Genomic DNA, 56,163 nt, shown 5'->3' with positions numbered 1-56,163 from the left:
CGCCATGACGTCGAGCCGCGCCTACCGGCGGGCCATGCCGCAAGAGGAGGCGGTCGCCGAGCTGTACCGCAACGCCGGACGCCAGTTCGACGAGTCGTGCGTGCAGGCGCTGCTGCGGGTGCTCGACCGCCGGGGCGAGCGGTACGGCGCTGGGGTCGAGACCGTGGCCGCCCTCACGCAGTTCGCGGTGGCTCCCCCGGTGGTGGGCGTGGGCTCGGCCGGCCTCGGCGACCTCGCCAGCGAGTCCTGAGGCCACGGCCACGGGCCTCGCAGCGCACGGCTGACCGCGACCGTTCAGCTCGCGGCGCGAAGGTGCGTGCGAGACTCGGCCGGTGGGTCGCATCGACCAGCTGATCGCGCAGACCGGCGGCGTTGCCGAGCCGGTCGGGCCCCGAAGCGCGTGGCCGGCCGCCGCGGTGGTGACCGCCCGGTTCCGCGGGCCGCCCCGCGCGGCCGCCGTCGCCCGGTTCCTGAACTGGTTCCGTCTCGCCTTCGTCACCCGTGCGGTCACGAACCGAGAGCGAACCGCGGTCATCGGGATCGGCGGCACGCGTGCGAGCGCGATCGTGGCCACCGGCGTGGTCGGCGCCTGGCTGGCGCCCCGGCTCCCCCGGTGGATGGTGCTCGCCGCCGTGGTCGGTGTGGTCGCGGCGGCGGCGCGGCGCCGTCGCCTGGAGCGCCTGGTCTGGATCCGTCGAACCCTGCTCCGGGAGGCCCCCGACGCGGTCGTGGTCGGCGAGTTCGCGGCGCTGGAGCCCGGTGCCGGCATCACCTTTGCCACCGAGGCGCTCGACGCGCTCGCGAGCGCGGCCGTCGTCCCGCTCGCCTTGACGGTGCAGTCGACCGATGACCGGCGAGCCCGCGCCCTGCTCCGCCTGTACGAGGGCCGGCTCCACTTCGAGGTGGTCGCCCGGCATCACATCGGCGACAGCGACGTCGTCGTCATGCTCCGCCGACCGTCGGCGATCGCGGGACGGCCGGCGCTCCGGGCCGTGCGCTGAGCATTTCCCGGCCGCGGGCTCGACGAGCCGCGCGCCGAGCAAGCCTCGGCGGCTCAGCAGTTGGACGGCGGCGAGATCCCAGCGAGGCGGTCGGCCATCCAGCTCTCGACGTCGCGCACCGACGCGTCCCGAGCCCCGACGTGGTCCTGGCCTGGGTAGACGCGGTACAGCACGCTGTCGCCGTCCGCGCAGGCGCGCTGCACGTATTGGTCCGTCTGGGCCTGCGGGACGAGCAGGTCGCGATCGCCCTGGATCACGAGCACGGGGGCGGCGCTGGACACGGTGCCGGCCCGCTCCTGGCGGAGCAGCGCGGCGACGGCGGGGACGTCGACCGGGCTGTGCGCCAGGACCTGGGCCGGGGTTCGCTGGGCGAAGTAGTCGATCACGTCGTCGCTGCAGAGCTGGTCGACGACGTTGAGGTTCCCGAGCGTCTCGGGGGTGAGGACGCCGGAGAGATCCACGCTCGGGTACGCGGCGTGGAGGCCGACCATGGCCATCACGACGTACCCGAGCAGCGCCGGCGTCTGGCTGGCCGTCGGCAGCAGGGCGGCCGGGTCGCTCACCGGCGCCACCGCGGTCACGCCGAGGAGGTGCAGCTGGGGGGCGTAGCTGTGGGCGAGCTCGCCGGCGAACAGGGCCGCCTGGCCGCCTTGTGAGTGCCCGTAGACGAGGACGTTCGCGCTCGCGTCCGCGGCCGGCAGCTGCTGGGCGGCGCGGGCGATGTCGAGCACCCCGCGTGCCTCGCTCGGGCCGACGAGATACGGGTGCTCGCCCGGTGTGCCGAGGCCCTCGTAGTCGGTCGCGGCCACCACGTAGCCGGACCGCAGGAAGTCGCGGACGCCGGTGATTCGGTACGTGACGTCGATGGCACGGGACGGGGCGCACGAGTCGGCCAGTCCGTGGGTGCCGTGGGCCCAGCTCACGACCGGACGGCCTCCGCCCGGCCCCTTGCCGGTCGGCGCCACGACCACGCCGGACACCGCGACGTCGCGACCGTCGACGGCGCGGGAGTGGTAGAGCACCCTCCATCCCCGAGCGCCGGCCGGGGCGATGATCGGGGTCGCGGAGATGAGCTCGCCGGGGCGGCCCGCCTTGCTGCGCCCGCCGGCCGACGAGGCCGCGCCCGCCGGGACCCGGGACGCGCCCGCCAGCGTGGCCCCGAACGGCCCCGCGACCAGCAGCGCGACGCCCACGAGGATCGCGGCGACGCCACGGGCCCGACCGTGCTCACCCATGCGTGTTCCCACTCCCAGCCGTGCGTCGCCCTGGAACCAGAGCCGCTCCGTCCCGTCCAGCATCGGCACTATCCGCCTCCGCCTTGACTCGGGACGCCGGTCCCGCCCGACCCCGGGCCGCCGGCGGCGGTCCGCAGCGACGGTAGGCCGCCGCCTCCGGCGGGCCGGCGCGGCGCCGGTCTCGTCGGAGCCGACCGCGGCCCGCCCGGGCCATACTCGCCCGGTGGCGGAGACGTCGTCCCGGAGCTTCGACCGGGCGGCGCCCTACTACGACGCCACCCGCGGGCTCGGGGCCGCCGCGACGGCGAGCGTCACCGAGCTCCTCGTCTCCGAGCTCGACGGCCGCGGCGCCTGCCTCGAGGTCGGCGTCGGCACCGGTCGCGTCGCGCTGCCCCTCCACGAGGCCGGCGTCCCGATGACCGGCGTCGACCTCTCGCGCCCGATGATGACCGTGCTCATCGAGAAGGCCGGCGGAATCGCGTTCCCGTTGGTCCAAGGGGACGCGACCGCGTTGCCGTTCCCGGCGGCGTGGTTCGCTGCCGGCGTGGTGTCGCACGTGTTCCACCTCATCCCGGCGTGGCGGACGGCCCTCGTCGAGCTGGCGCGGGTGGTTCGGCCCGGCGGCCTCGTCCTCAGCGACCTAGGGAGCCACGACCGCAGCACCCTGCGCCGGGCCGTGCGTGACCGCTTCCGACACGAGCTCGGGTCGGACGCCGGCGAGCACCCCGGCGCCCGCCACGACGGCGAGGAGCTGGCCGCGGCGCTGCGCGGGCTCGGCGCCCGCCAGCGGTCCCTCCCGCTCGTGCGGGCCACCCGCACGACGACGCTCGACTCCATGATCAACAGCCTCGAGGCCGGGCACTGGTCGTGGACCTGGGACGTGCCCGCAGTCGTCCTGCGCGCCGCCGCGGAGCGGACCCGGGCCTGGGCCGCGACCGAGCACGGCGCGCTCGACTCGTCCGTCGTGGCCGAGGTCGAGGTGCGCTGGCTGGCGTTCGACCTGCCCTGACGCCGCCGCGTCGGCCGGCCGCGACCGCCCGAATCGGGTGCTCGACGCGTCGCCGTCCCGCCGCGGCCCGACGGCGGGTGCATGCCAAGGTTGGGTCGTGGTGAGCGCGCGGACGAAGGCGACCGGGGTGCTCGAGCGGGCCCGGCGGTTGCGGGCTTCGACCTTCGGGCCGGCGTCGGAGGAGCCGTACCGACGTCGGACGAGCGACTGGATCCGAGTGGCGGTCGCGGTCGTGCTCCTCGTCGTCTCGGCGCAGCACGCCAGCAGCATCACCGCCACCGAGCAGTCCGTCTTCGACTTCTTCAACACGCTGCCGGACTGGCTGCTGCCGGTCTTCAACACCGTCTACCGGCTCAGCGGGCTCTGGGCCGTCGCCCTCGTGGTCGGGGCGGCGCTGTTCGGACGCCGGTGGCGGCTGGCCCGCGACCTCTTCCTCGCCGGCCTGCTCGCCTGGGGGTTCGGCCGCTTGCTCGGGCAGATCGTGGTCGAGGGCGCCAGCTTCGGTCACAGCCTCGGCGAGGTCGCCCGCCTCGGCACGTCGCCGGCGTTTCCGGCCGTGCGCCTGGCGCTGCTCACCGCGGTGGTCCGGGCGGCGCGGCCGTACGTGACCCGGCCGACACGGCGAGTGGGGACCCTCCTCGTGATCGGCTGCGCCCTCGCGCCGATGTACCTGGGCAACGCGTACCCGAACGACGTGTTCGCCGGACTGGTGCTCGGCTGGGCCGTCGCCGCCGCCGTGCACCTCGCCTTCGGCTCTCCCGGTGGGCGCCCGACCTCCGAGCAGGTCCGCCGCTCGGTGGCCGAGCTCGGGATCGACGCCGCCGACGTCCGGCTGGCGTCGCGGCAGCTCACTGGCTCCACGCTGATGACCGCCGAGGACCGGCACGGCCCGGTCCGGATCAAGGTCATCGGCCGCGACGAGGCCGACGCCCAGTTCCTCGCCAAGTTCTGGCGGTTCATCGTGTACCGGGACTCCGGGCCCGCGCTGGCGTGGACCCGTCTCCAGCAGGTGGAGCACGAGGCGTTCCTGATGCTCTTGGCCCAGGACCGGGGCGTGCGGGTCCCGTCGGTCCTGGCGGCCGGGACCGCCGGGCCGCGCGCGGCCCTCCTCGTCCTCCGGCCCGTCGCCGGGGCCCAGCTCTCCGACCTCGATCCCAGCGCGGTCGACGATGCCGTCGTGGCGGAGACCTGGCGGCAGGTCGCGGCGCTCCACGCCGGCCATCTCGTGCACGGCCAGCTCGACGCCGACCACGTCGTGGTCGGCCCCGACGGGCCGTACCTGGTCGGGTTCGCGGCCGGGAGCTCGAGCGCCCGCGCGCGACGAGTGGCGGTGGACGTGGCCCAGCTCCTCGGCGCGACCGCCGGTCTCGTCGGCGAGCGTCGGGCCGTCGAGGCTGCCGCCGCGACGCTCGGGCGACAGCCCGTGCTCGACGCGCTGCCCTTCTTGCAGGCGCCGGTGCTCACCCGCGCCACCCGCCAGCAGCTGGCGGCCCGGCACGGGCAGGTGCGTCGCTACCTGGGCCAGCTGCGGGCGACGGCCGGGGAGGTCCTCGGCGTCGAACCCCCCGAGCCCGTGCAGCTGCAACGGATCCGCGGGTCGAGCCTGGCCCTGGCGATCGGCACGCTCGTCGCCGCCGGCGTCCTGCTCAGCGACGTCGGCGAGCCCTCCATGGTGCTGCACACGTTCGGCGCCGCCGACTGGTCGTGGCTGGCTCTGGCCTTCGTGGCGTCCTTCGCGTCGAACGTCGGGTTCGCCGTGGGTCTGCAAGGCACCGTCCCGCTGCGGCTCCCGCTGTGGCCGACGACCGAGCTCCAGGTGGCCATGTCGTTCTCGAACCTCGCCGTGCCGGGGATCGGCGGCACGGGCATGCAGGTGCGCTTCCTCCAGAAGCGGGGAATCGACCTCAGCTCCGCCGTCGCCGCGGGTGGCCTGCTGAGCACGATCGGGAACCTCGCCGCCGCGGTCCTCTTGTTCGCGCTGGCGCTGGTCGTCGAGCCCGCCCACGTGGACCTGTCGCTGCTGCCGACCACCGGCCTCGTCGAGCTGACGCTGTACACGGGGGCGGCCATCGGCGTGGCCGCGGCCATCATCGGCGGTGTCCCTCGCGTCCGCCGAGCCGTCATGCCGCCGGTGGTGCGCGCCGCGTCCACGATCTGGCTGGCGCTCCGATCGCCACGGCAGGTGGCGCTGCTCCTCGGTGGCAACGTGGCGGCCACGCTCCTGGCCACGTGGTGCCTCGTCGCGTGCCTGCTCGCCTTCGGCGGGCATGTCTCGTTCTGGCCGCTCCTCGCGGCAAACATCGGGGTCATCACGATCGCGCAGATCGTTCCGATTCCCGGCGGCGGGACCGCGGTCGGGACGGTCGGCCTCTCCGCGGTGCTCGTCGCGTTCGGCGTCCGCGAGGACATCGCGGTCGCCACCGCGCTCGCGAACCAGCTCATCTACTTCTACGTCCCGGCCATCCCCGGTTGGTTCGCGACTCGACACCTCGCTCGTCACGACTACCTGTGATCGGCGCGGCTACTAGCTGTCAGCCAACGGTCGCCGCTCCTCGAGCGGTGACCCTGACCCGCCGTCTGGTGACACCGTCGCCCCGGCACGGTTCGGGTTGTCGGTGGGTGGCAGTGAGCGGGGCTCGGTGGGAGAACGGCGGTGCCGGCCGCGTTCGAGGTAAAGATCCCGCGGCCAGTAGCGCGTGGGGGTGATGCCTTCAGCCTCGATCAAGTCCGCCCTGACCTGGTCGTACTCGTAGCAGTTCAACTCGTACTGGTTTCCCCACGGATCGACGAGGTCGTAGGCCCAGCACAAGTCGAAATCGATCACGTCGCTCGGCATCAGGGGCAGTCCGGCCGGGCTGTCAATTCCACGCGGCAACGATCGTGCGAACTCGGCGAACACACCGGCGTCGACACTGAAAGCGACGCCCGTCTGTTGCGGGATCATCGGATGCCCCTCGCCGGCTTCGAACAGCGCCAACATCGTGCGTCCGCCGTCCGCAGAGATCTGGAGCGGTCCGCCCTCGAAGCCCGAGGCCCAGAAATCGAACCGCTCGACAGGTTCGAAGCCCAGGTGGTCGGAGTACCAGGCAGCAGCCTGCGCTCGATCGGGCACTCGGATGTGGACGTGATCGAGCCGTCCCATGCGGAACCGCGCGCCCCTGGTCACGCGGCCACCGTACGCCTCCACCGCCACGGTCGAATGCCGCACCACCGCGAGAGCCTCCAAGACGCGGGCCACGTGATCGTGTGCCGGGCATCCGGCGATCGGGGGCACTCACGACGGCGACTCGGCAGCCGTGGCTGTCGCGGTGACCGCGTCGCTGCTCGCGTTCGGCCAAGATCGGGTTGATGGCGCCGTCGTCGGCCTCGCAGCTACTCCGGGATGCCCGTGAGATCCCCTTTCGCGGCTGGGACCTCTCGGTGCTCGGCGATCGTCTCGTTGTCGACCCGCCGCCATGGTCGTTTGAACAAATCGTCGACGACGACGCGGGCCGAGCGGCTTCGATGCTCGACATGGGAACCGGGGGCGGTGAGTGGCTGAGCGGCCGGCGGCACCCGGCTCTCACGGTGGCGACCGAGAGCTGGCCTCCGAACGTTCCCGTCGCCGCGGCTCGGCTCGGACCTGTTGGCATCGCGGTCGTGCACGACGAGGGCGCGATCGACAATGTCGATCAGGCGACCCGCAACCCCCGCGGTCGACTCGCCTTTCGGGAGGCGGCGTTCGACCTGGTGGTCAACCGCCACGAATCCTTCGTAGCGGTTGAAGTCCGCCGGGTGTTGCGCGACGGCGGCGTCTTCGTCACGCAGCAGGCCGGGTCGGGAGCGGAACGGCTTCACGAGCTCCTCGCACTCGAGCAGCCCCTTGACGACGACTTTCACATCGAGCTCGCGGTCGAGCAACTCCAGCGAGCGGGCCTCCGCATTGAACGGGCCGCAGTCGGCACGGCAACGACTGTGTTCGCCGACATCGGCGCGCTCGCCTGGTACCTCACCAACGTGCCGTGGGGTGTCCGCGACTTCTCGATCGAGCGTCACGAAGACGCGCTGCTCCGCCTTCACGGCCGACCCATCCGGGTCCCCTCCGAGCGGTTCTGGGTCCGAGCGCGCGCGTAGGCAGCCACAGAGCCGGCGATGGCTGGCACGCAGGCGACCGCTATCTGCCGGTGCGCTCGCGGTGCTTGCACCCTGGCCAGCAGCACGGCCGACGCTGGCCTTCCTCCAGCTCCTCCTCGGTCCGGCGAATGCGGCGTTCTCGGGTCATCTCCTGCTTGGCGTCCTCGACCCAGCAGATGAACTCGTTCCGGGCCAGAGGCGTGATGTCCTTCCAGGCATCGAGTGCCGTGGTGTTGGCGATCAGCGCGTTGCGCAGGTCTCCTGGAAGCTTGTGCACCACCCCACCGGGCACTCGCAGGCTGCTCACAGGGCGACGGTACAGCGCGTCGTGTCCGCTCGGAGATTTCTAGCCGCGCACGAGGCCTGCCGTGATGCCATACCGGGCGGTCGGAATGGGCGCGTAGTTGTCGTCACCAAACCGGCGTTCTGGGGCGGACCCAAATCTCCCTCCCGCCACCGGAGTCATCAGGCTTAGGTTCGCCGGTGATGAGGACACTCGTCGCGGGTGCACCGTGCTCGGGAAGACGACCGTGTCGCGACTGCTTCGAGAATCCCACCGTCGGAATGCGGTTGACTGCGACGACGAGCTCGCACGCCTCAATGGCGCCGCATGGCCGGGCGACTTCGACACGAAGAACCACGTGCTGCTTCCCCGGGTGCTGCACGCGGCGACCATCAGCGACGACATCTTGCTGTTCAACAGCTACACGCCGCTCGTATACGTACGGAGACTCCGACGAGCCGGATTCCGCATCGTGCTCCTCGACGTCTCGGACGAAGAGTTGCTGCGGCGCCACGCGCAGAGGCTCGCAGAGGAAGGCTGGACGAACGCCCAGTGGTTCGAAACCAGCAAGGCCACCATCGAGGAGCTGCGAGCGACCGGCTGGATTGACCGCACGGCCTCCGGTAGTGCTCCGCCGCACGAGATCGCCTCGACTCTCCTGAGGGTCCACTCGGCACCTGCTTTCCCCTCCACGTAGGGCCGCTCGGCCACGATCGAACGCTCTCACCGGGCAGTCGGGGGCAGAGCGGGCCGCCTGTGTCGGCGCGGGTCTGGGACACCGATCGGTCCTGCTTCTTTTGTCCAGATCGCCGACTCGGTACGGGTGCCGACGCGTCGCGGCGACTCAAGCACCTGTCGTTCTGGCGCGTGTACCCGCCGATCGAACGTGGTTGACGGGCAATCTGGTCCGGCGGCGCTTGACCTTCACCCAAGGGAAGGGTTCATGCTGCATTGCGTGGACGACCTCATGCCGATCGGGGAGTTCTCGGAGCGCTCCGGTCTGTCATCGAAGCGCCTGCGGAGCTACGCAACCGCTGGACTCCTCGTCCCGGCGGCGGTCGATTCGGCATCGGGCTACCGGTACTACTCCCCGGGTCAGTTGCGCGACGCCCAGCTGATCGACGCCCTGCGAGAGGCGGGCATGCCGCTCGCCGACATCGCAGCACTCCTTGGTGATCCCTCGTGCGATCAGCTAGATGCCTGGGCGAGGCGAGTGGACATCGATGCAGAGCACCGGCACAAGGCCCTCGACCTCGCCCGACGTCTGTTGTCGATCGAGGCCACGTCGCTCACACCCATCGACAATGAGCGCTCAGGGAAGGAATCGATGATGAGATTGAGGACGGTCAGCCACACCGACATCGGCCGGGTGCGCGAGAACAACGAAGACGCCGCCGTGAGCAATGACCACCTTGTGGCGGTCGCGGACGGGATGGGAGGTCATCCGGGAGGCGAGGTCGCATCCACGGTCGCGGTCGCGCTCGTGCAGGCCGCCTTCACCGGGCGGTCGCTCGATGAGCTTCAAGCGGCGGTGCGGGCAGCCAACCGGGCGATCTGGGACCGCGCTGGCGCGAGTGCCGAGTTGGAGGGCATGGGCACAACAGTCTGTGCGGCTGGCCTGACCGGAGACGGAAGCCTCGTGGTCGTCAACGTTGGCGACAGCCGTGCCTGCGTGTTCCGCAACGGCTCGTTGACGCAACTGACCGACGACCACAGCGTGACTGCCGAGCTGGTGCGGCGCGGGGAACTGAGCGAACAAGAGGCCGTCGATCATCCTCACCGCGGCATCCTCACCCGAGCGCTCGGAGTCGGGCCGGATGTTGAGCTCGACAGTGCGGCCCACCCTGCCGTGGAAGGCGATCGCCTTCTCGTGTGCACTGACGGCCTCTCCAATGAGGTGCCCAACGACGAGATCGCGTCGTTGATGGCGTCGACCGAGGACCTCCAGGCGACTGCCGACGCGCTCGTCGAGCTGGCCCTATCCCGGGGCGGTCGTGACAACGTCGCCGTCGTGGTCGCAGAGATCAGCGCCTGAGCGCGGGGGCTGCTCACCGGCTCAAGAGACGGAGTTTCCCGACAATGGCACGGCAGGCGGGGCCCCGCCGTCCCGGTGTGCCATCCTTCGTTGGCCCCGCCGCCCCCTCGCTGAGGAGCGTTCGATGTCGGAAGCCACCGCGCTCGAGCCCGGCGGCCCGGCCGATGACGCGGGCGACCGTCCGCGAGCGGCTCGCATCCACCTCGCCCCCTACGACGTCGTCGTGGGGCCGGTGGGGCACCTCGCGGCGGAGCGCGCCCGTCTCGCCGCGCTCCGCTGGAGCGCCTTCGACGCCCAGCCGGTCGGTGCGACCCTCGGCGCCGACATCTCGGGGATCGATCTCACGGCCGCGCTGCCCGACGCGGTCATCGCCGAGCTTCGCCAGGCGTTGCTGGACTACAAGGTCCTGTTCTTCCGGGACCAGACGCTGACACCGGTACAGCACGTCGCCTTCGCTCGCCGGTTCGGCGAGCTCGAGATCCATCCGTTCATCGCCTCGAACACCGAGCAGCCGGAGCTGGTGCGCTTCGCGAAGTCGGCCGACGTCGGGGGATACGAGAACGGGTGGCACCACGACGTGACGTGGCGGGAGTGCCCGTCGATGGGGGCGATCCTCCACGCCATCGAGGTGCCGGCGACGGGTGGGGACACCTTGTTCGCGGACATGTACGCCGCGTACGAGGGCCTCGACGAGGAGGTCAAAGAGCGAATCGACGGTCTCGTCGCCGTTCACGACTACGCCCGCGTCTTCGGGCACGTGATCGCGGACTCGGCGAAGGACGAGATGCGGGCGAAGTACCCGCCGGTAAAGCACCCCGTCGTCCGCCGTCATCCCGAGACCGGCCGCCGGCTGCTGTTCGTCAACCGCTTCTTCGTCAGCCACATCGTGGGCCTCGACGAGGCGGAGAGCACGGCCCTGATCGACCTGCTGTCCCGCCAGGCCGACACGATCGAGTACCAGTGCCGCTTCCGCTGGTCGAAGGACGGCGTCGCGTTCTGGGACAACCGCGTCGTGCAGCACTACGCGGTGTCCGACTACTGGCCCGACGTCCGGATCGTGGAGCGCGCCAGCGTCGTCGGCGACCGCCCCTACTGATTCGGCGACGGGGGCTGGTCCGGTCGCGGCGCGGGGGGCCCCAGGTACCGCCCGCCGAAGTACTCGGCCGCCGGCTCGACCAGCGCGTTCACGATGTAGGGCGCGGTCGAGGCGAGCGCCCGCTCGAGGGCAGGGCGGATCTCCTCGGGACGCTCGATCAGCTCACCCTCGCCGTCGAACCCGCCGGCGAGCCGCTCGTAGTGGCGCACGCCGAGCGGCACCCATTGGGCGCTCCAGCCCCGATTGTTCATGATGAGGGTCACGATCGGCAGGCCGAACCGGGAGGCGGTGTCCAGCTCCATGGCGTGGAACCCGAACGAGCCGTCCCCGACCACCCACACGACCTGTGACCCCGGTCGAGCCAAGGCCGCCGCGATCGCGTAGCCGACGCCGTAGCCGATGTTCCCGAAGTTGCTCATGCTCGGCGTCCGGCCGGGCTGGTAGGCGGGGAAGGCCGCCCGCGTCCAGATCATGTTGAAGGCACCGTCGGCGACGACGGTGGCGTCGCGGTCGAGCAGGTCCCGCAGCTCCACGCAGAGGCGCATCGGGTGCATCGGCACCTGCGGCGACCGGGCCATCTCGGCCTGGTTGGCGGCGATCGCGGTGGCCTGGGCCCGCAGGTGCGCGACCCACTCGTCGGTCGCCAGCGGCTTCACGCTCTCGGTCAGCTGCCGGAGGGTGGCCTTGGCGTCGCCGACCAGCCCGGCGCTCACCGGGACGCGGTTCCGACCGATCTCTTGCGGGTTGACGTCGACCTGGATGAGGTGGTCGAGGTTGGGGAACCGGCCGTAGCCGAAGAAGTAGTCGAGCTGCTTCCCGACGCAGAGCAAGACGTCGGCCTGGTAGCAGAGGTTCTGCCAGTCCTGCCCGAAGCAAAAGGGGTGGTCGTCGGGGATCGTCCCGCGTGCGGCCTGGCGGGTCACGACCGGGATGCCGCTGTGCTCGACGAACTCGAGCAGCTCAGCGTCCGCGTCGGCCCACCACACGCCGCTGCCGACGACGAGCGCCGGCCGCCGCGCCGCCGCGAGCAGCGCCGCCGCCCGATCCACGAGCGCCGGTGCGGCAGCACCGCCACCGGTCTGCGGATCGAGGCGCGGGGGGACGTCGACCGCGCCGTCGTCGATCCGTGCGTGGACGAGGTCGATGGCGAGCTCGAGGTACACCGGCCCCGGCTTGCCGCTGCGGGCGGCGCGGAAGGCCAGCTCCACGTACTCCGGGATACGGTCGGCGTGGTGGACGCGGCGGGCCCACTTCGTCACGGACCGCACCAGCTCGAGCTGCTCGAGCGATTCGACCTCGCCCGTGTCCTGGCCGCGCTGAGTGGCCGCACCGGCGATGCACACGACCGGAGCGCCGTTCGCGTGGGCGTTGGCGAGCCCGGTGACGCAGTTCGTGATCCCCGGCGCCGCTGTCACCAGGCACACGCCCGGCTGGCGGGTGGCCAGCGCCCAGCCCTCGGCGGCGTAGGTCGCCGCCGCCTCGTGACGGACGTCGACGAGCGTCATCTCGGGGGCGGCCTGGATGGCCCACCACGTCGGGTTGATGTGACCGCCCCCGAGCCCGAAGACGTGCGTGACGCCGTGCCGTCGAAGGGCCTCGCAGACGAGCGCGCCGCCGTCGACGACGGTCACGGGTGGGCGCTCGCTCGGGCGAGGAGCTCGTCGAGACGCGCGGCGACGGCGGCAACCCGGTCGGCGCTCGGGGTCCTGTCGTTGAGCTGCGCGAGCGACTGCACGTCTGCCAGCGGGATCTCGTACGCCTCGGCGACGACCTCCGGCGCGGGCCCGCCGCGTGCAGGGTCGACGACGCCGATCGTGTTCCCGAACAGCGCGATCTCGTGGTAGCCGGCGACGAGCAGCATCCAGCCGAGGACGCAGCAGCCGCCCTCGCCGAGGAGGATGCCGGCGTTGAGGCGGCGCGGGAGGCCGGCGCGCGCGCGCTCGAGCAGGTCGGCCCTCACCGGCACCGCCGGTTCGGCAAGCGCCACGGTGGCCGAGCGACGGGCGTCACCGTCGACGGCTTCGCCACGCCGCGGCCTTAGGCCGGCGGGGCGGCGTAGCCGGGCACTACCGGCGGTCCGCCCACGTAGATCGTCTGGCCCGACAGGAAGCTGGCGGCGCGCGACACGAGGAAGAGAATGGGCCAGGCGATCTCCTCGGGGCGGCCGGCCCGACCGAAGCCGTTGGAACGCCCGCCGACCTGGTCGGGATCCTGCCCGATTCTCTCCATCGCCCGCACGAACCCCTCGGACTTGATCGCGCCGACCCCGACGCAGTTCACCCGGATCCCGTGCGGGGCGAGCGCGGCCGCGAACGACTCGGTGAGGTTCTCGACCCCGGCCTTCGCCGCGCCGTAGGGCGCGACGAACGGCAACCCGCGCTCGGCCGCGCCCGACGAGATGTTGACGATGGCTCCACGGCCACGCTCGGTCATCGGCCGGGCCGCGGCTTGGGAGAGGACGAACACGCTCCGCAGGTTCAGGTCGATCGAGTTGTGCCACCCGTCGAGGTCCCAGGCTTCGAGCGGTCGGGACTTCGATCCCCCGGCGTTGTTGACGAGGATGTCGAGCCGCCCGAAGGCGCTGATGGCCTCGTCGACCAGCGCCGTGCACGCGGCTGGGTCTCGGACGTCGGTCGGGACGACGAGGGCCCGGCGGCCGAGCGCTTCGACCTCGGCCGCGACCCGCTCGAGGTTCTCTCGTCGGCGGCTGGCGAGCGCGACGTCGGCCCCGTGCTCGGCGAGCACCAGCGCGGTGGCGCGCCCGATCCCAGTGCCTCCGCCCGTCACGATCGCGACCTGGTCACCGAGGTCGAACATCGGCTCCGGCGCGCTCACCGGCCCACCTCGATCGGGGATCGGCACCGGTGGCCGTCGGCGGTGACCGACGGCAGTCGGGGGCTCCGGTCGGCCGGCGCCGCCGCGGCCTTCAAGCGGCCTGTTTCCACGCGAGCACGGTAGAGGGTGGGCCGAGCTCCGCGCGGCGCTCGCGGCGGCGATGCCAGACTCGCTGCCGCCGAGAGGAGCAACGATGACCGAGATCTTGTCCGGGGTCCGCGTGCTCGAAGTCGCGTCGTGGACCTTCGTGCCCGCCGCCGGCGCCGTCCTCGCCGACTGGGGCGCGGACGTCGTGAAGATCGAGCACCCGGTCACGGGTGACCCGCAGCGGGGACTCATCAGCTCGGGCCTCGTGCCGGGCGCGGCCGGCGGCTTCAACTACATGATCGAGCAGCCGAACCGGGGGAAGCGCAGCGTCGGCATCGACCTCGCCAGTGGCGACGGACGGGAGCTGCTCTACCGGATCGCCGAGTCGAGCGACGTGTTCCTCACGAACTTCCTGCCCGACGCGCGGGCGCGGCTGCAGATCGACGTGGAGCACATCCGGGCCCGCAACCCAGCCATCGTCTACGTGCGCGGCAGCGGCCAGGGCCCCCGCGGCGACGATGCGGGCCGAGGCGGGTACGACGGCGCCTCCTACTGGGCCCGGGGCGGGATCGCCGCCGCCCTCACCCCGCGCGGCGTGGAGCCCCCGATCGGTCAGCGACCCGCGTTCGGGGACGTGATGGGGGGCATGGCGATCGCGGGCGGGATCGCGGCGGCGCTGCTCGCGCGCGAGCGAACCGGGACCGCCCCGGTGGTGGACGTCTCGCTCCTCGCGACCGCGCTGTGGAACCTGGCGCCGGACGTCGTCGCCTCCAAGCTGTTCGAGCACGTCGAGACCCCGAGCTTCGACGCCGGCGACTTCCCGAACCCACTGGTCGGCCTGTACCGCACCGAGGACGGGCGCTACGTGAGCCTCGTGATGCTCGAATCGGACCGGTACTGGCGCGACTTCTGCCTGCACCTCGGGCACCCGGAGCTTGTCGACGACCCGCGGTTCGTCGACGCCGCCGCTCGCTTCGAGCACCGTCGGGAGTGCCGCCGCCTGATCGCCGACATCTTCGCCGCCGCGCCCCTGGCGGTGTGGCGGGACCGGCTCGCCACGCTCGAGGGCGTGTGGGCGCCCGTGCAGACGGCCTTAGAGCTGCACGACGACCGACAAGTCGTCGCCAACGGGTACCTGCCGACCGTCGTCGCCGACGACGGCACCCCGGTGGCCCTCGTCGCGAACCCGGTTCAGTTCGACGAGTCGCCGCCCGCACTGCGCCGCGCCCCGGAGCACGGCCAGCACACCGAGGAGGTCCTCCTGGAGCTCGGCCTGTCCTGGGACGACCTCGTGCGCTTCAAGGAATCGGGGGCGATCCTCTAGCGAGACGCGCCCGGCGCGGGCACCGCGCTCGGTTCCCCGGCGGGCACGGCCGGGGCCGGCGTGGGTGCGGGGGCCGGCGGCGGCTTGGACCGCCGTCGCCGCAGGTCCTCGCCGACGCTGGGGATGATGCCTTCGGGGCGATACGCGATGCCGACGCCCGCGGCGCCGGGCCCGACCCGCATCCAGTACGTGAGGATCGTGACCCCGGGGAAGATCTCGGTGAGCCACGTGAAGGCCTGGAAGAAGAACCCGCCGAGCAAGGCACCGCTCACGACCCCGACGCCGCCCACGACGAGGAGGAGCGGGATCGCCAGCCCGGGGAGCATCTGGAAGTCCATGGTCCCCGCCGATCCGAGGACCACGCCGTACAGCGCGCCCGCGAACCCGGCGATCGCGGCGGAGACCGCGAATACCATGACCTTCGTCGCAATGAGGTTCACGCCGAACGTCGCGCACGCGGCCGGGCTGTCGCGCATGGCGATCAGCCGGCGTCCGAAGACGCCGCGCCGCAGCCAGACGACGAAGACGCCGATGCCGCCGAAGGCCACGGTGATGAAGAACAGGGTTCCGACGTCCTGGCCGAAGTGGAGGCCGAACACGCTGAACGGCTTGCCGAAGTCGAAGCCGAAGAGCCGAAGCGAGCGGATTCGCTTGGCGCCGGGCCCGAAGACCTCGGGCTGGTCGAAGAAGACGAACTCGGCCATGCGCGCGAAGGCCAGCGACGCCAACGCCAGGTAGAGACCCTGGAGCCGCAGCGCCGGCAGCACCATCAGCAGCCCGAACGGGACCGCGAACAGGGCCGCGACGACCAAGCCGCCGGTCGTCCCGAGCTGGGGGCCCCACTCGGCGAAGGCGAACGCGCCCGCGCCGGCGAAGGTGATCTGGGCGAGCGAGATCTGGCCCGCCCACCCGGTCAGCGGGACGAGCGAGAGCATGATGAAGGCGGTTGCGAGAGCCAGGGCGAGGCGCCGCACGTCGGGACGGTCGAGCAGGCCGGCCGCCACGACCACGCCTACGAAGAGCACGACCATGCCGCCGGCCGCCGTGCGGATCCGCGGCACGCGCGGCGCCAGCTCGAGCCTCGATCGACGTCCCTCGATCCGCGCTTGGGGCAGGAACAGCAAGGCCAGGAACAGGATGATCGTCGGGATCGCCGTCGACGCGGTGCTCCACCGACCGGCCCAGCTCAGGAAGTTCTCCTGGAAGGAGAGCGCCAGCCCGATCACAATCCCGCCCACGTACGTCCACGGCAGGCTGCGGAGCCGTCCGATGATCGCGGCCGCGAAGGCGTCGACGATGAGCAGCGTCAAGGTCTGGACGCTCAGCGCGCTCAGCTCTTCGGCGAGGAAGATGCCGGCGAGCGCGGCCATCGAGGACCCGAGCGCCCACGACACCATCGACATCCGGGCCGGTCGGGCGCCGTTCAGCGCCGCGAGCTCGCGGTTGTCGACCACGGCCCGCATGCCGATGCCGAGCCGCGTGTTGAAGAGCACGAAGCGGAGGAGGACCGCGATGCCGAGCCCGCCGATGATGGTGATAAGTCGGTACCACGGCACGAACGTCTGACCGACGTTGAAGCCGTCCGTCCCGAAGAAGGTTCCGACGCTGCGCGGCGTGTCCGGGTTCCACAGGATCGACGCCAGCCCGATGAAGAACAGCATCAGCCCGATCGTGGCGACGAGCTGCGCGACCAGGGACGCGTTCGCGAGGGGCCGGAACGCCCGCTCGATGATCGCGCCGACGAGCGGCGCCACGATGACCACCGTCAGCACCACCGCCAGGAGCGTCTGGATGCCGAGGTGGACCTTGAACTCCCAGTAGACGAACGCCATCATCATGCCGATCGCGCCCTGGGCGAAGTTGAAGATCCCGGACGTCGTGTAGGTGACGACGAGCCCGGCGGCGGCCACGGCGTAGATCGACCCCAGCGTTACGCCGACGACGACGAAGAAGAGCACGGAATCGAAGGTGACGGGGTTGCCGGCCCACGATTCCTCGATGACGCCGCCGAGGAAGATGGCGACGGCCAGTGCCGCTACGTACGTCAGGTGCTTGCGTCCGAACGCAAGGAAGGCCGGCACGAACCCTCGCTCCCCCTATCGCTCGGGCTTCCGTTGCACCGCCCTGGGACGGCGGCCACCGGCCGAAGGTGTAGCACGCCCGGTGCCGCCCCCGTCGGGCTCGTGCGCCCGCTCAGCCGAGGGCGGCCGCCAGCGTCCACGCCAAGCGAGCGATCCGCTGGGACGCGGGCACGGCGACGTCGGGGCCCCGCTCGTCGTCCACGGCGACGATCCCGAAGTTGGTGTGGTCGCGGTCGACCCAGGGGTAGAAGCCGAGGGCGCCGTTGCCGCTCGCGACGACAGTGCTGTCCATGGGCCCCGGGACGTCCCGCCACACGCCGAGTCCGTAGGTGGGGATGTTGGTGATCTGGACCGCGGCGTCGGCGCGCGTGTCCAGGCCCGCCACCTGGTCGGCCTCGATGTCTTGGACCGACGAGGGCGCGAGCACCTGACGGCCGTTCGCCTGCCCGAGATGGAGGACCATGTCGAGGTAGCGCGTCCAGTCGTCGACCGTCGAGATCGCCGAGGCGGCGGGATCCGGGTTGGGGGTCCGCCCCCGGCCGAGCTCGTCGAACCGGGTGTGGACCATCCCGACCGGCGCTCCGATCCGGTCCTCGAAGGCGCGCTCGAACGGCTCCCCCGTCGCGACCTCGATCACGCGGGCCGCCACCTCGTACCCGACGCTCGAGTAGTGGAACACGTGGCCGGGAGGGTGGGCCGGGGTCGACTGGGCGATCACGTGGACGCAGCCGGCGAGCGTCGTCAGGGGGTCACCGACACAGTCGGCGTCGGGCAGACCCGAAGTGTGGGACAGCAGCGAGCGGATCGTGATCGAAGCGTTCGGACCGCCGAAGTCCGTCAGGACTCGGGACACCGGCTCGTCGAGGCTGACGTGGCCGTCGTCGACGAGCGTCATCAGGGTCGCGGCCGTCAGCCACTTGCTCGCGGAGGCGATCGGGAGACGAGTCGTCGTGCGGAACGAGCCGAAGGTGCGTCGATGCAAGAGCGTGCGGTCGTGCACCATGACCAGCGCGCCGCCACGCTCATCACGCAGGCGTCTCCGCATCGCGTCGTCGACGCGGCGGAAGGGATCGGGCCGGGCCGGGCCGGCCCCGCTGGCCCCACCCCCGGTGACGCCCATCAGGCACCCGAGGAGCACGAGGCCGACGCCGGCCTGTCGTGCCCGCCGCCTCCGCTCGATCGGCACCCGGTGATCTTGGCCGCAGCCCGACCCGTCGGCGCCGCAAGGCCGAACGTACGTTCGTATACGCTGTCGGCGTGCTCGCCGCCACCGCCGAGGAGCTGAACCGGGCGCAGCGCTCGGTGGTCGAGCACGGCGACGGAGCCCTGCTCGTCGTGGCCGGAGCCGGCACCGGCAAGACCAAGACCCTGGCGGCCCGGGTCGCCACCCTCTTGCGTCGCGGGGTCCCGCCGGAGCGGATCTTGTTGCTCACGTTCACGCGCCGCGCCGCCGCCGAGATGCTGCGCCGCGCCGCCCGCTCCGCCGACCCGGCCTCGGCCCAGCGGGTGTGGGGCGGGACGTTCCACGCCGTCGGGCACCGGATCCTGCGCGTGCACGGCGCCGCGGTCGGTCTCGGCTCCGAGTTCAGCGTGCTGGATCCGGGCGACGCCGCCGATCTCATGGGGCTCGTGCGCAGCGAGCGCAGCGCGGCCCACGGCTCGGGGCGGTTCCCGCGCCAGGACACGCTCCTGGCGATCTACTCGCGGGTCGCCAACATGCAGCGGCCACTGCGCGAGGTGCTCGAGCGGACGTTCCCGTGGTGCGCCGGCGACGCGGCGACGATCGGGCAGGTCTTCAACGAGTACGTCGAGCGGAAGCGGGCGCAGCAGCTCCTCGACTTCGACGACCTGCTGCTGTTCTGGGCCGCGGCCGTGGCCCACTCGAGCGTCGGGCCCGTCCTCCGCCAGCTCTTCGACCACGTGCTCGTCGACGAGTACCAGGACACGAACGCCCTCCAGGCGGGCATCGTCCGAGCCATGGCGCGCGATGCCCATGGCGTGATGGTCGTCGGCGACGATGCGCAAGCGATCTATTCGTTTCGCGCCGCGACGGTGCAGAACATCCTGGCCTTCCCGAGCCAATACCCGGGCGCGTCGGTCATCGCCTTGGAAGAGAACTATCGCTCCACCCCGTCGGTGCTCGCGGTCGCCAACGCCGTGATCGCGGCAGCGTCAGCGCGCTTCGACAAGCAGCTGTGGTCGCGTCGACCCGACGCGCGCCGGCCTCGACTCGTCACGTGCGCCGACGAGCAGGCGCAGGCTGCCGCGGTGGTCGACACGGTCCTGGCGCACTACGAGGAGGGGATCGGGCTCCGGAACCAGGCGGTGCTGTTCCGCGCCGCCCACCACAGCGCCGTCGTCGAGCTCGAGCTCGGCCGTCGAAACGTCCCGTTCGTCAAGTACGGCGGTCTCCGCTTCCTCGAGGCGGCGCACATCAAGGACCTGCTGGCGCTCCTCCGTGTCCTGGACAACCCGTACGACGAGCTGGCGTGGTTCCGGGCCCTGCGCCTCGCCGACGGGGTCGGGCCCGGCCACGCCCGGCGCCTGCTCGCGACCCTCGGCGTCCGTCCCCACTCGGACGACGCGGCGACGGCGGCCGAACGTCTCCGGCGGGCGGCCCCGCGCGCGCCGAAGTCGGCGCAGGGGGAGCTCGCGGCCCTCGCCGACGGGTTGACCGCCTGCGCCGACGGCGACCCGGAGCCGACCCTGCAGATCCGGGCGCTCCGACCCGCGCTCGACCCGCTCCTTCGGCGTCGGTACGAGCGCGCCGAGGCCCGCCTGCGCGACCTCGAGGAGCTCGAGCACCTCGCCGCCGCGTATCGGACGCGGAGCCAGCTCGTGGCGGAGCTGACCCTCGACCCGCCCGCCGCGACCGGCGACCTGGCCGGGCCGCCGGCCCTCGACGAGGACTACCTCGTGCTGTCGACGGTGCACTCGGCCAAGGGCGGCGAGTGGGACGCCGTGCACATCATCCACGCTGCCGACGGCATGTTCCCGTCCGACCTGGCCACTCGAGACCCGGACGAGATCGAAGAGGAGCGGCGGCTGTTCTACGTCGCACTGACACGGGCCCGCGACCACCTCCACGTCTACTTCCCGCTGCGCTACTTCCACCGTCGATCCGGCGTCGACGACGCGCACCACTACGCGCAGCTCACGCGGTTCCTGCCGAGCGAGGCCCGTCGGCTCTTCGACTGCGCAGAGCACGGGCCGCGGCCGGCCCCGAGCGACGTCGCTCCCGGCCAGGGCGCGCCGGTCGGCCTCGACGTCGACGCCGCGCTCCGCTCGCTCTGGCGCTAGGCACATCGCGGCCACGGCTCGGGGCCGAGCCGCACAACCTGAGCGCCTGCGAAGCGGTGCGGCGTGCTCTTACCCGAGGTTCAGGTCGCCTGTCGCATGGTGCATCGCACCCGCCACCAGGAGAGGACGCGCCGCCATGCTCACCCATCGCTCGTCACCTGCAGTCCTGAGCGCCCGCGTCGGGCGATACCTCGCGGGGCTCGTGGCCATCCCGGCGCTCGTGGTCACGCTCGCGCCGCTGGCGTCGGCCCAGACGGGCTCGGGCACCGATCCCGCCGGGCCCCGTCCACCGCGTCTGACCGACGCCCAGCGCACGTGCCTGGCCCAGCACGGTGTGTCGCTGCCGACCCCCGGGCAGCGGCTGGCCCCGCCGACCGCCCAGCAGCGCGCCGCGTTCAAGGCCGCGGCGCAGGCCTGCGGCCTGCCCGCACCGAGCGGCGCGCCGCACCAGGTGCAACTCACGGACGCCCAGCGCACCTGCCTCGCCCAGCACGGGGTCCAGCCCCCGCCGAAGGACCCGCCGTCGGGCCCACCCACGGCTCAGCAGCTCGCCGTGTTCCGCGCCGCCGCGCAGGCCTGCGGGCTCCCGGCGCCGAGGGACCTGCCGCCGCCGCCGTCGTAGGGGGCGGTCGGAGGCCGTGCCCTACCGGGGGCCCCAAGCCGCCTCGAACTCGCGCATGCTGCCCGGGTGCTCGGTCCAGCGGGCGATCTTCCCGTCCCAGGCGACGAGGTGCGCGGTCTGGTACGCGACGGGACGGCAACCGTCGACGCCGACGCCCTCGGCGGCGCGCGACCGATCCGACACCGGTGGGGATCGCGTCGCGTGCGCGACTCACCGCCGGCGGGTTCGGCCCGCTCCTCGGCGCGGCGGGTCGGCGCCCTTGTAGGTCGCGAGCGGCGTGAGGCGCTGCACCGGCTCCACCAAGTCGGCCTGGGCCGCCATCACGGCGTCGAGGTCCTTGTACGCGCTCGGCATCTCGTCGAGGACTCCCTCCTCGTAGGCCGTGAAGACCTTGCCGCCGGCCGCGGCGACCCGGCCGAGCTCGTCGCGCAGCGACAGCTGACGGCGGGCTTGGCCTCGGCTGAGCGACCGTCCCGCGCCGTGGCTGCACGACGCGAACGAGTCCGGGTTGCCCAGCCCGCGTCCCAGGTACGAGCCCGTCCCCATCGAGCCGGGGATGATGGTCGGGTCGCCGGCCGCGGCCTTGACGGCCCCCTTGCGGTGCACCCACACCTCGCGGCCGAAGTGGCGCTCCCGAGTCGCGTCGTTGTGGTGGATGTTGATCGCCTCGTCCCAGCGCACGCTCCGAGGAAACCGGCGCTCGAGGATCGCGGCGACGACCTCGAGCATGCGTTGCCGATTGCGCTCGGCGTACCGGAGGGCGGCGCCGAGGGCCCGCTCGTAGGCGTGACCGACCCGCGCCCAGCGGTCGTCTCCTGCCCCGACGGGGAGGAACGCCAGGCCGGGATCCGCCAGCGCGACGCCGGCCTGCAGGCAGGCCGCTCGCGCCATGCGGTGGAAGTTGGCGCACACCAGGCTCCCGATCCCGCGAGACCCGGAGTGCAGCATGATCCAGACCCGCTCCTCCGGATCGGCGAGCAGCTCGATGAAGTGGTTGCCCGACCCGAGGGTCCCCGCCTGGGCTCGGCCGCGGTCGAAGAAGGCCGACCGGGTCAGGTCCCGGCCGCCGGCGTCGGACGCCGCCGACCTCGTCAGTCGAAGCTTCGACGCCGCCGCGGCGTCGTCGAGCGCCTCGAACGCCGACTCGAGCAGGTGCTCGACGTCGTCGTGTCGGCCCGGGTCACGGTGCGCGGCGGCGCCGGCGGGCACCGAGCCCTGGATGGAGCGCATCACGGTGTCGCGGGCTGAGCGGTCCGCCCGAGGATCGACCGCGAGCAGGGCCGCGCGTCCCACCGTCGTGGGAACGGCGGCGACCCCGCATCCGATGTCGTTGCCGACGGCGTAGGGGGCGACCGCATCGTCGAGGGCGAGCACGGCGCCGATGGGCACGCCGTAGCCCTGGTGTCCGTCCGCCATGACCGCGACGTGGTGGTAGGCGACCGACAGGGACGAGCAGTGCCGGGCCTGGGCGAGGGCGCCCGCCTCCAGCCGGGGCGCCCAGGTGTAGATCGGCAGGCCGTCACCATCGAGGACCTCCACCGAACCTCACCGCCTCTCGCGGTCGCGCGTCCACCGGTCCCACGCCCGAGGCTCGCACCGGCGGCGGATCGTGGCCACGACTGGCGCGGGCCCACGCCGCGCCGGGCGGCGACGCGGCGTTGCTTCGACGCGCGTCACCGGTCGAGCGTACCGGCGAGCGCAGCTCACGCGGTCGGACGATGGGCCATGATCCCTGCGTGAGTGAACGACCCACGTTCGAGCAGTTCGACCCCGCGGTGGCGGCGTCGCTCGGCAACCTCCCGGACAACGTCGGTGGCCTCCCGGGCTACCTCGGGATCCGTCACGCCGAGGTGGGCCCCGGGACCCTGCGGGCCGAGCTCGACGTCCGCGACGAGCTGAAGACGCCGTTCGGCAACCTGCACGGCGGTGTCATCGCCGCGCTCTGCGACCACGTGCTCGGAACCGTCTGCTACCCGGTGATCCCCCGCGGCGCGTGGGCCGCGACCACGGAGTTCAAGCTGAACTACCTGGCGCCGGTCACCGCCGGGACGCTGGCGGCGACGGCGGAGATCGCCTCGCTCTCGAGCCGCACCGCGGTAGTTCGAATCGAGGTGCGGAACGACGGACGGCTGGTGTGCGCGGCGCAGGGCACGGTGCTGGTGATGCCGCCCCGCCCTCGGTCCTGAGCCCGCCGCCGCGCCGACCCTGGCCCTGCGGGTCGAGCGCCACGCCACGCGCCGTTCGAGGCCGCCGCCGGCTGTCGCGCCTGCTACGACGGTGCAATCGCCGAGGAGGTGGCTGGTGATCCGCGGTGAGGGAACAGCGTTCGTCCAGGGCGTGTCAGCCCAAGAGGCCTTCGACTTCGTCCTGGACCCGGCCCAGTACACGAAGGCCGACACGAAGATGGTCTGGGTCACCAAGCTCGGCAATGTCCCCGACGGCATGATCGCCCGCGAGGACGGCCGCTTCCTCGGCCGACTGCCGGGCTCGGTCATCACCCGCTACCACTGGGACGAGCCGCGCCGGATCGACGTCACCCTCGAGCACGGCGTGCCGCGCGCGCTCCACGCTTGGTTCGACATCGAGGACGTCGACGGCGGGGTCCGGATCCATCACGTCGAGGAGCTGGACCTGGGCCTCGGCGTCCTGGGCCGGCTGCACGACCTGGTCGCCGGTCGCTGGTTCGCGGACGCCGTCCGGTCCGAGGTCGCGGAGATCGCTCGGCTCCTCGACGCCGGCGAGCGCGGCCGCGGTCGCGGCGCGCACGAGTAGCCCGGCTCGGCCGAGCTCCCGCGCGCCGCGCCGGGCCGTACGCTCCCTCCCGTGGACGCGCACGTCCCTGCCGCCGCGCGCGGGCTGATTCTGGTGTTCGTCGCCGCCTTGGCCTTCTTCGGCTTCGTCGTCGGCTCGGGGATCCTCGGGGGCGTCGGCCAGGCGCTCCTCGGGCTCGTGTTCGGCGCCGCCGCCCTCCTCTACGTGTGGCATCGGCTCGACCGCCCCACCCGTCGGCGCCTGGTGGAGCACGCGCGGCGCCTCCTGCCCCGCGCGCCCACCGGTCGCTGAGTCGCGCCCGTCGCCCGCGCCCGCCCAAACGCGGTTGAATGGCCGCCCGGGACCGGCGAGGAGCCATGACGACGACCACCTCGATCCCAGCCGCGTCGGTGCGGGCGACGGTCGGGCACCCCATCATCGACGCCGACGGCCACTTCGTGGAGATCGGCCCGATCCTCGACGACGAGCTCATCGCCGCGCTCGAGGACTTCGGCGGCGCCGCCCTCCGCGACCGGTTCCGCGCCGGCCGCGTCGCGCCGACCGACACGGCTTCGAACCTCAGCGACCGCGCTGACCCCGCCGTGCGTCGCGAGTGGCGGGCGATGCCCTCCTGGTGGGGCTGGCCCACCCACGACGCCCGGGACCGGGCGACCGCCCACCTCCCCGCGCTGCTGTACGAGCGGCTCGACGAGCTCGGCATCGACTTCACGATCCTGTACCCGTCGATGACCCTCGCCTTCTTCGAAGAGACGGACGAGGAGCTCTCCTCCGCGCTGTGCCGCGCCGCCAACCGGTCTCACGCCCGCCGGTTCGCGCCGTACCGCGACCGCTGCACCGTCGGGGCCCTCGTCCCGATGAACACGCCTCAGCAGGCGATCGCAGAGCTCGAGTACGCGGTCGGGAACCTCGGCATGAAGTCGGCGCTCATCGCCGGCTATGCCCGCCGGTCGGTCGGGCGTGATTCGTACCGGCTCGACATGTTCGGCCTCGACAGCCCGTACGACTACGACCCGTTCTGGGCCCGATGCGTCGAGCTCGGCGTCGCGCCCGTGTTCCACAGCTCCCTCCAGCACCACCGCGTCACCCGGTCGATCTCGAACTACGTGTACAACCACGTCAACGGCCTCGCCGCCGCGCACGAGTCGCTCTGCAAGTCGCTGTTCCTCGGCGGCGTGACCCGACGGTTCCCCACCCTGCGGGTCGGCTTCCTCGAAGGGGGCGTGGCGTGGGCGTGCGCGCTGTTCGCGGGGCTGGTCGGCCACTGGGAGAAGCGGAACCGTGACGCCATCGGCGGGCTCGACCCCGACCGCCTCGACGTCGACGAGCTCCTCCGCTACTTCGCCGTCTACGGCGACGACACCGTCCGGGCGCGCCTCGATCGCCTCCGCGACTACTTCGGTCGTCCGGCGGCCCGCCCCGCCGAGGTCGACGAGTTCGCCGCCTGCGCGATCGACGAGCCCGCCGACCTCCGGGCGCTCTTCGAGCCGCACTTCTACTTCGGGTGCGAGGCCGACGACCCGCTCGTGGCGTGGGCCTTCCGGGACGACGTCAACCCGCTCGGCGCCCGGCTACGCCCGGTCCTGGGATCCGACATCTCCCATTGGGACGTGCCCGACATGACCGAGCCCGTGGCGGAGGCGTTCGGGCTCGTGGAGCGCGGGCTGCTCACCGCCGACGAGTTCCGGCAGCTCACGTTCGTGAACCCGGTGCGTCTCCACGCCACCCGGAACCCCTCGTTCTTCGGCGGGACGGTGTGCGAGGAGTCGGCGGCGGCGCTGCTCGCGGCCGAGCCGGGCTGATCGGGGCCCGCGTGCGGAAGGAGTCGGCTCGCCCACTGCGTTCGGTGTTGTTCGTCCGCGGCGACCAGTCGGCGGCGCTGTCGAGCGCCGTGTCGTCGGGGGCCGACTCGATCGTCATCGACCTCGAGGAGCCGCGGACCCCGTTCCCCGAGCCCGCCCGCGAGGAGGCCCGCGTGGTGGCGCGCGGCTTCCTCGACCAGCTCCCCGGCGACGGCCGCCGGCCGGCGGTGTTCGCCCGCGTCCAGCCGCCGGCGACCGGCCAGACCCTCAAGGACCTGCGGGCCGTCGTGGGCCCGTCGCTCACCGGGGTCCTGGTCCCGAAGGTCCACGGCCCGGCCGACATCCACGCCGCCGACGCCCTCCTGACCTGCATGGAGGTCGAGCACGAGCTCGCGCTCGGCTCGATCGCGATCTACCCGGTCCTCGAGACCGCGTCGGCGATCCGCTGCGCCTACGACATCGCCGTCGCCTCCCCACGGGTCGCGTACATGGGAGGAGCCGTGTCGCGTTTCGGGGACATCCATCAGGCGCTCGGCTACCGGTGGACACCGGAGGGGCGCGAGACCCTCTTCCTCCGCTCGAAGGTCCTCGTCGACGCGCGCGCGGCCGGGATCCGCTACCCGATCAGCGGGATGTGGGGTGGCGGGCGCGAGGACCTGGCCGGCCTCCGGGCCTGGGCGACCCAGCTGCGCGACCTCGGCTACTACGGGATGATGCTCGGCGACGCGGTGCACGTCCCGCTCGTGCACGAGATCTTCACCCCCACCGACGCCGAGATCGCTTACTGGCAGGACCTCGACCGTCTGGCCCGCGACGCGGAGGCGGACGGTGGCGGCCCCATCACCTACGGCGACCCCGGCCAGGGCGAGGGCCATGTCGTCCACATCGCCCACGTGGGCTCGGCCCGCCAGAACCTGCGCTGGGCCCGAGAGCTGGGGGTGGCGCCCTGATCGGTCCGATCCTCGGGCGCCGCGGGTGGCGTGCCCTCGACGGTCCGCACGCGGGGGGCATCGAGGAGAACTCGTGCCGACCGCCAGGGCACGCACGCAGTCTCCGACGCGCGCCCTGAGACGTCGCTGAGAGCGGCGGGCCAAGGCGTCCGCCCGCGTCCCGACTCGACGCCTCGTCGTGGAAGGCTGCGCGGATGCACGAGCCGCCGGTGAGCACCTCGCCGCGGCGTCGCCGCGGCGGGCGCCTCCGCGCCGACGAGCTCGCCGAGGCGGTGGTGCTCGCCGACCTCTCGCTCGTGCTCTGCCTGCTCGGGCACGTGCTGCCGCTCGCGACGATCCTGGTGGCGGCGGCGGTGGTGCCGATGGCAACCGTCGCCGTCCGGCACCGCCTCCGCGCCGTCATCGCCGGCGCGGCGGCGGCCAGCGCGATCGGCTTCCTGATCGCCGGCGCCGGCCTCGTGCCCTCGATCGTCGGGTGTGCGGCGGTGGGCGCGGTCGTCGGCGCGTCGGCGCGTCGCTCCTGGGGCCTGGCGCGAACGGTGGAGGTCGGCGTCGTCGTGCTCTGGCCGCCGGCGGCCGCGCTCGCCACGGGCGCCCTCTTCGTGCTCGCCGACCTGCGCCGGCTGGCCCTGGTCCAGGTGACGAACTCGTGGCGCGGCACGAGCCAGACCCTGCGCGACCTCGGCGTCGTCGGGCTGGCCCGCGCCGGGGACGAGGTGGTGCGCTGGGCGACGCGCGACTGGTGGGCGAGCGTCTCGGTGGCGCTGCTCGGCGCCACCGCCGGCAGCGTCGCGCTGGCGTGGCTCATCGCCCACCCGACGCTCCGACGCGTGCGCGCCGCCGTCGGCGAGCCGAGCGGCGACGCGCCCCCCGACCCGGCCGAGGCCGGAGGGCGGCCCGACCCCGTCCCGGTCGAGCTGCGCGACGTGGAGTACCGGTACGGCGCCCGCGCGCCCGCGGTGCACGGCGTGTCGCTGACCGCGCCCACGGGGGCCTTTCTCGCCCTGGTGGGGCCGAACGGAGCGGGCAAGTCGACGCTGGCGCGGATCCTGGTCGGGCGTCCGCCGACCGGCGGCGCCGTCGCGCGGCCCGGGCCGGTCGGCCTCGGTCGCCGCCACGGCAGCGCCATCGTGTTCCAGCGTCCCGAGGCGCAGGTGCTCGGGGTCCGCGTGCGCGACGACGTCGTGTGGGGCGTGCCGGTCGACGCCGCCGTCGACGTCGAGGGCATCCTCGACCGGGTCGGGCTGGGGGACCTCGCCGACCGTGACACGTCGACGCTGTCGGGCGGTGAGCTGCAACGGCTGGCGATCGGCGCGGCGCTGGCTCGAGGGCCGCGGCTGCTCGTCTCCGACGAGTCGACCGCGATGGTCGATCCCGAGGGCCGGGAGACGCTCGTCGAGCTGCTCCGCGACCTCACGACGGCCGACGGCGTGACCGTCGTGCACGTGACGCACCGGCGCGCCGAGTGCCGCGCCGCCGACCAGGTGCTGGCGCTCGACGCCGGTCGACTCGTGGTCGGGCCCGAGCCACCGGCGGCGCCGAGCCGCGCACGCGTCACGGACGGAGCCGCGCGCCGTCACCCCACCACGGCCGAGCCGGTCCTGTCGCTGCGCGGCGTCGGTCACGAGTACGCCCGCGGGACGCCGTGGGTCGTTCGTGCCCTCCGGGACGTCGACCTCGAGCTCGGCGCGGGCGAGGGCCTGCTCGTGCTCGGGCGCAACGGCTCGGGCAAGTCCACCCTGGCGTGGATCCTCGCCGGGCTCATCGAGCCCACCGACGGCGCGGCGCGGCTCGGCGGTCGACCCCTCCAAGCGTGCACCGGTCAGGTCGCGCTGGCGCTCCAGCACGCCCGCCTGCAGCTCCTCCGATCCACGGTCGGCGCCGACGTCTCGGCCGCCTCGGGCGCCGATCCCGCGACCGTCGCCGCCGCCCTCGAGGCGGTCGGCCTCGATCCGGCGGCCTTCGCGACCCGCCGGGTCGACGAGCTGAGCGGGGGCGAGACCCGCCGCGTCGCCCTCGCTGGGATGCTCGCGCGCCACCCTCGCGTGCTCGTCCTCGACGAGCCGTTCGCCGGACTCGACGACGCCGGCCGCGAGTCGCTGGGCGCGCTGCTCGTCCGTCTCCGCGCGTCGGGCGTCACGGTGGTGGTCGTGTCGCACGACCCCGACCTGCCCGACGACCTCGTCGAGCGAGTGCTCGAGCTCGAGCACGGGCGGGTGGTCCACCTCGGTCCACGCCGCGACCAGCGGGCCCGGCGATGACCGTCGACGCGGGCGCCGGTCCCGCCACCCGGCGACGGCGCCGACCGGAGCTGATCGTCCTGCGACTCCTGCCGGGCCACTCGCCCGTGCACCGGCTCTGGGCCGGCACGAAGCTCCTCGTCGTCGTGGCGCTGGCGGTGCTGGTCTCGGTCCGCCCGTCGTGGACGTCCCTCGTGGTCGCGGCGGCCTTCGTGGCCGTCGGGGCGCTCGCAGCGCGCGTGCCCGCGGGCGCCGTCCCTCGCCTCCCGCGGTGGGTCTTCGTGCTGCTCGGCGTCAACGCCCTGCTCACGCTGCGCGCCGGCCGGCCGCCGCTGGTCCACGTGGGCACCCTCGCCCTCAGCCTCGGCGGCCTCGAGGACTTCCTCCTCTTCACCGGGCTCGCCGTCGTGCTCCTCTCGGCGGCGCTGCTCGTCGGCTGGACCACCCCCCTCGGCGAGGTGGCGCCGGCGCTGGCGACGCTGGCGGCGCCGCTCCGACGACTGCGGGTGCCGGTCGACGAGTGGGTGGTCGCCGTCGGGCTCGCCATCCGGTCGCTGCCGCTGCTCGTCGACGAGATCCGGACCCTCGTCGCCGTGACACGGCTTCGCCGGCCGCCCCGCCGGGACCGCACGCTCTCCCGCGACCGCGTCCGCGCCGCCGCCCGTGAGATCCAGGGTGTGCTCGGCACCGCGGTGGTGGTGGCGCTGCGGCGGGCCCGGGACCTCGCCGACGCCATCGACGCTCGGGGCGGGGTGAGCGCCCGGGCCGCGTCCTCCTTCCCCCGCCGAGGCGACATCGTCGTCCTCGCCGCGACGGTCGCCGTGGTCGCCGCCGCCATCGTCGTGTGACCCCGTGCGGCGCCGACTCGTCGGCACGCGCCGGGCGGTCGCCCTACGCTCCGCTCCGCATGCCTCCCGACATCATGCCGGCCGCGGTCTACGTCGGGCAGGGCAACCTGGAGGTCCGCCCCGTCCCGGTGCCGCCGATCGGACCGGACGACGTGCTCGTCGAGGTGTCGCACTGCGGGATCTGCGGCACCGACCTGCACCTCGTCCTCGAGCAGTACGCCCGACCGGGCGCGGTGCTCGGCCACGAGTGGGCGGGCACCGTCGCCGCCGTCGGCGAGCACGTCGACGGCTGGGCGCTCGGGACGCCGGTCGTCGCCGGACCGGAGCCCGGCTGCGGGCAGTGTCGGCCCTGCCGTCGAGGGCGCCCGTCGGTGTGCCTGCGCAGGCCCGCCCCCGACTACCTCGGGTTCAACGGGGCGTTCTGCCGGTTCGTGCGGGCCCAGGCCAGCCGGCTGCTCCGGGTGCCCGAGGGACTCACGCTTCGCGCCGCGGCGCTCACCGAGCCGACCGCGATCGCCCTCCACGCGGCGCACCTCGCCGGCGTGACCGACGCCGACCGGGTGCTCGTGACGGGCGCCGGGCCGGTCGGCCTCCTCATCACCGCGGTGCTCCGGAGCCTGGGCGTGGATGACGTGACGGTCTCCGAGCCCGCCGCGGTGCGGCGCCGGCGCGCGCTCGAGGTCGGCGCCACGCGGACGCTCACCCCGGAGGACCTGCCCCCGGTCCCGATCGGCCGCACCGCGGAGCACCCGTTCACGGTCGCGTTCGAGTGCTCGGGGCGACCCGGCGCGGCGGCGGCGGCCTTGGACCACCTCGACTGCGCCGGCACGCTGGTGTTCGTGGGGACCGGCCACGACTGGCCCCGTGTGAACCACAACCGGATGATCGTGCTCGAGCTCACCGCGATCGGCGCGTACAACTACGACGCCGACGGATGGGCTCCCGCCCTCGAGATGCTGGCGTCCGGCCGCCTGCCCGTCGACCTGCTCGTCGAGCCGACCGACATCGGGCTCGACGGGCTGCTGCCCGCGATGCAGCTCCTGGCCCGCGGCGAGCGCGCGGCCAAGGTGCTCGTCCGGCCGGGAGCGGCGTCGTGAGCGACGCCGCTCGACCGGCGCGGCTGAACCACGTGGCGCTCAGCCTCGACCCGGCGGTCCTCGACGACGCCGGACGGGCCGAGATCCTCGCCTTCTACGGCGACGTGTTCGGCTGGACCGAGGGCGACAACACCGGCGAGTCGGGGAACCCCCTCATCCTCTACACCGGCGTCTTCGCGCAGTTCATCTACCTGCTCCCGGCCGACCCGTACGTCGTGGCGCCGCCCCTCGACCACTTCGGGCTGCAGGTCGACACCCGAGCCGAGCTCGAGGCGACGGTCGAGCGGGCGAAGCGACGCCAGCGGCAGGACCCTCGCGTCCGAGTCATCGACGTGGCGTCCCGCCGGACCCCGGGTCCCGCTTCGGACTACATCCTGACCAGCGCCTACATCGGGTTCTTGCTCCCCCTGATGGTCGAGCTCCAGCACCTCGAGCGCGTCGATCGGGCCTGAGGCGGCGGGCGCCTCCCGTACCATCGGCCCCGGCGGAGGAGGACGATGACGAGGATCCCGCTCGTCGGCCCCGACGACGAGCACGTCGACCCCAAGACGCGCGCGCTGCTCCAGGGCCTGGCCGCAACCGGTGCGGACTTCAACGTCATCCGGGCCCTCGCCAACCACCCCGCGATCCTCGACGGGTTCATGCGCTTCAGCGCCGCGGCCTACTGGGGCTCGTCGATCGACCCGCCCCTCCGGGAGCTCGCGTACCTGACCGCGTCGACCGAGAACCGCTGCCACTACTGAGTGCCCACCCACCGGGCGCTCGGTCGGAGCGTCGGACTCAGCGAGGCCCAGCTCGCCGCCGTCGGCGAGCCCGAGCCGCCCGACGGGTCGCTCTCGCCCGTCGAGCGGGCCGTGGTCGAGTACGCCCGGCTGCTCACGCGCGGCGACGCGATCGACGACGACCGCTACGCCGAGCTCCGGCGCTACTTCACGCTCCCGCAGCTCATGGAGCTGTGCTGCACGATCGGCGTGGCGAACGTCGTGAACCGCTTCCACGCCACCTTCCACACGCCGCTCGACGAGCGGACGCGGGCCAGCCTGGCCGACGGCTCGCCGCTGGGCGTGCCCGCGGAGCCCGGCGCGAGCTGATCCGTTACGCGCCACGCGTCGGTCGCCCAGGCCGATGCCTCGGCCCGGCCCGTGGCTCAGCGCGGCTCGGCGACGACGCCGGAGCGGTTCACGGCACCGGCTCGGGGGTGACGTCGAAGTACTCCTGGTAGCGACGGGCCCGCTCGCGGATCTCGTCGACCGGCAGACCGGTGTCGGCCCAGGAGTAGCGATGGGCGCCGTGCTGGTTCTGGCCGTGGTCGGCGAGGAAGGCGCCCATGCGACCCTCGGTTGCGGGGGTGAGCTCGACGCCCCAGCGGTCGTAGAGGTCGCGCACGGCGGCCAGGGGGTCGGCGACGAAGGCGACGTAGTCGAGGTCCACGACCCGGTCCGGTGGGATCGTGCCGTCCTGGCGGGCGTCGACGGCGCGGTCGAGCGCGTCGAGGATGCTGTCGGTCCACTCGTGGGCCACGGCGGCGATCGTGACGTCGCTGCTCCCGGTGCGCCGAACGGTGGCGAACAGCGACGAGATCGACGCGATGACGCGCAGCGGGTCGCGGTGGGTCTGGATCATCGTCGCGTTCGGGTACTCGGCGACCAGCGCGGGGAGCGCCCACAGGTGGGCCCCAGACTTCACCACCCAGCGCTCGGCGGGGTCGCGCCACTGCAGCAGCTGCAGGAACCGGCGGTGCCAGCGGTACGCGGGGGCGAGGTCGGCCTCCCGGGTCAGCCACCGCAGGTAGGAGGGGAGGCTGAACTGGCTGAGGAAGATGAGGCTGGCGAACTCGCTGCCGGTGATGCAGATGCACTCCTGCCCGAGGCGGGCTCCGGTGGGGTGCATGGTCTTGAACTCGGGATGGAGCTGGTCGAGGGCGTCGATGTGGGCCTGGACCTCGGCGATCCGGGGGTCGGTGTCCGCCGCGGCCCGCTCCGGCGGCGGGCACGGCCGGTCGACCTCCCAGGTTCGAGGGATCCGGTTGGCGGGGTCCTGGCCGAGCAGGTCGTGGAGGATCGTCGTGCCGGTGCGCCCCATCCCGATCATCACCACCGGCGGGGTGACGTCGGCGGCGCCGATCTCGGGGTGACGCCGGTGCCAGTCGGTGATCTCGAGCCGGTTCACGAGGTGGGTCAGGAGCACCTCGGGCGCCATCGCCTCACCGACCGCGTTGAGGCGGGCCTCCGCGGTGAGCCCGTCGACCAGGCGGTCCAGGCCGAGCCGGAACGTGTCACCGCCGAAGTCGTCGAGCCCGGTCCGCTCGCAGGCCAGCTCGACGAGGCGCTCGCCGCTGAGGGCGTCAGCCATGTCGTCCCCCTCCTCGAGCGGACACTATGGCGAGGAGGCTGCGGCCCGCCCCGGGCGGGGCGTTGCGGCTCCACTTGGCCGGGCCGGGTCGAGCCCGGTAGCGTGCCGACCCCGTGTCCCGCCACATGCGCCGCTTTGGCCTCATCGCGCTCGCGATCACCAGCGCCCTCGCGGTGGCCCCGGGCGCGCCGCCCGCCGGCGCCGACCCGATCAGCGACGCGCAGGCCCAGGCCCAGGCGCTCCAGAGCCAGATCGAGGCGAACAACCAGCGCATCGACGCGCTGAGCCAGCGGTACGACGGGGCCCAGCTGCGGCTCCAACAGGCCGAGCAGGCCGTCACCGACGCCGAGGCCAAGCAGGCCGCGGCCCAGCGGAGCCTCGACGCGCTGCGAGCCCGGGTCCGGGAGCGGGCGGGCTCGGACTATCGCGGCGCGGTCTCGGGCCAGTCCCTGAGCGCCCTCGACTTCCGCGACTCCGAGCAGCTCCTGATCGGCGAGAAGTACACCAGCGCCCAAGCCGCCGCCGACCAGGCGCTCATCGCCCAGCTCGGCGTCGTGAAGCAGCGGCTCACCGGCGACCAGGCCGCGGCCGAGCGCGCGAAGGCCCAGGCCGAAGCCGAGCGCCAGCAGATCGCCGGTGCCCGGCAGAGCCTCGCCGCGGCCAACGCGGCCCAGCAGCAGACCCTCAGCCAGGTGCAGGGCCAGCTCGTCGCGCTCGTCCAGCAGGAGCAGCAGCGCCGCGAAGCGGCCGCGCTCGCCGCCGCCCAATCCCGGTTCGGCGGGGGCGGCAACGCTGACCCGGCGGCGTTCCCGAACGTGGCCGCACCGAACGGCGCCGCCGCGCAAGCCATCGCCTTCGCTCGGGCCCAGCTCGGCAAGCCCTATGAGTACGCGGCGGCCGGACCGAACTCCTACGACTGCTCGGGTCTGGTGATGGCCGCCTACGCCTCGGCGGGGGTCCGCCTGCCGCACTACTCCGGTGCGCAGTACGACATGCTCCCCCACGTTCCCTTCGGCGCCATGCAGGCCGGCGACCTCCTGTTCTGGGGCGCGGGCGGCAGCGAGCACGTCGCGATCTACATCGGCTCGGCGCGGATCCTCGAGGCCGGCGGGACCGGGAACGACGTGCACATCGGGCCGATCTGGGGTCAGCCCGTCGGCGCCGCGCGCCCCTGAGCCGCCGGGCGACGGTCCCATGCTGGCCGTGTCCGGCCCCGCGCCGTGGGCGCGGCTCGGCCGACCATCGGGCACCGAACGGGCCTGTGGCACACTGGCCGCGGACAGAGGAGCGCCATGACCGCGGTCATCGACTGCGACGAGCACCTGTACGAGTCCCGGACCCTCTGGGCCGATCACATCGATCCCGCCTTTCGGGAGGAAGCGCTGCGGATCGAGGATGACGAGCTCGGCTACGCGTGGCTCCGGTGGCGGGACCACCCCCTCGACATCGCCGACGTGCAGCACCCGGGCGACACCACCGTGCTCGGTGAGCACCGGCGGCGGCGCCGCGAGGGAGCGCCGGCCCCGTACAACTACGACGAGGCGCTGCCGGCCGACTACTGGGAGCCGTCGGCCCGGGTGCGCCGGCTCGACGAGCTCGGCCTCGGCGGCGCGGTGCTGTTCCCGAACTTCGGGCTGCTCTGGGAACGCCGGCTGGCGGCGTCGCTGCCGGCGCTCACCGCCAACATGTCGGCGTGGAACCGGTGGTGCGCCGATGTCACCACGGCCGGGCGCGGTCGGCTCCACCCGGTCGCGCACCTGACGCTGCGGGACCCGACCTGGCTCGAGCACGAGCTCGATCGCCTGGCCCGCGGGGGGGTCCGGCTCGGCATGGTCGCCCCCGCCACCGTCGACGGCCGTCCGCTCTCGCACCCCGATCACGAGCGCATCTGGGCCTCGTTCGTCGAGCACGGCGTCACGCCCGTCTTCCACGTCGCGGACCAGCGCCGCGTGTTCGAAGACGGCTGGTACACCGACCCGGACGACGCCTTCGTGCCCACGGTCGAATCGGTGTTCATCTGGACGCCCCCGGCGCTCGCCGTGACCGACCTGATCGTCAACGGGGTCCTGGCCCGGCACCCCGGGCTCCGGCTCGGCATCATCGAACTGAGCGCGATCTGGGTGCCGATGTACCTGCTGATGCTCGACGGGGCCGTCCGGTTCACCGCCACCCTGAACGGCCAGCCGCTCTGCGACCTCGACCTGACGCCGAGCGAGTACTTCCGACGCCAGGTGCGGGTGGCGGCGTTCTCGTACGAGCGCCCGGGCCGGCTGCGAGACCGCACCGACTCCCTCTATATGTGCTGCAGCGACTATCCGCATTCGGAGGGGACGGCGACACCCCTCGACGACTATCGGGCCATCGGCTCGGAACCCGGGCGAGAGCCCGGGCTCTTCCACGACAACGTCGCGTTCCTCCTCGGGGACACCAGCGCGCCGGCCTGACCGCCGGGCCGGGCGCATCCAGAGCCCCGGCCCCCCGCCGACGCCGCGGGCCCGGGAGTGCGGTCCGGCGCTCCACGCGGTGGAGGCCCTCCACCTCGGCTCCGACGCGAGGGCGTCGTGAAGCCGGCCTCGGGACCCGCGGCGGACGCCGCCCCCCGTCGCCGCGCCCCGTGAGCGAGGCCTTCCCCACCCTCGGTCCGGATGCCCTCGAGCCGATCGCGGCGCTCTGTGCTCGAGGGCTCGCCGACCCGCCGACGGTGGACGACCTCGGCGCCTCGCTCTTCACGCCGGGCTTCCCCGTGTCGGTGCGCGGGGACCCCGACCGAGGCGTCGTGGCGTCGTGCGTGCGGGACGGCGCCGCCTACCTCCGGCTCCTCGTCGTCAGCCCGGCGTGCCGGGGCCAGGGCCTGGGAACCCGGCTGCTGGAGGCCGCGGAGGCCGAGCTCGCCCCGGCGGGCACCGTGACGGTCGGGGCGGACGCGCCCGACCACCTCTTTCCCGGTGTCGAGACCACGCAGCTGGAGATGCTCTGCCTGCTCGAGCGACACCACTACGTGCGAGGCGAAGCCAACTACAACCTGCTCGTCGACCTCGAGCGCCTCCCCTCGGCACCGTCGGCGGCGGAGGCGTCGGTGGCCCGCGCCGCGGAAGGCGGTGAGATCGACGAGTGGATCACCGCGAACTGGCCGAACTGGCGGACCGAGACGCTGCGATGCCTCGAGCGCGACCGGCTCATGGTGTCGCGCGACGAGGAGGGCATCGTCGCGTTCTGCTGTTGGGACGGCGCTCGGGCGGGCTGGGTGGGCCCCGTCGGGGTCCGCCCGTCGGTCATCGGGCAGGGACGTGGCCGGGCCGTGCTCGTCGCCGCGCTCCATCACCTGCGCGCCGAGGGACGCGATCAGGCCGAGATCGGCTGGGTCGGACCGATCCGCCCGTACGCGCGCACCGTGCCGTCGAGGATCAACCGCGTGTTCTTCGTGTACCGCAAGCAGCGGTCGGCGAGCCCGACCCCCTAGGTCGCGCGCGGCGCCGCCCGCGCCGGCGACGCCGTCAGCCGGTCGGCGCCTCGATCGCCGACGGCGGGCTCAGCGGAGCGTGCGGGTCGTCGTCGGTCGGCCGGACCCGAAGGCGCCCGAGCTGCGGTGGCCTGCGGCCGGGGAGGCGCCGCGACCGTCCACCTAGAGTGGCGCTCGTCGTGACCGCCCTCACGCCGGAACCGTCACCGCGGCTACTCGTCGGCCTCGACGCGGCGGGCCTGCTCGAGCACGTCGACGCGGCGGTGATCGCGACCACCCTCGACGGCGTCATCCTCTACGCGAACCCGTACTGCGAGGTGCTCTACGGCCGCGCGCCGGCGCAGCTGCTCGGCCAGCCCTCGGGCGACTTCGCGGATCCCGTGCCGCGCGACGTGATCCGCGAGATCGGCGCCGCGATCCTCGGCGGTCGGAGCTGGGAGGGCGACTTCCAGGTCCGTCGCGCCGACGGCTCCGTCGTCGCCGTCCACGCCATGGACTCCCCGCTCTTCAGCCCCGATGGGACCGTGGTCGGCGTGGTGAGCCTCGCCTTCGATGTGACCGAGCGCAGCGAGCGCGAGGAGCAGCTGAGCCGGCGGTTCGACGTCGCGCAGTTCCTCGCCGACGCCAGCACCATCCTGAGCTCCTCGCTCGACTACCCCGAGAGCCTCCAGCGGCTCGCCGAGGTCTCGGTCCCCTTCCTCGCCGACCTCTGCCTGATCGACGTCGCCGAGGGAGCCGCGATCCGCCGCATGGGCGCCGCCCACGCCGACCCGGCCAAGCGGGCGCTCGTGGACGAGCTCCGGCTCCGGTACCCACCGGACCCCTTCGGCGCCCACCCCGCGGCCCGCGTGATCCGAGGGGGGGCGGCCGAGGTGCGAGCCGAGATGCCCGAGGACTTCCTCCAGGCGACGACGAGGAGCGACGACCACCTCCGCATCGTGCAGGCCCTCGACTTCGCCTCCTACATGTGCGTGCCCCTGACGGCCCGTGGTCGAACGATCGGGGCCCTTACGCTCGTGTCCTCCGGCTCGGGTCGGCGCTTCGGCCCGAGCGACCTCGTGCTCGCCGAGGACATGGCACGGCGCGCCGCCCTCGCGCTCGACAACGTCCGGCTCCTCTCCGAGCGCACCCACGTGGCGCGCGCGCTGCAGGACAGCCTCCTCCCGCCCTCGCTCCCGGACATCGCGGGGATCGAGCTCGCGGCCCGGTACGAACCCGCCGGCGCGGGCAACGACATCGGCGGCGACTTCTACGACGTGTTCGAGGTCGCGCCCGACCGGTGGGCCGTCGTGATCGGAGACGTGAGCGGCAAGGGCCCGGAGGCGGGCGCCGTGTCCGGCCTGGCCCGCCACACCATTCGAGCCGGCGTGCTGCGCGAAGACGTACCGAGCCGGGTGCTCCGCCTCCTCCACGAGGCGCTCGACCGCGACGAGAGCGCGGGTGAGCGGTTCTGCACCGTGTGCCTCGGCATGGTGACGGTGGGATCGCGGCGCCAGCGTCGGCGGCCGCGCGCCCGCGTGGCCATCAACCTGTCGTGCGGCGGACACCCCCTCCCGGTCATCTTGCGCCGAGACGGTCAGCTCGAGGTGACGGACTGTCGAGGGACGCTGCTGGGGATCACCGAGAACGTGAACCTCGTGGACCAGCAGGTCACGCTGGAACGAGGGGACACCGTCGTCTTCTACACCGACGGCGTCACCGAGGCCCACGCCCCGGGCGCACCGATGCTCGGCGAGGAAGGGCTGCTCGAGATCATCCGGGCCAGCCGGGGTCTCCCGCCCGGCGCAATCGCCGATCGCATCATCCAGGCGGCGACGACCCGTTCCGCCGGCGAGCCCCGCGACGACATGGCGCTGCTCCTCGTCCAGCTCCACGGCTGAGCCTCGCGGCCGCCGGTCGCCGGGCGCGCCGGCCGCTCGGCACCCAACCCCACGCGGTCCCACCGTGCGGGCGTGGCGCGGCTGTGTGAGACTGAGCCAGGAGCGACGTCTGGCCCGAGGTACGCGATGGAGTTCGGGATCTTCATCCAGGCCTACGTCCCGCAGGCGCGGTTCGACGCGAGCGGTGCGAACGCTGAGCACGAGGCGCTCCTCAACGAGACGGACCTCGTGCGGGTCGCGGACCAACGAGCGTGGAAGTACTGCTGGGTGGTGGAGCACCACTTCCTCACCGAGTACTCGCACCTGTCGGACAGTGCCTCGTACCTCGGGTACCTGGCGGCCATCACGGACCGCATCCACATCGGCTCCGGCATCTTCAACCTCAACCCGCAGGTGAACCATCCGGTGCGGATCGCGGAGCGGGCCGCGATGCTCGACCACCTCTCGGACGGTCGCTTCGAGCTCGGGACAGGCCGCGGGGCCGGGAGCCGCGAGGTCACCGGCTTCGACATCGCGAGCACCGACCTCACGAAGGCGCCGTGGGACGAGGTCATCCGCGAGCTCCCGAAGATGTGGCGCAGCACCGACTACCACCACGACGGGCCCACGTTCCGGGTCCCGTATCCGAACGAGCTGATGCCGACCCGAAACGTCTTGCCGAAGCCGTGGAAGAAGCCGCACCCACCGCTGTGGGTCGCCGCCGGCAACCCGCCCACGTACGAGAAGGCGGCCCGCCTCGGGCTGGGGGTGCTCGGGTTCAACGTCGCCGCCGTCCGCGACATGGAGCCGATGGTCCGCGCCTACAAGGACCACATCGGCGAGGCCGAGCCCGTCGGCGACTACGTCAACGACAACGTCATGATCACGAACGGGCTCGTGTGCCTCGAAGACGGCCAACGCGCTCGACAGGTCGCGTGCGAGATGGGCATCAGCTACCTGCAGAGCTTGGTCTTCTACTACCACGACACGTTCCCGAAGGTGGAGGGCGTCCCGGTCTGGCCGGAGCACTTTCCCGAGCCCACCCTCGAGGACGTCGAGACGCGCATCCAAGAGGGGTACCTGCTCTGCGGCGATCCCGACGAGGTCCTCGAGCAGGTCCGCCGCTACGAGAGCATCGGCTGCGACCAGCTCGTGTTCGGCATGCCGATCAACATGTCGTGGGCCGACGCGGAGGAGACGCTCCGGCTGTTCGGCGACCACGTCGTGCCGAAGCTCGACCCCGACCCGGTGCATCGTTCGTCGCGCTTCCGTGACGAGGCCGCGGCCCGGAGCCCGGCGTGACACCCGGCGCGCCGGTCCGACGCGCGGAGGCCCTGCTCCGGTGATCCTCACCGACCTCACGACCGACGTCCGCGCCTTCGAATCCGGGACGGGGTGGGCGATCAAGCCCGAAGGTGCCTGCAAGGCGGAGATCTGCGTCCCGCTGCCGACCGACGCGACGCCCTCGGGTCAGGTCGACGTGACCGTCGTCGCGCGCACCCTCGGGATGCCGATCGCCCGCGACGATGAGCACGGCCTCGTGGCGCTCGGACCGGAGACCGCCGTCACCGGCCGTGCGCTGACCACGGCGAGCGCGCCCGAGCTCGAGCTGCCCGATCTGGCCGGCCACCGGTTCCGGCTGTCCAGCCTGCGGGGGCAGAAGGTGGTGCTGCTGGCGTGGGCGTCCTGGTGAGGATGCCGCTTCGACCTGCCCGTGTGGCAGGAGCTGCGGACCCGGCTGCATCCGCGCGGCGTCGAGATCGTGACGGTGGCGCTCGACGTCGACGTTGAGGCGGCGCGGCCGTTCATCGAGGCCGCGAAGCCAGAGCATCCGTCGCTCATCGACCAGGGTCACTCGCTCGACGAGCGCTTCGGCGTCGTGAACGTCCCGAACGGGCTCTGGATCAACGAGGACGGCACGATCGTGCGTCCGGCCGAGCCTGCGTTCCCGGGCCGCAACCCGGTGCTCGAGCAGCTGCGAACGGTCGACATCACGACGCTCCCGCCGGAGACCGCGGCGATGCTGGCCGAGGCCCGGAAGATCCGAACCGACCCGGAGGGCTACCTCGCCATGCTCCTGGACTGGGTCGACCACGGCGCCTCGAGCCGCTACGCGCTCAGCGCCGAGGAGGTCGTGCGCCGCTCCCAGCCCCGAGCCACCGACGAGGCCCTGGCGGCGGCGGAGTTCGAGCTCGGCGAGCACCTGCACCGATCGGGTGACCACGCCGCGGCCATCCCGCACTGGCGGGCCGCGCACCGACTGTTCCCGGCCAACTGGACCTACAAGCGCCAGGCCTGGGAGCTCGAGGACCCGATGCGCCAGGGACGGACCGACGCGTACGACGGCTCGTGGTTCGAGGACGTTCAGAAGATCGGCGCTGAGAACTACTACCCGCCGGTCACGCCCTAGCGCGGGCGCCGCGGCACCGCCGGCGAGCCGCCGGGCGAGCGGCGGGTAACGTCACGCTGGCCTCGGGACCGGGGACGAAGGGTGGCACCGTGACGCTGTTCACGATCTCCGCGGACTCGCACGTGACGGAGCCCGGTGACTGCTATCTCGACCGGATCGACCCCCGATTCCGCGATCGCGCGCCCCACGCCCTCACCGACGAGAAGATGGGGGCCGTCATCGAGATCGACCGCGGCCGGGCCCGGATCCCGTACGGCATGATCGCCGCCGCGGGCCGCCCGGTCGAGAGCATCCACCCGTACACCTTCGTGGGCTGGGACGAGCTCCACCCCGGGGGCTGGGATCCGGCGGCCCGGCTCACGGAGCAGCAGCGGGACGGGGTCTCGGTCGAGGTGCTCTACCCGTCGGTGGGGATGTTGCTCTGCAACCACCCGGACGTGGACTACAAGAAGGCCTGCTTCGACGCCTACAACCTGTGGATCACGGAGTTCCAGAGCTACGCGCCCGACCGGCTGGTCGGGCTCGGGCAGACCGCGCTCCGAAGCGTCGCCGAGGGCATCGACGACCTGCAGCGGGTGAAGGAGCTCGGGCTGCGCGGCGTCATGATGCCGGGGTACGCGGGCTGCCACGACGACGGCGACTACGACGACCACCGGTGGGATCCGTTCTGGGACGCGGCGGCGCAGCTCGACCTGCCCCTGTCGTTCCACATCCTGACGAACAACGACAACCTCGCCCGCCCGCCGTACCGCGGCCCGAGGATGAACAGCTTCCTCGGCATCATCCGAGGCTGCCAGGACATCATCGGAACGCTGGTCTTCGGTGGCGTGTTCGAACGGCACCCGGACCTGCGCGTCGTCTGTGTCGAGGCCGACGCCGGGTGGGCGCCGCACTGGATGTATCGGGCCGACCACGCCTTCAAGCGCCACCGCACCTGGCTCACCGCCGATGCCCTGTCTCGGCTGCCGAGCGCGTACTTCCGTGACAACGTCTACGTCACGTTCCAGGACGACTGGGTGGCGTTCCGGGTCACGGACCTCCTGAACCACGAGCGCCTGATGTGGGCGAACGACCATCCTCACAGCGACGCCACCTGGCCGGACTCCCAGTCGGTGCTCGCGGAGCAGACCGCGGGCCTCGACCCCGCCGTCCGCGACGACATCGTGTGGCGGAACTGCGCCCGCCTCTACCACCTGGACCCGCCGCCGCCCGCCTGAGCCGACCGCCCGGGTCGACCGCGGCGCCGGCCCCTCACTCGTCGACCCGGTGCGATCGTGCGCCTCGACCTCGAGTCTGCCCGCCGCAGCCGAACCGGCGTCCGTGGCGTCGCGCCGCTCAGTCACCGAGCCGGTCGAGCACGGCACGGAGCACCGTCGCGCCGCGGACGGAGGCGCCGAGTCGCTCGACCCGCGCCGCGAGGGCGCGGTCGGAGGTGATGACACAGGCCGGCGGATCGCCGGGCCACCCTTCGATCACCTCGACGAGGCGGTCGTCCCCGGCGTCGCGGCCACCTCGAGCGGCGTAGGTGACGGTCAGGCCGCCGTGCCGGCCCTCGGGGACGCCGCGCGGCGGCCGCCCGTCGAGCACCAGCGTGATGGGACGAGCCGTCTCGGCCGAGAGTCGCTCCAGGCGATGGAACAGCTGGCGGACGGCGCCGTCGCGGTCGCGCCACCACCCGTCCGGCGTGCTCCCGATGACGTTCATGCCGTCGACGACCAGGTGCGCCCCGACGGGGATCGACGCGGGCGAGCGCCGGCGGGGCACGCGACGTCCGCCGCCGGCGCGACGTCCGGTCGTCATCGCGACCGGGGGCGGGTCACCTCGTCACGAGGTCGAAGACCTGAAAGCCCCCGTAGATCCCGACGAGGATCGCGGCGACGTGCGCGGCGATCAGCAGCCCTCGAGTCATCGGGTGCCCGCCGGCGTCTGCAGGGCGCGGCGCTTCGCGGCCTCGTACTCGGCGTCGGTGAGGTCGCCGCGCCGGTGCAGGGAGGCCAGGCGCTCGAGCTCGCTGGCGAGGTCAGCCCGCGAATTCGGCGCCGTCGCCACCGCGGCCGGAGCCGGCGGGGCCGTGAACCGCACGCTCGTCGGGGCGAGCACCGGCGAGGTCTTGGGAGGTTCGGTCGGCCCGGTGAGGCCCCGCACGAGGCTCGGTACGAGCAGGACCAGCGGGATGCCGCCCATCAGGATGAAGATACCGGCGGTCACGAGGAACCCGACGTTGGCGCTGCCGTTCGGCGGGTTCAGCCCGGAGTCGAGGAGGTTCCCGCCCAGGGTCAGGAACAGGGCGGGCCACGCCAGGAGCGCCACCGAGCGGCCCCGGTCGCCCACGCTGAGGACGAACAGACCGAGGCAGACGAGCCCGCCGACGATGGCGAGGGGGAGGATGCCCGCCACCCCCTTCGGGCAGTGGTGCGCGATGCGGTAGGGGCCTCCGGAGGCGCAGAAGCCGCCGATCGCCTGGACCGAGCGCACGGCCCGCGCCAGCAGCGTGAGGCAGAACGCGAAGCCGGCGACGGCCGCGACGCTGCCCACGGCCCGGGCCCCGTGTCGCCGATGCACCCCGTGCCCTCCCTCGTCCGGGTTCGACGGCGGGGGGATCGACCGCCGCGCGCTCATGATGGAGCCCGCCGAGGGCCGGCACCTGAGTAACCGGTACTCAGGGAACCCGCGCTCCGACCGCGTCGCGCGCCACCCGGTGATCCCGGGCGCCGAGGTCAGCGGCTCCGCGCTGACGCCAGCTCGTAGACGGTCACGCCCCGCACCACCGCGACCGGTCGGTAGTGCTGATCCACGAACGCGCGCACGCTCGGGATCAGCGTGAGCGGGTAATGCTGGTACTTGCGGACCGCGCCGGTCGACGTGTCGAGGAAGAGCTTCGGCGGATGCGCGCGCACGCTCGCCAGGAAGTCGTGGAGGGCGCCCGGGGTGGCGTCCCGGAGGCGTTGCGGCCCGTCGGGGCGGCCCGCCGTGCGACCGACGATGAAGTCGGTGATGACGAGCGCGCCCCCGGGCGCGCGGCCCGAGAGCCAGTAGATCTCGGGGAACGAGCCCCAGACGGTCACGAGGTCGCCCCCGGTGGTTCGTCGGCGGACCTCCGCCACCAGCGGGAAGGCCCGCTGGTCGATGTTGCTGGACCCGTGGATCGGTGCCCAGGCCTGCTGCCAGTAGAAGAAGGTCGGGACCACGACCAGGGTCGCCAGCGCCACCCGCGTCCACGCCGTGCACGACGCGATGGCGGGCGCCGCGAGCAGGCACAGAGCCGGCAGCACCTGCAGCCAGTAGTGCCCGAAGTATCGGAATCCCGCCACGACGGCGATGAGGCCCGTGAGCACCCAGAGCCACAGGTCGAGGTCGGCGCGGCGCCATCGACGGAGGAGGACGAGCACGCACAGCCCGATGTGGCCGACGACGAACAGCTCGAGCGCGTCGAGCCCCCGGCCGATCGGCCGCTGCACCTGGCCCAGGTTGAACACCAGCGAGCCGTTGCCCGAGAACGTCCAGTGCACGAAGGGGCCGAACGGGACCACGATCGCCACCGCCGCGATCGTCGCCACGGTGGAGACGACGAGGACCGCGACGCGCCCGACGCGATCGCTGCGGCGCCCGCGGGTCCACACCGCGACCGCGGCCGGCACCAGGCCGATGAGCCAGGTCTGGCGCGTGAGTGTCGCCAGGCCGAGCAGCACACCGGCCGCCAGCACGCTCGACCGGGAGCCGCGCCGTGCAGCGACGATGGCTCCGCACGCCGGCAGGAGGGCAAGGTGGGAGTAGTTGGCCGCCTGCGCGTCGGCGGGTCGCAGCGCGACGGCGCCGGCGAGGAGGAGCCCCGCGGCCCACCACGCAGCGCGACGGCCGGCCCGCTGCCGCACCTCGTAGGCGACGACGAGCGCGGCGCCGCCGAGCTCCAGCGCCGCCACGATGTGCAACGGCTCGAGGTGGCGGCTGCCGGTGACCCAGAACGTGAGCGCGTACAGCAGCGGCGCGATCGGGGGCTTGCGGTCGATCACGTCCCGATACAGGACCCCGCCGCGGGACACGACCATGCCCATGGTCGCGATCGCCGCCTCGTCGGGGTCGAAGAGCCCGCGTCCGAGGCTTGGCGCGCGAGCGGCGAGCGCGCCGGCCATCACGATGACGCCGAACCCCACGCGGCTGGGCCACCGAGCGCCGGTGCCGGCGGCGGCGATCCGACGGACCGGCGTGGCCACCCGTGAGAGGCCCGAGCCGGTGCTCAAGGGTGAGCGGCGCCGCCGTCGCCACGCGCCGGGTGCTGGCGGGGGCAGCCCGACTCGGGGCAGCTCACGGCAGCGTGGGCCGGATGTCGTGGTCGAGGAACTCGATCACGGCTCGTGAGAAGGCGTCGTTCTGGTCGCCGGCCACCATGTGCGCCGCCCCGCCAACATCGACGAGTCGGGCTCCCGGGATCTGATCGAGGAAGTCCTGCACGCCCTCCTCGGTGACGACGTCGCTGAGCAGGCCTCGGACGAGGAGCGTGGGGACGCGGATGCCTCGGAGCGCGGCCTCGAACAACGCTTGGAAGTCCTCACGCGGCACCTCGGTTCGACCGTGCTCGAGGAACTTCGGATCCCAGTGCCAGTACCAGCGACCGTCGCGTCGTTGGCGGAGGACCTTCATGAGGCCGGCCGGGTTGCGGCTCCGGGTGCGGTTCGGCGTGTACGCGGCGATGGCGTCGGCCGCGTCGTCGAGGGATTCGAAGCCGCCCAGGCCCGAGCTCATGAAGTCCCGGATGCGCTGGATCCCCTCCGGGTTGCTGCGGTGCGTGATGTCGACCACGACGAGGCCGCACGAGACCACCCGATCGCTGCCGCCCTCGGCGAGCATCGCCGCGACGCCGCCGAGTGACGCCCCGACGAGGACCGGCGGCCGGCCCAACTGGTCGCACACCGCGACGCAGTCAGCGGCGAAGGCGGTGAACGAGTAGTCGCCGTTCAGCGCCCACTCGCTGTCACCGTGTCCCCGCAGGTCCAGCGACACCGCCCGCCAGCCCGCATCCGCGAGCGCGCTGGCCGTGCTGCCCCACGCGTGGCGGGTCTGGCCGCCGCCGTGCATGAGCAGGACGGGCCACGCCGTGTCCTCGCCCCACACGTCGGCGACGAGATGGATCCCTTCGAAGCCCTCGAAGCGCACGAGCCGTGGATCCATCCAACCTCCGAGGGCTCGGCATCGGACTTCACGGTCGGCTCCGGGAACCGCGGCGGCGGGTGCCCGCTACCGCTGCCGTCTCCGACCGGGGTGAGGGTAGGCGACGTGCAACACGTGCACCGAATGACGCCGCCGACCCGCCCACCGCGGCGTGGCATCGAGAACCGCGAGCCCGGGGACGGGCGACGACCTCGAGGTAAAGGCGGGCGTGGCGACTCGTCACCGAGCGGCGGCGCGGCGTCTCCGCGTCAGCTCACGTGGATCTCGGCCACGTTGAGCTCGCCCGACGTGGGCAGGTAGGTGATCCAGAGCAAGACGACACGCGCCCGTCCCGCCGTGCGGAGCCGAAACGCGGTGTGCTGGCCGAGATGGCTGCCGGCCGCGAGCGGCGCGCCCCAGCCCGCGAGCTGCGGAGACGGGGCCGCGGCGGCGTAGATCTGCCCGTTCCAGTCGGTCTCGAACGTGTCGACGGAGACGGTTCGGACGCGGGTGAGCGCGTCGAGGGTCACGTAGATCCCGACCCCTGGCTTCCCGCCGCCGAGATCGCGGGTGACGTAGATCTCGGTGGGCCACGCGGTCTGGGGGTTGTGGTCGATCGCCAGGTTCACCTTGGCGTGGTTCTCCTGACCGTCGTTGCCGAACGGATCGAAGTCCTGGGCCGCCACGATCCGCGGCGCGGCGCCCGGCGTGCCGGCGCCTCGCCCGCCTTGGTCACGAACCAGGAGAAATGCAGCGGTGCCGCCGCCAGCGAGGACAGCGGCGAGGAGGAGCGCGGCCACCCACCTCCGCTGGCGTCTCGGCGGCGACGCCGCGGGCGGCGGGGCCGATGGCCGAGCCGGGGCCGGCGGCGACGGCAGGATGCCGGTGACCTCGTTCGGCGCCGTCGGGTCCCCGTCCTGGGCGGCCTCGATCGCGGCGGCGAGCGCCCGCGCGGTCGGGAAGCGCTGCTCGGGATCGTCGGCGAGGCACCGCTCGACGATCGCGGCGACGCCCGCCGGCGTCCCCGGCGGCAGCCGGTCGGGCGTCGTGCTCAGGCGGGCCAACGCCACCGCCATGTCCGTGTCGCCATGGAAGGGCAGCCGACCGGCAAGCATCTCGTAGAGCACGAGGCCGGTCGCATAGACGTCGGCTCGGGCGTCCGCGTGCTCGCCTCGGACCTGCTCCGGCGCCAGGTAGCGAGCGGTCCCGAGCACCACGCCCGTGCTCGTGAGGTCGCTCTCGGCTCGGCTGGCCTTCGCGATCCCGAAGTCGGTCACCTTCACCCGACCGTCGAGCCCCACCAGCACGTTCGCGGGCTTGATGTCGCGATGGACGATCCCGCCGCGGTGGGCATGCTCCAGCGCCAGGGCGACGTCCCGGGCGATCTGCAGCGCGCTGCTGGTCGGGAGCGTGCCCTGCTCGTCGAGGAGGCGACGCAGGTCGCGGCCGTCGACGAACTCCATGACGATGTAGGCGACGCCATCGTCGTCACCGGTGTCGTAGACCGCGACGATGCGCTGGTCCTCGATGCTCGCCGACGAGATGGCCTCGTTCTTGAAGCGCGCGCGCAACGAGCCGTCCGCGGACAGCTCCGGGTGCAAGGTCTTCACCGCGACGCGGCGCGCCAGCAGGGTGTCCTCACCGAGCCAGACCGAGGCCATGCCGCCCCGAGCGAGCGGGCGGAGGAGCCGGTACCGACCGTTCAGGATCCGGTCGGGCGCCGCGGGTTCCATCACTTCAACGGTACCGATCGGGTGCGGTCCGAACCGGTCGCAGCGCCGCGGCACCGCCCCGACGGGTGTCGCTGAGACGTGACGGTCGCGCGTCCCGAACCGCGGACGCGCCTCCCGAGGCGAGTGGCTCGCGAGCCGAACGCCGGGTTCTGCTCCGGACCTGATCGTTCGTCAGCGAAGACGCGGTCCGGTCGACGCCGAGAGACGGACGGGTTCGAGACCCGCGACCGGGGCCCGGCCGCCGGCTCGGTCTTCTGCTGGTGACGCCGTCCCCGTCGAGCCGGTCAGGCGCCGCGTGCCCCGCGATCCGGCGGTGACGAGCGCGGCTGCGAGCGCGGTCACCGCCGCACCGGCTAGCGCGTCGACAAGCCAGTGGTTGCCGGTGACGATGACGACGAGGACCATGGCCATCGGATACAGGGCCAGGAGCAGCCTCGTCCATCGACGCCGGAGCACGGGCCACAGCGCGAGGGTCGTCCACAGCGCCCACCCGACGTGCAGGCTCGGCATCGCGGCGAAGGGGTTCGTGCCGCCACCCCAGCTCGGCGCCGACGACCCGGCTCTGGCCCCGAGCGCCGCGAGCGGCGTCCGGCTGAAGCTGAAGTACGCCCTCGACGTGTCGATGACCTGGCCCGGACCGGGCATGAGCCGCGGGGGCGCGAGCGGATAGAGCCAGAACGTGGCCAGCGCCAGGCCCAGCATGGCGACGAAGACGTTCCGCCAGTGTCGGTATCGCGCCGGAGCCCGGCGGTAGAGCATCAGGAGGGCGATCGGCGGGACGGCGAGGTGGCCCATCGCGTAGTACGCGTTGCACGCCCCGACGAGCCCGGGGACGCGCATCGCTCCCTGCTGGAGCATCCGCTCCGCGCCGAGGCCGAGGGAGTGCTCGAGGGCCGCGACCTGGTGGGCGTGAGCGGTGGCCGCCGCCGTCGATCCCCTCACCCCGACGCGGACCAGGTCGTAGAGCGCGTAGATCCAGAGCAGCGCCACAACCTGGAACAGGCCGCGATCGACGCCGCGAAGCGCCGCGGCCGCCCCACCGACGGGCGGTGGGTTCGCTTCCTCGGCGACCGCCGTCATCCCGCCGCCCGCGTCGCGCTGCGGCCGTCCACGGCCGAGGACCCCGACGACACTGGCATCGAGAAGGGATCGGCTGGCGGCGCCCGCGACCTGAGCGGCGGGCGCGGTGTCCCCGTGGCGCCGGCGCCGGGGGTGCTGTGCCGCCTAGCCGGGTCGGACCGCAGGCGGCGTCCACGAGCCGGAGCGGATACCAGGTCCCGGCAGGTAGGCACGAAGGACGAGGTTGAAGCTGCCGGCCGGCGCCGGTAGCCAGTTCCCCTCGTGGCCCGGCGGGGGCGAGTGGGAGACGAAGACGTCGAGCGAGCCGTCGTGCCCGCGGGTCAGACCCTCCGTGCGGTCCCCGACCGCGTACCGATCGACCGGGTTGGCGACAAAGAAGTGGTCGGGTCCGTAGAGGGAGATGGACCAGAACGCGCGCGGGTCGATCGGTGGGAGCTGGCCCGGCCGGAAGTGGATCACGTAGGAGGCCGCGCCGCTCAGCGGCGCGCCGCCCTCGTCGGTCGCCGCGAAGTAGTAGACGGACTCGTCGGGGACGTTCGCCCCCAGCCCGACCATCGCGACCACCGCGCGCGTGATGTAGTCGGTCCCGTAGCTCCCGGTGCCGTGGAGTCGGGTCCACCCGTTCCGCGCCGTCGTCAGGCGGCTGCCGACGCGTCGGATGATCTCGAGCGCCGCGGCCCGACTGGCCTCGGTGGTCGCGAGCGCGGCCGCGTTCGGCACGAGGCCCGGTCGGATGCCGGCGGCGGCCAGGTCGGCGACGATCGGCCGATCACGTGGGGGCGGAGGGTCGGCGCCTATGGCCGTCGCCAGCTCACCCGTGAAGCTCGGCCGGGGCGCCGACGGCGGCGAGCACGCCGGAGCGCTCGCCCCGGCCCGGGGCGTGAGACTCGAGAGCGGCTGGAGGCGGTACCGCCGCTGTTCGGCCGCGGCGCCGGCGACGTCGCGCGATAAGGCCGCGAGGGTTCGACCGATGACCCAGACGTCCGGCGTGGGGGCCGTGATTCGGCCCGTCCCGGTCGGGAGCCGCCCGTGCCACCCGGGGCCGACGATCGCGTACGCACCGGCGCGGCCACCGTTGGTGCGGGTCCCGACGTCGGCGATCGTGTTCGTGTACATGTCGAGGAACTGGAACACGTAGTACCGATCCCGGACGGCCGGGACTCGGAGCACCATCGGGCCCGGACGCAGGTCCAAAAACGCGGACGAGTACAGCGTGTCCGCGTTCGGGGTCACCACGACTCGCGATCCCGCATCGAGCAGACGCGGCACGTTGATGAGGGTGTTGACGGGAATGCCGCAGAGCACCTGGCCGCGCGTCCGCGACATGGTGACGAGCGGGAAGCCCCAGACGTAGGCCTCGACGCCGGCCTGGAAGGCCATCCGATCGACGCCGGGGCCCGCCCGTCGGGCGGCGTCGGCAGCCGAGGCTCGAAGGGTGGCGGCGCCGCTCGGCGAGCCGGACGCGCTGCGGGTGGTGCCCGCGGCGCCCGCCGCGACGAGCGCCGCGACCGCGACGATGACGCCGACCTCGACCCTCGCCCGCGCCATCCGCTCCTCGACATCTTGCCCGACCGCCGGGCCCGGAGCCTCGGCGCCGGGACCAGTGTGGTCGCGCCCGTCGACCGCGGGCCCTCACCCCCGCAGGCTGCCCTGCCGGCGTCCGTGTCCCACGCCACTCGCTCGGCTCGACGGGCCCGGGTCGGCGCGTCGCCGTGCTCCAGGCGTCGACGACCGGCTTCGGCGGTACGCCGCGGCCCGGCCTCGTTGGCGCAGGCCGAGCGGCGAGCTGCTCGGACGTCGATGGGTTAGCGGAGCCGAAGCGCGACCCGGCTCGGCCGCGCAGCAACTACTCGTACCCGCGGGCGTGTGCGGCTTGCCCCTGCCGAGTCGCGCGCGCTCGTGCCGCCTCACGGCTGCGGGGGTCCTTCGCGGTGTAGCGCTACTTCGCACCGTGCTTGCCCCATCGGTAGTAGGGCCCCTCGCGGTCCCGGCCACGCTCGACAGGCATCGTTGGCACCTCCCACAGGCTCGGGCTGACCCGGTCGCCAGGATGCCCCAGCCGGTCGCGCCGCGCTTGCCTTCAGCCCGAGCCGGCGGCGAGCCTGCACACGTCCCACCCACCGCCCCGCACCAGCCCGTCCGGAGAGGACCGCCGTGAGAGCCGCCCGATGCAACGAGTACGGGCCCCCCGAGACGCTCGCCGTCGAAGAGGTCCCCGCGCCGACGCTGCGGGCCGGCCAGGCACTCGTGGGCGTGCGAGGGGCATCGGTGAACTACCCCGACGTTCTCGTCGTCGCGAACGAGTACCAGGTGTCGATTCCGCTGCCCTTCACGCCCGGCAGCGAGTTCGCCGGGGTCGTGCTCGATGTCGGCGACGGCGTCTCGACCGTCCGCGTCGGGGACCGCGTCTGCGGCGCCGGGTTCACCGGCGCGTTCGCAGACGAGGTCGCTGCGGCCGAAGCGGCGCTGAGCCCCGTCCCGGACTCGGTGACCTTCACCGAAGCCGCCGCCTTCGGCGTCGTCTATACCACCGCCTACCACGCCCTGCGGAGCGTCGCCGAGGTCCAGCCCGGGGAGTGGACCGTCGTGCTCGGTGCGGCTGGTGGCGTCGGGCTCGCGGCGGTGGAGGTCGCCCACCACCTCGGGTCGCGGGTGCTGGCGGCGGCCTCGACCGACGAGAAGCTCGCGCTGTGCCGAGCGCGCGGCGCGGAGGCGACGGTCAACTACACCCGCGAGGACCTCAAGGAGCGGATCAAGGACCTGACCGGCGGTGCGCACGTCGTGATCGACCCGGTGGGCGGCGCGTACTCCGAGCCGGCCCTCCGGGCGACGAGATGGGGCGGCCGCTTCGTCGTGGTCGGCTTCGCCTCCGGTGAGATCCCCCGCGTCCCCCTCAACCTGGTGCTGCTCAAGGGCGTCATCGTGAAGGGGTTCGAGATGCGGACCTTTGCGCAGCACGCCCCGGATGCGGCGCGCCGCGACGCCGACGAACTCGCCGAGCTCTTCGCCGCCGGCGCCATCCGGCCCCACGTCTCGGCGGTCTTCCCCCTCGAACGAGTCGGCGAGGCGCTGCGGGCGGTCGCCGACCGCCGGGCCCTCGGCAAGGTGGTCGTCGACCCCACGGCGGGCGACGCGACGCCGGCTGCGTAGCCGCCGGCGTGCACCGCGTCGCCGGGGTCCTGCTCGCCGGGCTGAGCGCCGTCGCCGCGACGCCGGCGTGGCCCCGCTCGTCTCCGGCCGGCGTCCCAAACCGGGCGGAGCCCGTCGTGACCTGCGCCGCCGTCGCGGGGGGCGAGGGCTCGGCTCCGCCTCCGATCCCCCGCTCGCTCCCCGTGCGGCTCACGGACCGCGCGGCCGCCCGGGTGCGCGCGTACTCCGACGGCTTCGTCACCGTGATCGCCCCCCGAGGCTGGCTGTGCGCCGGGTTGAGCGCCGCCGACGGCGGGCAGAGCCTCAGCGTGTTCCCGCCCGGTCAACCGAACCCGCTCGGTGCGGGCCGGCTGCCGGCGCACGCGGCCGGCGTCACCGCCATCCGCGAGTACACCGGCCACGGTCCCGGCGCGCAGCTCGTCTGCGCCCTGTTCCCCGGGACCCGCGCGGCGCGCCTCGGCGCGGAGACGGGCGGATGCACGCCGTCCCCGCGGCACGAGTCGGTGCACCGGCCGCGACGCGGCGTGGCCACGTTCCTCGATCCGCCCGGCGTGCGGGGCTCGGGTGAGCCCTCGGGTGCCGACAACCGCGCGTACGGCGCGGTCGTGTACCCGCGGCTGAGCCCCGAGCCCGACTCGGTGGACGTGGCCAAGGTGACCTGCACCCTCTCGGGTCCGACGGAGGCGCTGTGTCCGTCGATCGTCGACGACTTCGTGACCCGGACCGAGCCGGCCCGCTGACCAACATCGTGAGCGCGCCGCGCGCCGCCTCCGCCGACGCGGCGATGGGCGCCGCTACGTCGGCGCCGCCAGCAGCTGACCGGGTCGTTCGCCGGTCGGCTGGTCGTCCTCGATCGTGATCGTCCCGTTCACCGCCACCATGCGATAGCCCCGGGCATCCTGGTAGAGGCGCGGTGCCGCGCCGGGCAGATCCCGGGTCACCTGCAGCCGCCCCACCCGTAACCCCTCGAGGTCGATGACGGCGAGGTCGGCGGCGAGCCCGGTCGCGATCCTTCCGCGGTCGGCGATGCCCAGCACCGCCGCCGGCCGGGCCGTCATCCGGCTGACCGCCACCTCGAGCGGCACGCTGGCATCGTCGCGGACGAAGCGCGTCAGCACCTGCGACGGATACGAGAAATTGTTGATGCTCATCACGTGCGCGCCCGCGTCCCCCAGCCCCACCAGGGTGTGCCGGTCGGTGAGGAGCGACACCGCCGCCACGGCGTCGCGGTTCACGGCTGGAACCTGCACCACCGTGGCCAGCTGATCGGCGACGGCCAGGTCGCACAGCGCGTCGATCGGGTGCACGTGGCGCCGGCGGGCCACCGCCGCCAGCGACTGCCCGATGGCGTCGGGCTCTGAGGGAGAGACGAGCAGCACCCACGCGTCGAAGGCCGGCGCGAACATCGCGGCCGGGTCCACCCGGGCGTCACGCAGGGAGGCGCGGACCGCCGGGTCGGCGAGGCGCCGAAGCCTCGACGCGGTGTCCAGATCGAAGAACCCCCGCACCAGCGCGTCCCACCCCGGCACGAACGCGACGTGCGAGAACCGGTCGAAGCGGAACGTGGTCGTGATCGGAGCGGTCGCGACCTGCGGCGCGACCACGGTCCCGGGCGACTGGTTGAGCCGACGGTTGTGGCGCACGACGTCGGCCCAGGTGTCCGTGCCCGGCTCAGCGTGGAGCGGGCTCCACGTCAGGCGCGCGCCGGACTCCGCGCTCCAGGCCGCGTAGGCCGACACCTCGTCGGTCAGGCCGCGGGCGTCACCACTGAACTTCGTGCGGACGTTGATCTGCCACACCTTCCCGCGACAGGCGGCGACCAGCGCCTGCAGCTCGGCGTCGTCGGCGAACCGGCTCGGCACGGGGTCGCCGAAGGCGTCGACGTGGTTCGGGCCCCGTGAGGTGGCGAATCCGAGCGCGCCGCCGGCGAGCGCGCGCGTGAGCTCGCCGGCAAGGGCGGCTCGGTCGTCCGCGGTCGCCACCGCGCCCCGGGCCCGTTCCCCCATCACCGCGTACCGGAGCGCAGAGTGGGGAACCAGCGCGCCCACGTTGACGCCGAGCGCCTGCCGGCCGAGGAAGGCTCGGTACTCGGTCCACGACTCCCAGTCGAACGGCACGCCCTGCTCGGTGGTCTCGAAGGGGATCTCCTCGACGACCTCGAGGCTGCGGAGGAGGTACTCGCCACCGCGCGGTGGGCACGGCGCGACGCCGAACCCGCAGAGCCCGATGACGACCGACGTCACCCCGTGCAGACAGGTCGGCCGGGCCGCGGCATCCCAGCACAGCTGGGCGTCGAGGTGGGTGTGGGGATCGATGAAGCCCGGGACGACGACGCAGCCGGTCGCGTCGACGGTCCGGGTCGCGGCCTCGGAGAGCGGGCCGACCTCGACGATCCGTCCGGCGCGCACGCCGACGTCGGCTCGTCGCCCGGGCGCACCGGTGCCGTCGACGACGACGCCGCCGCGCACGGCGAGATCGAGGATCGGACTCATCAGGTGCAGTTCACCACAACGAATGACCGCCGGATCGAGCGGCATGGCCGACGCACCGGCTGCCGGCGAAGCGGAGCGGCGCCCAAACCCAAGCCGTCAGCGCGACGAGAACGTAGAGTCAGACGGTGGAGTTTCTGATGCTGGTGCCGAGCCTGCTGCTCCTCAGCGTCGTGATCACGATGTGGAGCGGCCGGTACGCCCGGCGCCCGCGCTGACGGCACGCCGACCATGGCGACCCTGATCCTGCTGCGCCACGGCGAGAGCACGTGGAACCGCGAGAACCGGTTCACGGGCTGGGTCGACGTCGGCCTCTCCGAGTGGGGCGAACAGGAGGCCGTCGCCGCGGGCGGCCTGCTGGCGCGGCACGAGCTGCCCCCCGACGTCGTGCACACGTCGGTGCAGCAACGGGCGATCCGCACGGCCGAGCTCGCCTTGCCCGAGTGCGACCGGGCCTGGATCCCCGTCCGGCGCTCCTGGCGCCTGAACGAGCGGCACTACGGCGCGCTGCAGGGCAAGAACAAGAAGGAGACGGCCGAGGAGTTCGGCCTCGACCAGGTCAAGGTCTGGCGCCGGTCGTACGCGACCCGGCCTCCGGCGCTGGACCCGGACGACCCGATGCACCCTCGGTTCGACCCTCGGTACGCGGGCCTGCCGGTCGAAGCCCTTCCTGGTTCCGAGTGCCTCGCCGACGTGGTCGATCGGATGCTCCCCTATTGGTTCGACGGGATCATCCCGGATCTGTCCGCCGGACGCTGCGTGCTCGTGGCCGCGCACGGAAACTCGCTGCGGGCCCTCGTGAAGCACCTGGACCAGCTCTCGGACGACGAGGTCGTCGACCTGAACATCCCAACCGGGCAGCCGCTCGTGTACGGGCTGGGACGCCGCTTCGAGGTGCTCGAGGCTCGCTACCTCGACCCCGCCGCCGCGGCGGCGGCCGCGACCGCGGTGGCCAAGCAGGCCGGGTAGCGGCCGGCGGGCCCGCGCTGGAGGCTCAGGTCCCGCCCTGGGGATGGAGCAGCTGGGTGAGCGCCTGATCCTGGGCGATCAGGTGCTTCTGGATCTCCCGGCACTCGTGGAGCACGGCGACGGCGTCCTTGTAGGTCTCCTCCGCCCGCTTGTCGGCGGCGCGGGCCTGGATGTTCTGGCCGACGATGATGATCGGCAGCAACACGAGCTGGAGGAACGCCTGGCTGATCCACGCCACCAACAGGATCGTTCCCGATCCAAGCGTGAATCCGAGATGGATCCCGGCCTGGTCGAGGGTGTCGGGGAGGCTCACGAGCGCGATGAGCGCGAACAGGTAGGCCGCCCACATCGTGCCGACGATGAGCGTGATGAACAGGCCGATCCGGCCGTTGAGCCCGGTTCGCTGCTCGTCGACCTTCACCGGCTTCGGTCGGTGATGCACGATGTGGTCGACCGTGCGGGGGTGAGGCTGGTCCTGGTAGTCCACCGCGCCGCCCGGCGGCATGGGTGTCGCCGTCACGGCGACATCTCACACGATCGCTGCGCGCGCGGCGCGGATGCCCGGGCGTCGGTGCCCGGCGACGGTCAGCCTGGGATCAGGACGATCTTGCCCCGGGTGTGGCCGGTCTCGATCAGCTCGTGGGCTCTGGCCGCCTCGTCGAGCGGCAGCCGGGCGCTGACCTCGACCCGGACCTGCCCGCTCGCCACCAGGCCGGCGGCGTCCTCGAGCCGGGCGCGGGTGACCGTGTTCGAGGAGCCGCTGACGGTGACGTCGTCGCGACGAGCCTG

Annotated in this window: 53 protein-coding genes; 31 read left to right on the top strand and 22 right to left on the bottom strand. The window is 73.2% G+C overall.

The window, feature by feature from the left end; all coding sequences use genetic code 11:
• Together VG869_00680 and VG869_00675 are read left to right on the top strand one after the other, a co-directional pair.
• Positions 1-250 (top strand): hypothetical protein (locus tag VG869_00680; GenBank protein ID HEV3449694.1); only part of this gene is annotated, 250 nt, incomplete at its 5' end.
• A gap of 82 nt (positions 251-332) precedes the next feature.
• Positions 333-1,001 (top strand): hypothetical protein, encoded by a 669-nt coding sequence (locus VG869_00675; GenBank protein HEV3449693.1) that lies wholly within the window; start codon positions 333-335, stop codon positions 999-1,001.
• Positions 1,002-1,054: 53 nt separating this feature from the next.
• Here the strand turns inward: VG869_00675 and VG869_00670 are convergent, their stop codons facing one another.
• Positions 1,055-2,299 (bottom strand): lipase family protein, encoded by a 1,245-nt coding sequence (locus VG869_00670; GenBank protein ID HEV3449692.1) that lies wholly within the window; start codon positions 2,297-2,299, stop codon positions 1,055-1,057.
• A gap of 160 nt (positions 2,300-2,459) precedes the next feature.
• Here VG869_00670 and VG869_00665 point away from each other — a divergent pair, with 160 nt between their 5' ends.
• Together VG869_00665 and VG869_00660 are read left to right on the top strand one after the other, a co-directional pair.
• Positions 2,460-3,245 (top strand): class I SAM-dependent methyltransferase, encoded by a 786-nt coding sequence (locus VG869_00665; protein ID HEV3449691.1) that lies wholly within the window; start codon positions 2,460-2,462, stop codon positions 3,243-3,245.
• A 100-nt stretch (positions 3,246-3,345) separates the two neighbouring features.
• On the top strand, positions 3,346-5,757 hold the full coding sequence (locus VG869_00660; protein HEV3449690.1) for a lysylphosphatidylglycerol synthase domain-containing protein: 2,412 nt from the start codon (positions 3,346-3,348) through the stop codon (positions 5,755-5,757).
• A 12-nt stretch (positions 5,758-5,769) separates the two neighbouring features.
• Here VG869_00660 and VG869_00655 read toward each other — a convergent pair whose 3' ends face one another.
• From VG869_00655 to VG869_00645, 3 genes are all read right to left on the bottom strand, one after another.
• Positions 5,770-6,483: a VOC family protein gene (locus VG869_00655; protein HEV3449689.1), complete on the bottom strand. Its 714-nt coding sequence runs from the start codon at positions 6,481-6,483 to the stop codon at positions 5,770-5,772.
• Positions 6,484-6,617: 134 nt separating this feature from the next.
• Positions 6,618-7,304 carry a hypothetical protein gene (locus tag VG869_00650; GenBank protein HEV3449688.1) on the bottom strand — a complete coding sequence of 229 codons (687 nt, stop codon included), beginning with the start codon at positions 7,302-7,304 and terminating at the stop codon, positions 6,618-6,620.
• 94 nt (positions 7,305-7,398) lie between these two features.
• Entirely contained in the window at positions 7,399-7,665 is a 267-nt protein-coding gene (locus tag VG869_00645) for a YdeI/OmpD-associated family protein (GenBank protein HEV3449687.1), read from the bottom strand.
• Between the two features lie 205 nt (positions 7,666-7,870).
• Between VG869_00645 and VG869_00640 the strand changes: the two genes are divergently transcribed.
• The 3 genes from VG869_00640 (at position 7,871) to VG869_00630 (ending at position 10,772) form a co-directional block, all read left to right on the top strand.
• Positions 7,871-8,338 carry a hypothetical protein gene (locus VG869_00640; GenBank protein HEV3449686.1) on the top strand — a complete coding sequence of 156 codons (468 nt, stop codon included), beginning with the start codon at positions 7,871-7,873 and terminating at the stop codon, positions 8,336-8,338.
• 258 nt (positions 8,339-8,596) lie between these two features.
• Positions 8,597-9,676, top strand: a complete 1,080-nt coding sequence (locus tag VG869_00635) for a Stp1/IreP family PP2C-type Ser/Thr phosphatase (protein HEV3449685.1) — start codon at positions 8,597-8,599, stop codon at positions 9,674-9,676.
• Positions 9,677-9,800: 124 nt separating this feature from the next.
• Positions 9,801-10,772: a TauD/TfdA family dioxygenase gene (locus VG869_00630; protein HEV3449684.1), complete on the top strand. Its 972-nt coding sequence runs from the start codon at positions 9,801-9,803 to the stop codon at positions 10,770-10,772.
• Here VG869_00630 and VG869_00625 read toward each other — a convergent pair.
• The 3 genes from VG869_00625 to VG869_00615 all read right to left on the bottom strand — a co-directional run bounded on the left by VG869_00625 (position 10,766) and on the right by VG869_00615 (position 13,589).
• Positions 10,766-12,403 carry a thiamine pyrophosphate-binding protein gene (locus VG869_00625; GenBank protein HEV3449683.1) on the bottom strand — a complete coding sequence of 546 codons (1,638 nt, stop codon included), beginning with the start codon at positions 12,401-12,403 and terminating at the stop codon, positions 10,766-10,768. The two genes, VG869_00630 and VG869_00625, sit on opposite strands and share 7 nt — an antisense overlap.
• Entirely contained in the window at positions 12,400-12,732 is a 333-nt protein-coding gene (locus tag VG869_00620) for a hypothetical protein (protein HEV3449682.1), read from the bottom strand. The genes VG869_00625 and VG869_00620 overlap by 4 nt, the downstream gene beginning before the upstream one ends.
• A 77-nt stretch (positions 12,733-12,809) precedes the next feature.
• Positions 12,810-13,589, bottom strand: a complete 780-nt coding sequence (locus VG869_00615; protein ID HEV3449681.1) for an SDR family NAD(P)-dependent oxidoreductase — start codon at positions 13,587-13,589, stop codon at positions 12,810-12,812.
• Positions 13,590-13,800: 211 nt separating this feature from the next.
• On the opposite strand from VG869_00615, the gene VG869_00610 reads away from it, so the two are divergent.
• Positions 13,801-15,018 carry a CoA transferase gene (locus VG869_00610; protein ID HEV3449680.1) on the top strand — a complete coding sequence of 406 codons (1,218 nt, stop codon included), beginning with the start codon at positions 13,801-13,803 and terminating at the stop codon, positions 15,016-15,018.
• Here the strand turns inward: VG869_00610 and VG869_00605 are convergent.
• Together VG869_00605 and VG869_00600 are read right to left on the bottom strand one after the other, a co-directional pair.
• Positions 15,015-17,099, bottom strand: coding sequence for an ABC transporter permease (locus tag VG869_00605; protein HEV3449679.1), 2,085 nt, complete (start codon positions 17,097-17,099; stop codon positions 15,015-15,017). The genes VG869_00610 and VG869_00605 overlap by 4 nt on opposite strands.
• Before the next feature lie 112 nt (positions 17,100-17,211).
• Complete coding sequence (locus VG869_00600) at positions 17,212-18,285, bottom strand: serine hydrolase domain-containing protein (protein ID HEV3449678.1); 1,074 nt, start codon at positions 18,283-18,285, stop codon at positions 17,212-17,214.
• Positions 18,286-18,356: 71 nt separating this feature from the next.
• Here VG869_00600 and VG869_00595 point away from each other — a divergent pair, with 71 nt between their 5' ends.
• Positions 18,357-20,399, top strand: a complete 2,043-nt coding sequence (locus VG869_00595) for an ATP-dependent helicase (GenBank protein HEV3449677.1) — start codon at positions 18,357-18,359, stop codon at positions 20,397-20,399.
• A gap of 136 nt (positions 20,400-20,535) precedes the next feature.
• Positions 20,536-21,021: a hypothetical protein gene (locus VG869_00590; protein ID HEV3449676.1), complete on the top strand. Its 486-nt coding sequence runs from the start codon at positions 20,536-20,538 to the stop codon at positions 21,019-21,021.
• A 21-nt stretch (positions 21,022-21,042) separates the two neighbouring features.
• Here VG869_00590 and VG869_00585 read toward each other — a convergent pair whose 3' ends face one another.
• Positions 21,043-21,204 (bottom strand): hypothetical protein, encoded by a 162-nt coding sequence (locus tag VG869_00585; GenBank protein HEV3449675.1) that lies wholly within the window; start codon positions 21,202-21,204, stop codon positions 21,043-21,045.
• Positions 21,205-21,231: 27 nt separating this feature from the next.
• The gene (locus tag VG869_00580; GenBank protein ID HEV3449674.1) at positions 21,232-22,560 is read right to left on the bottom strand and encodes an RtcB family protein; all 1,329 of its coding nucleotides are present in this window, start codon (positions 22,558-22,560) and stop codon (positions 21,232-21,234) included.
• Between the two features lie 236 nt (positions 22,561-22,796).
• Here VG869_00580 and VG869_00575 point away from each other — a divergent pair, with 236 nt between their 5' ends.
• From VG869_00575 to VG869_00525, 11 genes are all read left to right on the top strand, one after another.
• A complete protein-coding gene (locus VG869_00575; GenBank protein HEV3449673.1) occupies positions 22,797-23,207 on the top strand; it encodes a PaaI family thioesterase in 411 nt (136 codons plus the stop codon).
• A 115-nt stretch (positions 23,208-23,322) separates the two neighbouring features.
• Entirely contained in the window at positions 23,323-23,793 is a 471-nt protein-coding gene (locus VG869_00570) for a hypothetical protein (GenBank protein HEV3449672.1), read from the top strand.
• Between the two features lie 51 nt (positions 23,794-23,844).
• Positions 23,845-24,084 carry a hypothetical protein gene (locus VG869_00565; GenBank protein ID HEV3449671.1) on the top strand — a complete coding sequence of 80 codons (240 nt, stop codon included), beginning with the start codon at positions 23,845-23,847 and terminating at the stop codon, positions 24,082-24,084.
• A gap of 65 nt (positions 24,085-24,149) precedes the next feature.
• On the top strand, positions 24,150-25,592 hold the full coding sequence (locus VG869_00560; protein ID HEV3449670.1) for an amidohydrolase family protein: 1,443 nt from the start codon (positions 24,150-24,152) through the stop codon (positions 25,590-25,592).
• Positions 25,593-25,636: 44 nt separating this feature from the next.
• Positions 25,637-26,542, top strand: coding sequence for an aldolase/citrate lyase family protein (locus tag VG869_00555; protein ID HEV3449669.1), 906 nt, complete (start codon positions 25,637-25,639; stop codon positions 26,540-26,542).
• Positions 26,543-26,736: 194 nt separating this feature from the next.
• Positions 26,737-28,803, top strand: coding sequence for a DUF2232 domain-containing protein (locus tag VG869_00550; protein ID HEV3449668.1), 2,067 nt, complete (start codon positions 26,737-26,739; stop codon positions 28,801-28,803).
• Positions 28,800-29,630 carry an energy-coupling factor transporter transmembrane protein EcfT gene (locus VG869_00545; protein ID HEV3449667.1) on the top strand — a complete coding sequence of 277 codons (831 nt, stop codon included), beginning with the start codon at positions 28,800-28,802 and terminating at the stop codon, positions 29,628-29,630. The genes VG869_00550 and VG869_00545 overlap by 4 nt, the downstream gene beginning before the upstream one ends.
• A gap of 59 nt (positions 29,631-29,689) precedes the next feature.
• Positions 29,690-30,727, top strand: coding sequence for an alcohol dehydrogenase catalytic domain-containing protein (locus tag VG869_00540; protein ID HEV3449666.1), 1,038 nt, complete (start codon positions 29,690-29,692; stop codon positions 30,725-30,727).
• The gene (locus tag VG869_00535) at positions 30,724-31,179 is read left to right on the top strand and encodes a hypothetical protein (protein HEV3449665.1); all 456 of its coding nucleotides are present in this window, start codon (positions 30,724-30,726) and stop codon (positions 31,177-31,179) included. The genes VG869_00540 and VG869_00535 overlap by 4 nt, the downstream gene beginning before the upstream one ends.
• A gap of 45 nt (positions 31,180-31,224) precedes the next feature.
• Complete coding sequence (locus VG869_00530) at positions 31,225-31,470, top strand: carboxymuconolactone decarboxylase family protein (protein HEV3449664.1); 246 nt, start codon at positions 31,225-31,227, stop codon at positions 31,468-31,470.
• The gene (locus VG869_00525; protein HEV3449663.1) at positions 31,471-31,818 is read left to right on the top strand and encodes a hypothetical protein; all 348 of its coding nucleotides are present in this window, start codon (positions 31,471-31,473) and stop codon (positions 31,816-31,818) included.
• An 88-nt stretch (positions 31,819-31,906) separates the two neighbouring features.
• Here VG869_00525 and VG869_00520 read toward each other — a convergent pair whose 3' ends face one another.
• The gene (locus VG869_00520) at positions 31,907-33,079 is read right to left on the bottom strand and encodes a sulfotransferase (protein ID HEV3449662.1); all 1,173 of its coding nucleotides are present in this window, start codon (positions 33,077-33,079) and stop codon (positions 31,907-31,909) included.
• Between the two features lie 113 nt (positions 33,080-33,192).
• Here VG869_00520 and VG869_00515 point away from each other — a divergent pair, with 113 nt between their 5' ends.
• The 7 genes from VG869_00515 (at position 33,193) to VG869_00485 (ending at position 42,025) form a co-directional block, all read left to right on the top strand.
• Positions 33,193-34,254, top strand: coding sequence for a C40 family peptidase (locus VG869_00515; GenBank protein ID HEV3449661.1), 1,062 nt, complete (start codon positions 33,193-33,195; stop codon positions 34,252-34,254).
• A 117-nt stretch (positions 34,255-34,371) separates the two neighbouring features.
• The gene (locus VG869_00510; GenBank protein HEV3449660.1) at positions 34,372-35,523 is read left to right on the top strand and encodes a hypothetical protein; all 1,152 of its coding nucleotides are present in this window, start codon (positions 34,372-34,374) and stop codon (positions 35,521-35,523) included.
• A gap of 170 nt (positions 35,524-35,693) precedes the next feature.
• On the top strand, positions 35,694-36,539 hold the full coding sequence (locus VG869_00505) for a GNAT family N-acetyltransferase (GenBank protein HEV3449659.1): 846 nt from the start codon (positions 35,694-35,696) through the stop codon (positions 36,537-36,539).
• A gap of 179 nt (positions 36,540-36,718) precedes the next feature.
• Positions 36,719-38,419 carry a SpoIIE family protein phosphatase gene (locus VG869_00500; protein HEV3449658.1) on the top strand — a complete coding sequence of 567 codons (1,701 nt, stop codon included), beginning with the start codon at positions 36,719-36,721 and terminating at the stop codon, positions 38,417-38,419.
• Between the two features lie 126 nt (positions 38,420-38,545).
• Positions 38,546-39,700, top strand: a complete 1,155-nt coding sequence (locus VG869_00495) for an LLM class flavin-dependent oxidoreductase (GenBank protein ID HEV3449657.1) — start codon at positions 38,546-38,548, stop codon at positions 39,698-39,700.
• A 40-nt stretch (positions 39,701-39,740) separates the two neighbouring features.
• Positions 39,741-40,808: a ResA-like WAxxUGC motif-containing protein gene (locus tag VG869_00490; GenBank protein HEV3449656.1), complete on the top strand. Its 1,068-nt coding sequence runs from the start codon at positions 39,741-39,743 to the stop codon at positions 40,806-40,808.
• 89 nt (positions 40,809-40,897) lie between these two features.
• Positions 40,898-42,025 carry an amidohydrolase family protein gene (locus tag VG869_00485; GenBank protein ID HEV3449655.1) on the top strand — a complete coding sequence of 376 codons (1,128 nt, stop codon included), beginning with the start codon at positions 40,898-40,900 and terminating at the stop codon, positions 42,023-42,025.
• A gap of 118 nt (positions 42,026-42,143) precedes the next feature.
• Here the strand turns inward: VG869_00485 and VG869_00480 are convergent, their stop codons facing one another.
• From VG869_00480 to VG869_00450, 7 genes are all read right to left on the bottom strand, one after another.
• Positions 42,144-42,572: an NYN domain-containing protein gene (locus VG869_00480; protein HEV3449654.1), complete on the bottom strand. Its 429-nt coding sequence runs from the start codon at positions 42,570-42,572 to the stop codon at positions 42,144-42,146.
• Between the two features lie 141 nt (positions 42,573-42,713).
• On the bottom strand, positions 42,714-43,343 hold the full coding sequence (locus VG869_00475) for an SHOCT domain-containing protein (GenBank protein HEV3449653.1): 630 nt from the start codon (positions 43,341-43,343) through the stop codon (positions 42,714-42,716).
• Between the two features lie 182 nt (positions 43,344-43,525).
• Positions 43,526-45,019 carry a hypothetical protein gene (locus tag VG869_00470; protein ID HEV3449652.1) on the bottom strand — a complete coding sequence of 498 codons (1,494 nt, stop codon included), beginning with the start codon at positions 45,017-45,019 and terminating at the stop codon, positions 43,526-43,528.
• 91 nt (positions 45,020-45,110) lie between these two features.
• The gene (locus tag VG869_00465; protein ID HEV3449651.1) at positions 45,111-45,974 is read right to left on the bottom strand and encodes an alpha/beta hydrolase; all 864 of its coding nucleotides are present in this window, start codon (positions 45,972-45,974) and stop codon (positions 45,111-45,113) included.
• Between the two features lie 248 nt (positions 45,975-46,222).
• Positions 46,223-47,686, bottom strand: coding sequence for a protein kinase (locus VG869_00460; protein HEV3449650.1), 1,464 nt, complete (start codon positions 47,684-47,686; stop codon positions 46,223-46,225).
• A gap of 171 nt (positions 47,687-47,857) precedes the next feature.
• The gene (locus tag VG869_00455; protein HEV3449649.1) at positions 47,858-48,766 is read right to left on the bottom strand and encodes a phosphatase PAP2 family protein; all 909 of its coding nucleotides are present in this window, start codon (positions 48,764-48,766) and stop codon (positions 47,858-47,860) included.
• 144 nt (positions 48,767-48,910) lie between these two features.
• On the bottom strand, positions 48,911-50,314 hold the full coding sequence (locus tag VG869_00450; GenBank protein HEV3449648.1) for a DUF1254 domain-containing protein: 1,404 nt from the start codon (positions 50,312-50,314) through the stop codon (positions 48,911-48,913).
• Between the two features lie 606 nt (positions 50,315-50,920).
• On the opposite strand from VG869_00450, the gene VG869_00445 reads away from it, so the two are divergent.
• Together VG869_00445 and VG869_00440 are read left to right on the top strand one after the other, a co-directional pair.
• Positions 50,921-51,916, top strand: a complete 996-nt coding sequence (locus tag VG869_00445) for an NADPH:quinone oxidoreductase family protein (GenBank protein HEV3449647.1) — start codon at positions 50,921-50,923, stop codon at positions 51,914-51,916.
• An 8-nt stretch (positions 51,917-51,924) separates the two neighbouring features.
• Positions 51,925-52,656, top strand: a complete 732-nt coding sequence (locus VG869_00440) for a hypothetical protein (protein ID HEV3449646.1) — start codon at positions 51,925-51,927, stop codon at positions 52,654-52,656.
• A gap of 54 nt (positions 52,657-52,710) precedes the next feature.
• Here VG869_00440 and VG869_00435 read toward each other — a convergent pair whose 3' ends face one another.
• Complete coding sequence (locus VG869_00435; GenBank protein ID HEV3449645.1) at positions 52,711-54,408, bottom strand: amidohydrolase family protein; 1,698 nt, start codon at positions 54,406-54,408, stop codon at positions 52,711-52,713.
• 228 nt (positions 54,409-54,636) lie between these two features.
• Between VG869_00435 and VG869_00430 the strand changes: the two genes are divergently transcribed.
• Positions 54,637-55,374: a phosphoglyceromutase gene (locus tag VG869_00430; protein ID HEV3449644.1), complete on the top strand. Its 738-nt coding sequence runs from the start codon at positions 54,637-54,639 to the stop codon at positions 55,372-55,374.
• 25 nt (positions 55,375-55,399) lie between these two features.
• On the opposite strand, the gene VG869_00425 is transcribed toward VG869_00430, so the two are convergent.
• Both VG869_00425 and VG869_00420 read right to left on the bottom strand, forming a co-directional pair.
• The gene (locus VG869_00425; protein HEV3449643.1) at positions 55,400-55,894 is read right to left on the bottom strand and encodes a hypothetical protein; all 495 of its coding nucleotides are present in this window, start codon (positions 55,892-55,894) and stop codon (positions 55,400-55,402) included.
• Positions 55,895-55,959: 65 nt separating this feature from the next.
• Positions 55,960-56,163, bottom strand: a 204-nt coding sequence (locus VG869_00420) for a zinc-binding dehydrogenase (GenBank protein ID HEV3449642.1), incomplete at its 5' end; no start/stop codon positions are given.

This window comes from Acidimicrobiia bacterium (genome assembly GCA_035948415.1).
Taxonomy (GTDB): domain Bacteria; phylum Actinomycetota; class Acidimicrobiia; order IMCC26256; family PALSA-555; genus PALSA-555.
Note: the sequence above shows the minus strand (reverse complement) of the source record. Positions and strands in the feature narration are given on the sequence as shown.

Coding starts and splice junctions, on each gene's coding strand:
- VG869_00435 (HEV3449645.1), bottom strand. CDS start 54,408: ATGAGTCCGATCCTCGATCTCGCCGTGCGCGGCGGCGTCGTCGTCGAC.
- VG869_00610 (HEV3449680.1), top strand. CDS start 13,801: ATGACCGAGATCTTGTCCGGGGTCCGCGTGCTCGAAGTCGCGTCGTGG.
- VG869_00670 (HEV3449692.1), bottom strand. CDS start 2,299: ATGCTGGACGGGACGGAGCGGCTCTGGTTCCAGGGCGACGCACGGCTG.
- VG869_00560 (HEV3449670.1), top strand. CDS start 24,150: ATGACGACGACCACCTCGATCCCAGCCGCGTCGGTGCGGGCGACGGTC.
- VG869_00465 (HEV3449651.1), bottom strand. CDS start 45,974: ATGGATCCACGGCTCGTGCGCTTCGAGGGCTTCGAAGGGATCCATCTC.
- VG869_00510 (HEV3449660.1), top strand. CDS start 34,372: ATGACCGCGGTCATCGACTGCGACGAGCACCTGTACGAGTCCCGGACC.
- VG869_00520 (HEV3449662.1), bottom strand. CDS start 33,079: ATGGCTGACGCCCTCAGCGGCGAGCGCCTCGTCGAGCTGGCCTGCGAG.
- VG869_00530 (HEV3449664.1), top strand. CDS start 31,225: ATGACGAGGATCCCGCTCGTCGGCCCCGACGACGAGCACGTCGACCCC.
- VG869_00430 (HEV3449644.1), top strand. CDS start 54,637: ATGGCGACCCTGATCCTGCTGCGCCACGGCGAGAGCACGTGGAACCGC.
- VG869_00615 (HEV3449681.1), bottom strand. CDS start 13,589: ATGTTCGACCTCGGTGACCAGGTCGCGATCGTGACGGGCGGAGGCACT.
- VG869_00450 (HEV3449648.1), bottom strand. CDS start 50,314: ATGGCGCGGGCGAGGGTCGAGGTCGGCGTCATCGTCGCGGTCGCGGCG.
- VG869_00455 (HEV3449649.1), bottom strand. CDS start 48,766: ATGACGGCGGTCGCCGAGGAAGCGAACCCACCGCCCGTCGGTGGGGCG.
- VG869_00630 (HEV3449684.1), top strand. CDS start 9,801: ATGTCGGAAGCCACCGCGCTCGAGCCCGGCGGCCCGGCCGATGACGCG.
- VG869_00495 (HEV3449657.1), top strand. CDS start 38,546: ATGGAGTTCGGGATCTTCATCCAGGCCTACGTCCCGCAGGCGCGGTTC.
- VG869_00540 (HEV3449666.1), top strand. CDS start 29,690: ATGCCTCCCGACATCATGCCGGCCGCGGTCTACGTCGGGCAGGGCAAC.
- VG869_00545 (HEV3449667.1), top strand. CDS start 28,800: ATGACCGTCGACGCGGGCGCCGGTCCCGCCACCCGGCGACGGCGCCGA.
- VG869_00590 (HEV3449676.1), top strand. CDS start 20,536: ATGCTCACCCATCGCTCGTCACCTGCAGTCCTGAGCGCCCGCGTCGGG.
- VG869_00550 (HEV3449668.1), top strand. CDS start 26,737: ATGCACGAGCCGCCGGTGAGCACCTCGCCGCGGCGTCGCCGCGGCGGG.
- VG869_00460 (HEV3449650.1), bottom strand. CDS start 47,686: ATGGAACCCGCGGCGCCCGACCGGATCCTGAACGGTCGGTACCGGCTC.